General features: G+C 67.4%; 47 protein-coding genes, 2 pseudogenes and 1 riboswitch. Of the genes and pseudogenes, 23 read left to right on the top strand and 26 right to left on the bottom strand.

The genetic code is table 11. The features are described 5' to 3' along the window. Positions 1-152: 152 nt before the first annotated feature. The 8 genes from A5648_RS13365 to A5648_RS13330 all read right to left on the bottom strand — a co-directional run bounded on the left by A5648_RS13365 (position 153) and on the right by A5648_RS13330 (position 9,473). Complete coding sequence (locus A5648_RS13365) at positions 153-1,064, bottom strand: SDR family NAD(P)-dependent oxidoreductase (protein WP_065025006.1); 912 nt, start codon at positions 1,062-1,064, stop codon at positions 153-155. Then, the gene (locus tag A5648_RS13360; protein WP_064854176.1) at positions 1,061-2,272 is read right to left on the bottom strand and encodes a cytochrome P450; all 1,212 of its coding nucleotides are present in this window, start codon (positions 2,270-2,272) and stop codon (positions 1,061-1,063) included. The genes A5648_RS13365 and A5648_RS13360 overlap by 4 nt, the downstream gene beginning before the upstream one ends. Positions 2,273-2,283: 11 nt before the next feature. Beyond that, positions 2,284-3,786: an aldehyde dehydrogenase family protein gene (locus tag A5648_RS13355; protein WP_065025017.1), complete on the bottom strand. Its 1,503-nt coding sequence runs from the start codon at positions 3,784-3,786 to the stop codon at positions 2,284-2,286. A 16-nt stretch (positions 3,787-3,802) separates the two neighbouring features. Then, on the bottom strand, positions 3,803-4,687 hold the full coding sequence (locus tag A5648_RS13350) for an SDR family NAD(P)-dependent oxidoreductase (protein ID WP_065025005.1): 885 nt from the start codon (positions 4,685-4,687) through the stop codon (positions 3,803-3,805). Next, a complete protein-coding gene (locus A5648_RS13345; RefSeq protein ID WP_065025004.1) occupies positions 4,680-5,813 on the bottom strand; it encodes a spirocyclase AveC family protein in 1,134 nt (377 codons plus the stop codon). Before A5648_RS13345 ends, A5648_RS13350 begins: the two co-directional genes overlap by 8 nt. A 3-nt stretch (positions 5,814-5,816) precedes the next feature. Continuing rightward, on the bottom strand, positions 5,817-6,929 hold the full coding sequence (locus A5648_RS13340; RefSeq protein ID WP_065025003.1) for an ABC transporter substrate-binding protein: 1,113 nt from the start codon (positions 6,927-6,929) through the stop codon (positions 5,817-5,819). Between the two features lie 62 nt (positions 6,930-6,991). Beyond that, on the bottom strand, positions 6,992-7,801 hold the full coding sequence (locus tag A5648_RS13335; protein ID WP_065025002.1) for a CbbQ/NirQ/NorQ/GpvN family protein: 810 nt from the start codon (positions 7,799-7,801) through the stop codon (positions 6,992-6,994). A 10-nt stretch (positions 7,802-7,811) separates the two neighbouring features. Beyond that, positions 7,812-9,473, bottom strand: coding sequence for a nitric oxide reductase activation protein NorD (locus A5648_RS13330; protein WP_234787422.1), 1,662 nt, complete (start codon positions 9,471-9,473; stop codon positions 7,812-7,814). 87 nt (positions 9,474-9,560) lie between these two features. Here A5648_RS13330 and A5648_RS13325 point away from each other — a divergent pair, with 87 nt between their 5' ends. Next, positions 9,561-10,490: an SDR family NAD(P)-dependent oxidoreductase gene (locus A5648_RS13325; RefSeq protein WP_065025001.1), complete on the top strand. Its 930-nt coding sequence runs from the start codon at positions 9,561-9,563 to the stop codon at positions 10,488-10,490. Between the two features lie 3 nt (positions 10,491-10,493). Here A5648_RS13325 and A5648_RS13320 read toward each other — a convergent pair whose 3' ends face one another. Together A5648_RS13320 and A5648_RS13315 are read right to left on the bottom strand one after the other, a co-directional pair. Continuing rightward, positions 10,494-11,696, bottom strand: coding sequence for a cytochrome P450 (locus A5648_RS13320; protein WP_065025000.1), 1,203 nt, complete (start codon positions 11,694-11,696; stop codon positions 10,494-10,496). 2 nt (positions 11,697-11,698) lie between these two features. After that, positions 11,699-12,358, bottom strand: coding sequence for a TetR/AcrR family transcriptional regulator (locus tag A5648_RS13315; RefSeq protein WP_065024999.1), 660 nt, complete (start codon positions 12,356-12,358; stop codon positions 11,699-11,701). Positions 12,359-12,557: 199 nt separating this feature from the next. Between A5648_RS13315 and A5648_RS13310 the strand changes: the two are divergent. The 14 genes and pseudogenes from A5648_RS13310 to A5648_RS13245 all read left to right on the top strand — a co-directional run. After that, a pseudogene (locus tag A5648_RS13310) lies at positions 12,558-13,337 on the top strand (spirocyclase AveC family protein); the annotation flags it as partial. A 196-nt stretch (positions 13,338-13,533) separates the two neighbouring features. Beyond that, positions 13,534-14,400: an MlaE family ABC transporter permease gene (locus tag A5648_RS13305; protein ID WP_065024998.1), complete on the top strand. Its 867-nt coding sequence runs from the start codon at positions 13,534-13,536 to the stop codon at positions 14,398-14,400. Between the two features lie 5 nt (positions 14,401-14,405). Beyond that, positions 14,406-15,263: an ABC transporter permease gene (locus A5648_RS13300; protein WP_065024997.1), complete on the top strand. Its 858-nt coding sequence runs from the start codon at positions 14,406-14,408 to the stop codon at positions 15,261-15,263. A 2-nt stretch (positions 15,264-15,265) separates the two neighbouring features. Next, entirely contained in the window at positions 15,266-16,678 is a 1,413-nt protein-coding gene (locus A5648_RS13295; protein ID WP_065024996.1) for an MlaD family protein, read from the top strand. After that, positions 16,675-17,715 carry an MCE family protein gene (locus A5648_RS13290; protein ID WP_065024995.1) on the top strand — a complete coding sequence of 347 codons (1,041 nt, stop codon included), beginning with the start codon at positions 16,675-16,677 and terminating at the stop codon, positions 17,713-17,715. Before A5648_RS13295 ends, A5648_RS13290 begins: the two co-directional genes overlap by 4 nt. A 7-nt stretch (positions 17,716-17,722) precedes the next feature. Next, positions 17,723-18,805, top strand: coding sequence for an MCE family protein (locus A5648_RS13285; protein ID WP_065024994.1), 1,083 nt, complete (start codon positions 17,723-17,725; stop codon positions 18,803-18,805). After that, a complete protein-coding gene (locus tag A5648_RS13280; RefSeq protein WP_065025015.1) occupies positions 18,802-19,938 on the top strand; it encodes an MlaD family protein in 1,137 nt (378 codons plus the stop codon). The genes A5648_RS13285 and A5648_RS13280 overlap by 4 nt, the downstream gene beginning before the upstream one ends. After that, positions 19,935-21,032, top strand: coding sequence for an MCE family protein (locus A5648_RS13275; protein ID WP_065024993.1), 1,098 nt, complete (start codon positions 19,935-19,937; stop codon positions 21,030-21,032). The genes A5648_RS13280 and A5648_RS13275 overlap by 4 nt, the downstream gene beginning before the upstream one ends. Then, entirely contained in the window at positions 21,029-22,315 is a 1,287-nt protein-coding gene (locus tag A5648_RS13270) for an MlaD family protein (RefSeq protein ID WP_082966477.1), read from the top strand. The genes A5648_RS13275 and A5648_RS13270 overlap by 4 nt, the downstream gene beginning before the upstream one ends. Positions 22,316-22,329: 14 nt before the next feature. Next, positions 22,330-22,893 carry a hypothetical protein gene (locus tag A5648_RS13265; protein ID WP_065024992.1) on the top strand — a complete coding sequence of 188 codons (564 nt, stop codon included), beginning with the start codon at positions 22,330-22,332 and terminating at the stop codon, positions 22,891-22,893. Further along, the gene (locus A5648_RS13260; protein WP_234787421.1) at positions 22,893-23,591 is read left to right on the top strand and encodes an RsiV family protein; all 699 of its coding nucleotides are present in this window, start codon (positions 22,893-22,895) and stop codon (positions 23,589-23,591) included. The genes A5648_RS13265 and A5648_RS13260 overlap by 1 nt, the downstream gene beginning before the upstream one ends. Positions 23,592-23,666: 75 nt before the next feature. Further along, positions 23,667-24,953 carry an amidohydrolase family protein gene (locus tag A5648_RS13255; RefSeq protein ID WP_065024991.1) on the top strand — a complete coding sequence of 429 codons (1,287 nt, stop codon included), beginning with the start codon at positions 23,667-23,669 and terminating at the stop codon, positions 24,951-24,953. Between the two features lie 117 nt (positions 24,954-25,070). Continuing rightward, on the top strand, positions 25,071-26,375 hold the full coding sequence (locus A5648_RS13250) for a TetR/AcrR family transcriptional regulator (RefSeq protein ID WP_065024990.1): 1,305 nt from the start codon (positions 25,071-25,073) through the stop codon (positions 26,373-26,375). 81 nt (positions 26,376-26,456) lie between these two features. Further along, positions 26,457-27,335 carry a mycofactocin-coupled SDR family oxidoreductase gene (locus A5648_RS13245; protein WP_065024989.1) on the top strand — a complete coding sequence of 293 codons (879 nt, stop codon included), beginning with the start codon at positions 26,457-26,459 and terminating at the stop codon, positions 27,333-27,335. 2 nt (positions 27,336-27,337) lie between these two features. Here A5648_RS13245 and A5648_RS13240 read toward each other — a convergent pair whose 3' ends face one another. Continuing rightward, entirely contained in the window at positions 27,338-28,408 is a 1,071-nt protein-coding gene (locus tag A5648_RS13240; RefSeq protein WP_065024988.1) for an NAD(P)H-dependent amine dehydrogenase family protein, read from the bottom strand. Further along, positions 28,405-29,391, bottom strand: coding sequence for an LLM class flavin-dependent oxidoreductase (locus tag A5648_RS13235; RefSeq protein WP_065024987.1), 987 nt, complete (start codon positions 29,389-29,391; stop codon positions 28,405-28,407). Before A5648_RS13235 ends, A5648_RS13240 begins: the two co-directional genes overlap by 4 nt. Before the next feature lie 109 nt (positions 29,392-29,500). Between A5648_RS13235 and A5648_RS13230 the strand changes: the two genes are divergently transcribed. From A5648_RS13230 to A5648_RS13220, 3 genes are all read left to right on the top strand, one after another. Continuing rightward, the gene (locus tag A5648_RS13230) at positions 29,501-30,274 is read left to right on the top strand and encodes an NAD(P)H-binding protein (protein WP_082966476.1); all 774 of its coding nucleotides are present in this window, start codon (positions 29,501-29,503) and stop codon (positions 30,272-30,274) included. Positions 30,275-30,330: 56 nt separating this feature from the next. Beyond that, positions 30,331-30,535, top strand: a riboswitch (cobalamin riboswitch). A 133-nt stretch (positions 30,536-30,668) separates the two neighbouring features. Further along, complete coding sequence (gene metE / locus A5648_RS13225; protein WP_065024986.1) at positions 30,669-32,945, top strand: 5-methyltetrahydropteroyltriglutamate--homocysteine S-methyltransferase; 2,277 nt, start codon at positions 30,669-30,671, stop codon at positions 32,943-32,945. Between the two features lie 374 nt (positions 32,946-33,319). Next, a complete protein-coding gene (locus A5648_RS13220; RefSeq protein ID WP_065024985.1) occupies positions 33,320-37,354 on the top strand; it encodes a cation-translocating P-type ATPase in 4,035 nt (1,344 codons plus the stop codon). Positions 37,355-37,363: 9 nt separating this feature from the next. Here A5648_RS13220 and A5648_RS13215 read toward each other — a convergent pair whose 3' ends face one another. Genes A5648_RS13215 through A5648_RS13205 form a run of 3 tightly spaced genes read right to left on the bottom strand, consistent with a single transcriptional unit; the run spans position 37,364 to position 39,023 of the window. After that, positions 37,364-37,843 (bottom strand): hypothetical protein, encoded by a 480-nt coding sequence (locus A5648_RS13215; protein ID WP_065024984.1) that lies wholly within the window; start codon positions 37,841-37,843, stop codon positions 37,364-37,366. A gap of 1 nt (position 37,844) precedes the next feature. Beyond that, the gene (locus tag A5648_RS13210; protein WP_065024983.1) at positions 37,845-38,195 is read right to left on the bottom strand and encodes a VOC family protein; all 351 of its coding nucleotides are present in this window, start codon (positions 38,193-38,195) and stop codon (positions 37,845-37,847) included. Between the two features lie 21 nt (positions 38,196-38,216). Beyond that, a complete protein-coding gene (locus tag A5648_RS13205; protein WP_082966475.1) occupies positions 38,217-39,023 on the bottom strand; it encodes a MerR family transcriptional regulator in 807 nt (268 codons plus the stop codon). A 64-nt stretch (positions 39,024-39,087) separates the two neighbouring features. Between A5648_RS13205 and A5648_RS13200 the strand changes: the two genes are divergently transcribed. After that, positions 39,088-39,966, top strand: coding sequence for a crotonase/enoyl-CoA hydratase family protein (locus A5648_RS13200; protein ID WP_065024982.1), 879 nt, complete (start codon positions 39,088-39,090; stop codon positions 39,964-39,966). Positions 39,967-40,005: 39 nt separating this feature from the next. Here A5648_RS13200 and A5648_RS13195 read toward each other — a convergent pair whose 3' ends face one another. Continuing rightward, the gene (locus A5648_RS13195) at positions 40,006-40,395 is read right to left on the bottom strand and encodes a DUF1801 domain-containing protein (RefSeq protein WP_065024981.1); all 390 of its coding nucleotides are present in this window, start codon (positions 40,393-40,395) and stop codon (positions 40,006-40,008) included. A gap of 159 nt (positions 40,396-40,554) precedes the next feature. On the opposite strand from A5648_RS13195, the gene A5648_RS13185 reads away from it, so the two are divergent. After that, complete coding sequence (locus tag A5648_RS13185) at positions 40,555-41,622, top strand: sigma-70 family RNA polymerase sigma factor (protein ID WP_234787420.1); 1,068 nt, start codon at positions 40,555-40,557, stop codon at positions 41,620-41,622. Between the two features lie 22 nt (positions 41,623-41,644). Here the strand turns inward: A5648_RS13185 and A5648_RS13180 are convergent, their stop codons facing one another. From A5648_RS13180 to A5648_RS13140, 9 genes are all read right to left on the bottom strand, one after another. Then, complete coding sequence (locus tag A5648_RS13180) at positions 41,645-42,472, bottom strand: sterol desaturase family protein (protein WP_065024979.1); 828 nt, start codon at positions 42,470-42,472, stop codon at positions 41,645-41,647. Positions 42,473-42,477: 5 nt separating this feature from the next. Next, complete coding sequence (locus A5648_RS13175; protein WP_065024978.1) at positions 42,478-43,194, bottom strand: FadR/GntR family transcriptional regulator; 717 nt, start codon at positions 43,192-43,194, stop codon at positions 42,478-42,480. Between the two features lie 58 nt (positions 43,195-43,252). Continuing rightward, positions 43,253-44,977 (bottom strand): DUF3556 domain-containing protein, encoded by a 1,725-nt coding sequence (locus A5648_RS13170; RefSeq protein WP_065024977.1) that lies wholly within the window; start codon positions 44,975-44,977, stop codon positions 43,253-43,255. A gap of 63 nt (positions 44,978-45,040) precedes the next feature. After that, on the bottom strand, positions 45,041-46,546 hold the full coding sequence (prpD, locus tag A5648_RS13165; protein WP_065024976.1) for a 2-methylcitrate dehydratase PrpD: 1,506 nt from the start codon (positions 46,544-46,546) through the stop codon (positions 45,041-45,043). A gap of 77 nt (positions 46,547-46,623) precedes the next feature. Further along, on the bottom strand, positions 46,624-47,133 hold the full coding sequence (locus A5648_RS13160) for a DoxX family protein (protein ID WP_065025009.1): 510 nt from the start codon (positions 47,131-47,133) through the stop codon (positions 46,624-46,626). A 10-nt stretch (positions 47,134-47,143) separates the two neighbouring features. Beyond that, positions 47,144-48,382 carry a DUF1298 domain-containing protein gene (locus A5648_RS13155; protein ID WP_065025008.1) on the bottom strand — a complete coding sequence of 413 codons (1,239 nt, stop codon included), beginning with the start codon at positions 48,380-48,382 and terminating at the stop codon, positions 47,144-47,146. 11 nt (positions 48,383-48,393) lie between these two features. Then, positions 48,394-49,284: an alpha/beta fold hydrolase gene (locus A5648_RS13150; protein ID WP_065024975.1), complete on the bottom strand. Its 891-nt coding sequence runs from the start codon at positions 49,282-49,284 to the stop codon at positions 48,394-48,396. Between the two features lie 10 nt (positions 49,285-49,294). Continuing rightward, a complete protein-coding gene (locus tag A5648_RS13145) occupies positions 49,295-49,768 on the bottom strand; it encodes a hypothetical protein (RefSeq protein ID WP_065024974.1) in 474 nt (157 codons plus the stop codon). Continuing rightward, positions 49,765-50,268 (bottom strand): Mce protein, encoded by a 504-nt coding sequence (locus A5648_RS13140; protein ID WP_065024973.1) that lies wholly within the window; start codon positions 50,266-50,268, stop codon positions 49,765-49,767. The genes A5648_RS13145 and A5648_RS13140 overlap by 4 nt, the downstream gene beginning before the upstream one ends. Before the next feature lie 25 nt (positions 50,269-50,293). Here A5648_RS13140 and A5648_RS13135 point away from each other — a divergent pair, with 25 nt between their 5' ends. Continuing rightward, positions 50,294-51,142, top strand: coding sequence for an alpha/beta fold hydrolase (locus A5648_RS13135; RefSeq protein WP_109470790.1), 849 nt, complete (start codon positions 50,294-50,296; stop codon positions 51,140-51,142). Beyond that, positions 51,143-51,964 carry an adenylate/guanylate cyclase domain-containing protein gene (locus A5648_RS13130; RefSeq protein ID WP_207511698.1) on the top strand — a complete coding sequence of 274 codons (822 nt, stop codon included), beginning with the start codon at positions 51,143-51,145 and terminating at the stop codon, positions 51,962-51,964. It begins immediately after the preceding gene. Positions 51,965-52,086: 122 nt separating this feature from the next. Here the strand turns inward: A5648_RS13130 and A5648_RS23390 are convergent, their stop codons facing one another. Next, positions 52,087-52,242: a hypothetical protein gene (locus A5648_RS23390; protein WP_109401032.1), complete on the bottom strand. Its 156-nt coding sequence runs from the start codon at positions 52,240-52,242 to the stop codon at positions 52,087-52,089. A gap of 22 nt (positions 52,243-52,264) precedes the next feature. Between A5648_RS23390 and A5648_RS13125 the strand changes: the two are divergent. Then, positions 52,265-52,449 (top strand): annotated as a pseudogene (locus A5648_RS13125) (guanylate cyclase); the annotation flags it as partial.

The following is a 52,449-nucleotide window of genomic DNA, read 5'->3' as shown; positions in this document are numbered from 1 at the left end:
CGGTCGTGCACGAACCGCATCAGGGCGTGCTCGCCGTGACCGGGCACTTGGCCCGCAGATGGTCGAAATACGGGTACGGGTTGGGGATCAACGATTGGTCGGTGAAGAAGTCGACCGACTCGAAGTCGCTCATTGGGAGCCTCCTGCGTTAGTCACTGCACCATCTCGGTGACGGCGGTCACCTGGGCGTCGGAAAGGTTCATGATCTCCTCGAGGTTCGCGGCGATGTCCTCGGCGGTCAGCGGTGACTTGGTGATTCCCACCGAGCGCACCACCGCGATGCGCGCGACCCCGCCCATCCCGATCTGCAGCACCTCGCCGTTGAGCGGACAGTCTTCGTGGGCCAGGAATGCCGCTGCCGGAGCACATAATTCGGGAGGCATGCTGGCATTGATGGTGTCCATGATCTCTTTGGGAATGGACAGCTGGGCCGCCACGGAGTCCGAATGCGACGCGGACATGCGGGTGTAGGCGCGCGGCGCAACGGCGTTGACCCGGATGCCGTGCGCGCTGCCCTCGGTCGCCAGATTGCGGGTCAGTCCGAACACCGCGCCTTTGGCGGCGCCGTAGCTGGTCAGCTCGGAGATGCCGCCCAGCATGGCTTCGGAAACCGTGTTGACGATGCGGCCATAGCCCGCCGCCACGAAGTGCGGCCAGGCGGCCCGGGCGACCAACACGCTGCCGAAGTAGTGCACGTCGATCATGCTGCGGAACTGCTCGACCGTCAGCTCGCCGAACAGGCCGGGGTCATGGATGCCGGCGTTGTTGACCACCACGTCGATCCGGCCGAACCGCTCGATCGCGGTGTCGACGACGGCTTGTGCGCCTTGGGGTTCGGCGACCGAGGCGTAGCAGGCGACGGCGTGGCCTCCGCCGGTCGTGATCTCTTGCACCACCTCGTCGGCCGGTGTCGACGACGGGGCACTGCCGTCGATGCCGACGCCGTAGTCGGCCACCACCACCCGGGCGCCCTTGGCCGCCAACAACATGGCGTGGCTGCGCCCCACCCCGCGCCCGGCGCCGGTGACGACGGCGACACGTCCGTCAAACCGCAGCGGGGTCATAGGGCATCGAAGAGCACCGGCAGCGAGGTCGGTGAGCGGAACACCTGGCCGCGGATGTGCGGGTCGCCCCCGTCGGGGTCCAGGCGAAGGTTCGGCAATCGGTCGAACATCACCCCGAGCGCGTCGCGCATCTCCATCCGGGCCAGGTGGCTGCCGAGGCAGACGTGGGCGCCGTGGCCCCAGGACACGTGGACTTTGGATTCGCGGAAGATGTCGAACAGGTTGGGATTGGGATAGCGGTCGTCCTGACGGTTGGCCGCCCCCAGCATCGGCATCACCGCGGAGCCGGCCGGAATGGCAACCCCGCCCAGCTCGGTGTCGCAGCTGGCCACCCGGGTGATGGTCAGCAGTGGGGCGTCCCAACGCACCCCCTCTTCGATGGCCTGGGGCAGCAGCGACCGGTCGGCGCGCACGGCGTCGAGTTGATCGGTGTGGGTGAGCAGCGCGAACAGCAGGTTGCCCAGCGAGCGGTAGGTGGTCTCGATACCGGCCGGCAACAGCAGCCGCAGAAACGAGAAGATCTCCTCGTCGGACAGCTTCTGCCCGTCGATCTCGGCGTCGGCCAGCCGGCTGATCAGATCGTTGCGCGGCTCGGCCCGGCGGGCGGCCAGGATCGGGGCGAAATAGTCGCGCAGGGCGAGCGACGCGGCCCGGCCGCGCTCGGGGTTGATGGTGAAGGACAGCAGCGAGATGGACCAGCGCTGGAATTGCTCGTAGTCCTGCTCGGGCAGGCCTAGTATCCGGGCGATGATCCGGGTCGGATATTCGAAGTTGAACTCCTTGACCAGGTCGGCGTGGCCGCGATCGGCGAACCGGTCGATCAGCAGGTTGGCCACCGGTAGCACCAACTCGTGCTCCCAGCCGGCCACCGCTCTCGGCGAGAACGCCTTGGACACCAGTGCGCGGTGCCGGCCGTGGACCGGCTCGTCCATGCCCAGCATCACCTGCTCGCCGAGCACGTCGCCGAAGGTGTCGATGATGATCGATGACGAGAAGGTCTCGTTGTCGCGCAACATCTTCAGCACGTCCTCGTGGCGGTACACCATGAACACCGGCTTGGATTCCTCGTGCGGCATCCCGGACATGTCGATGCGCTGCACCGGTTCCTCCCGGCGCAACCGGGCCAGTTCGGTGTAGGGATCGCGCACATCCCCGGAGACCACGTCGTCGAAGGCGCCGAAGTCCTCCAGGTCGTCGAACAGTTGCACAGTTGCTCCTTTTACCCGGCAGGTTGATTCGGCGGTCCAGCTTCGGCTCTCCTCCGTCGAGCCTCGCTAACCGCCGGGTAGGCGACCGATTTGATCTCGGTGTACTGGTCGAATCCGGCAACGCCGTTCTGGCGGCCGACGCCACTGGCTTTGTAACCGCCGAACGGGGTGTCGGCGCCGTAACCGGCGGCGCCGTTGATGCCCAGAAAACCCGCGCGCAGCCGTTTGGCCACCGCCAGCGCGTGATCCAGCGAACCCGACATGACGTTGCCGGCCAGCCCGTAGCGGCTGTCGTTGCCGATCCGCACCGCCTCGTCCTCGTCGTCGTAGGGAATGACCGCCAGCACCGGGCCGAAGATCTCCTCCTGGGCGATGGTCATGGCGTTGTCGACATCGACGAACAGCGTTGGCTTGACGAAGAATCCGCGATCCAGCCCGTCCGGCGCCTCGGCTCCCCCGACCAGCATCCGGGCGCCTTCGGCGATGCCCTTGTCGATGTAGCCGCGGATGCGGTCGCGCTGCTTGGCCGAGATCACCGGACCGCACAACGTCGACGGATCCTGTGGGTCGCCTGGGGCGACCCCTTCGTAGATGCCCTGCAGGATGGCCACGCCTTCGTCGTAGCGCGACCGCGGCAACAGCAGGCGGGTCGGGTTGGCGCAGCCCTGGCCCGCGTGCATACATGGCGCAATGCCCATCATGCAGCCCAACGCCAGGTCGGCATCCTCGAGCACGATCGTGGCGGATTTGCCGCCGAGTTCGAGGAAGAGCCGCTTCATGGTCGCGGCGCCTTTTTCCATGATTCGTTGTCCCACCGCGGTGGATCCGGTGAACGAGATCATGTCGACTTTGGGCGACAGCGTCAGTTCCTCGCCGATCAGCGGATCCGCTGCGGTGACCACGTTGACGACACCTGCTGGGATATCGGTGTTCTCGGCGATCAGCCGGCCCAGGCGGGTGCCGTTGAACGGGGTGTCCGGCGCGGGTTTGAGCACGACGGTGTTGCCGGTCGCCAGCGCCTGGCCGATCTTGTGGATGGTGACCTCGAACGGAAAGTTCCACGGCACGATGGCCCCGACCACGCCGACGGCCTCCCGCCAGACCTTGCGGGTGGTGTTGGCCCCGGTCACCGAGACGAACGCGTCGCCCAGCGACGTCTCCCACGGGTAGTCATCGATCAGCTGCGCCGGGTAGGTCAGCGCATCAGAGAGCGGTGCGTCGAGCTGCGGGCCGTAGGTGATCGCCCGTGGGCAACCGACTTCGGCGATCAGTTCCTCCCGCAGCTGCTCCTGCTCGGCTTCCAAAGCTTCCTGCAGTTGCCGCAGACAGCGTTGCCGGAACGCCGGATCGGCCGACCAGTCGGTGTCGTCGAAGGCGCGCCGGGCCGCGTCGATGGCCCGCTGCATATCGGCTGCGGAGGCGTTCGCGACCTCCCCGATGACCTCTTCGGTGGCCGGGTTGATGTTGGTGAACGTGCCGGCTTGTCCGTCGACGAGTTTGCCGTCGATCATCATCCGGGGTTCGGGGCGTTCAGCCATTCTCATCCTTCGTCAACGACCCGAACCGCGGCAGGCCCATCATCAGTCGGATCATCTGGTGTAGCCCGGCTGCGGGAAGTAACCGGTTGGCGGCCAACAGCATTCGCGCGTCGGGGCCGACCGGGCGTCGCACGAAGGGAGCACCGGACTCCAGTGCCTTGGCCAGTCCGGTCGCGAACCGCTGCGGCGAGCGGGCCGCGACCTTCATCGCCAAGCGGCCCCGTTTGTCCATCGTGGCGTGGTGGCGCGCATACGGCCCGGCGAAGTCGCGGCAGTCGGTGGTGCCGGCGTCGGTGATGATCTCGGTGTCATAGGTTCCGGTCACCAGAATCGTGACCCCCAGGCCGAACGGGGCGATTTCGCAGGCCAGCGATTCTCCCCACCGTTCCAGTGCGCCCTTGGCCGCGGAGTAGGCCGCGGTCGCGGGCATCCCGCGCACACCGCCCTGGCTGGACACCAAGACGATGCGCCCGCGTCCGGCCGCCCGCATCGTCGGCAGCAGCGCGTTGGTCAGTGCCACCGGACCGAACACCGAGGTGGCAAACATGCGCTCCCACAACTCGGCCGGGGTCTCCTCGGCCATCCCCGCCGCCGCGATCCCGGCGTTGTGAACCACGGCATTCGGGGCGCCGACCGCTGCTTCGACGGCCTTGGCCGCCGCGGCCACCGAGGCGGCATCGGTCAGATCTAGCGGGATCCCGATCAGCCGGGCATCGTCGTCGCCGGCGCCGGTAGCCTCTCGCAGGGCGGGCAATCCCCGTTCCGGTGATCGCATCGCGGCCACCACGCGCCAACCGTTGCGGTACAGGTGCGCCGCTGACGCGAACCCGAGCCCGCGCGACGCGCCGGTGATGACGACGCTGCGCGGATCAGCCATTGCCCGGTCCACAGCGGTCGCCGTCCGCGCCCAACTCGACGTCCGGCCGCCCTTCGGGTTGACCGCTCAGCCAGGTCGACCAGATGCCCACCGAGTACGGGCCGGGCTGGCCTTGCTTCTCGTAGAAGCCTTGCGGGTCATAGATCTTCGCCTCCGGGTACGGCCAGGCGCAGGCCACGGTGTTGGACAGGTGTGCCGCCTTGACCAAGGCGAAGGTGCCGCCGTAGCAGAAGTAGCCCAGGTTGATCAGCACCAGCATCACGGTGAACATGCCCAGGGTCGGGCGGCCGGCGAAGATCTTCGCCCGCTGTGCCAACTTTTCGGCCACCGTGCGGCCGGTGTCGTCGCGATAGAGCAGCACACCGGCCGGCACCATCACGAAGTTGACCGCGAAGATCTCGAAGATGAACGGGAACTGGTGGGTCTGGCCGACGAAGATCGAACCGAACGGAACCTGGGAGTAGATGTACATCCCGGTCTGCACCAGAGTGATCTCCAGGGCCGCGTCCAGCAGCATCCCGAAGGGCAGGATGCAGAACGCCAGGCTGATCAGCGGGTGGCGCCACACGAAGGAATCGACGGGCCGGCGCGCCTGAATCCGGCGCAGCAGCCAGATCCCCGGGAAGTAGGGCAGCAGGTAGAACATGATGTAACCGAGGACCACGAACGGCTCCACGGTCGGGGACAGTGACACCAGCGGCCAGTCCTCGGGCAGGTGATGCAACTCGGGGTTGTAGACCGCGAACGGCGCCCAGTTCATGATCGGGTCCTGCCAGACGATCAACGTCGTGACGATGCCCATCAGCAACACCGGGTGATAGGGATGCCGGCGCCAGGCGATCACGTAGGTGACGATGATGCCGATCATCACCACGACGGTGAAGGCCTCCAGGACTCCGAGCCAGTGCTCGAACCCGAACAGCACCGGCACCGGCCGCGACGGCGGCGTTTCGGTGACCGCGGAGTTACGAACCCGATCCGAACTCAGGCCGGTTTCGGCGTTGGCGAGCAGGAAGGCCAGGAAGCCGAACCCGGCTGCCGCCCAAGCCCATACCCACGGCGATCCCTTACGGGGTTCCGCGGGTGCCGGACGTGTCGGCGACGGCGCCGTCTGCTCTGCGGTCATGACTTATTCCTCTCCAAAACGGTCGACGAGATGGGAGTTGACGCCGTCGGCGTCGAGTCTGCGAGCGACCAGATAGCCGGCGCCCATCCAGGCGCGGCGCGTCCAGTTGCCGAACGACACCCTGGTGCCCGGCGCCCCGGAGGCGGCGGGCATCATCTTCACCCGCTCCAGGGCTTCCTTGACCCCGCGCGGGCTCAGCGGATGCGCGTCGGCCAGGGCCCGCACCAAAGTCATCGCCACGTCGCGGTTGACCACCGACACGCACCACTCGGTGCGGCGGCCGTAGGCCTGTTCGTACTCGTCGAGGAACGCCTGACCGACCGGATTGCCCTCGTCGTACTGGTCGATACCGACCCAGCCCATGAACGCGTTCCACATGACCGGGTTGATCCAGGCGTTCTGGAACGCGGTGCAGGTGAAACGGGGCGGGTCCCAGTTCAGCTCCTGCAGCGCCGGGTTGATGAAGACTACGCCGAACCCGAAGCCGCAGTGCACGATCGCCGGAGCCTTGGCTTCGTGCAGGGTGCGTACCGCCGCTGAGACGTCTTGCGCGGTCTGGGCGATCGTCGCCTCGGCCACGATCCGAATGCCCTTGCGCCGGCAGGCTTCGCGGAAGTTCTTCAGATAGGTTTCGCCCACCAGCGACTGTTCTTTGAGCACCCCGACCTCGGTGTGCCCCCCTTTGGCCAGCAGGTCCGTCCAGAAGATCGGCTCATCGGTCAGCGATCCCTGCGGAAACGCGAAGAACCACTCCCCCAGCGCCTCGTCGGATCCGGTGACCGACAGGCACGGCACCTTGAAGCGCTCCTCGATCGCCTCGCGGGTCGGCACGCAGTTATCGGTGATGTGCGGTCCGAAGATCGCCAGGCAGCCCTCGTCGCAGAGTTCGCCGTAAGCATCGATGACGGCCTTGACCGAACCCTTGGGCAGACCCTCGACCTCGCGGTAGACGATCTCGATCGGCCGGTCCAGCAGGCCCCGTTCGGTCGCCTGCTTGAACACCAGGTCGAACGGTTGGGTCAGGTCTTCGAAATAGCTCTTCGGGAAGCCGTCGGGGAGCCGGAAGTCCATCAGATAACCGATCTTGATCGGTTCCGCGGTGCTCTCGTAGGACATCTCGCCTCCGTGACGAACCTAATATTTGTTCAGACCCTAGCGCGCGGCCCGCGGACCGTCAATCACCTCTCCGGCAGGTACGCATCGATCATCTCCACCAGGCCGCTGGCCACCAGGGAGTCATCGGTCAGCGGGCCGGCGACGGCGGCCCGGGCCGCCTCGCGGGGGGTCAGCCCCTCGGCGATCAGCCGACCGGCGGCGATCAACACCCGGGTCGACGCCACCTCGCGCAGCCCGCCGGTCTCCACGCGGCGGATCGCCTGCCCGAGCCGGACCAGCTCAGCGGCCCGCTCGTGATCGACGCCGGCCTCGCAGGCAAGGATTTTCTCCTCGACGTCGGTTGCGGGAAAGCCGAATTCGATGGCCACCATGCGCTGGCGCGTGGAATCCTTCAGATCCTTCAACACGCTCTGGTACCCCGGGTTATACGACACCACCAAGCCGAATCCCGGTGCGGCGTCCAGCGTCACCCCCAGCCGCTCGATCGGTAGCTGGCGGCGGTGGTCGGCCAGCGGATGCAGCACGACGGTGGTGTCCTGGCGGGCCTCCACCACTTCATCGAGGTAACAGAGCGCCCCGTCGCGGACGGCCCGGGTCAACGGCCCATCCACCCACTCGGTCTCGCCGCCGCGCAGCAGGAACCGGCCGACCAGATCGGCGGTGGTCAGGTCGTCATGGCAGGCGACGGTGATCAGCGGCCGGTCCAGATCGTGGGCCATCGCCTCCACGAAACGGGTCTTGCCGCAGCCGGTAGGCCCTTTGAGCACGATCGACAGCCCTTGCCGGTAGGCCGCTTTGAAGACTTGCTCCTCATTGCCGGTCGACACGTAGTAAGGGCGCGGTCCAGGGGCCGCAGATGTCATGTCGTTCATACCCTTCTCTTCATGCGATCCGTCGTCGCAAGTCGGCTGAGCTCAGCGCCGACCGAAACAGCGGGCCGATCACCCGGTTGAGCTGTTCGAGCCGGGGAATGGTCGCGTGGGCGGCGCTGCCGAATACCCGGCGCAACTCGTCGACATCGGTGGCCGCTCCGACCGTCAGGCACAGACAACCGGTGCCGCGCCGGCGCGCCTCGGCCAGGGCGCGGCGGGCATCGGCCGCGCCGTAGACCCGCTCGTAGCCGTGGTCGTAGGCCAGTCCGTCGGAGAGCACGACGAGCAGCCGCCGGGGCGTACCGCCACGGTCTTCCAGGACGGCCGCGCCGTGCCGGATCGCCGCACCCAGCCGCGAGTAGGCACCGGGTTTGAGACCCTGTAACCGCCTCAGCGCGAGGGCGTCGAGCGGGTCGTCGAAGCGCTTCACCGGGGTGAGGTGCACCGCCGACCTGCCCTGGGAGGCAAATGCATAGAGCGCGAGGCGATCTCCCAGATCGTGCAGAGCGGTGGCCAATGCCGCGGCTGCCGCGCGCTGTTGAGCATGCACGGTCTGACCCAGGGTGCCGGGCTCGGCCGCCGAACCAGAGACGTCCAGCAGGATCAGCACCGACAGATCGCGCCGCCGGCGCAGGCTGTCCAGGTAGACCGCTTCGTCGGGCGCCGACCCGGCGAGCACCTCCACCCGGCCCTCGATCGCCGCATCCAGATCGATGTCGTCGCCCTGCGGCTGGCGGTGGTAGCGATCCAAGCCCACGCCGAGCCGGGCCAGCGGTCGCCGCAATCCATAGTCGCCCGCCGGCGTCGCCGCGTTGCCGGTGCTCGCCGCGATTTCCACTACGGTGCACCAGTTCTGCCGATAGCGCCGGCGATTCACGTCCCATTCGGGATAGGTCGTCCCGGTGGTGCTGCCGGCGGCGGTGTCGTCATCAAGAGCCCCGATGCCGGCAGAGGACACCGCGCTGCCGCCACGCCGTCCGGATCGGGTCCGATGCGTGGGCGCGTCGGCCCCCGGCGGGCCGTTGCCGCCCAGCCGACGGGTCACCTCGAGCATCTTGGCGACCAGCCGGCCCAGCGCGCCGCTGCCGCCGACCGGACTGGAGAAGACATCCATGACGTCCTCGGGGCCGTCGTCACCGTCGTCGAGGTCGGCCAGCGGCTTACTCTGCTGACGCGGTTGATGCTGCTGGCCGGCACTCGATTCGCCGGTGCTCTTGTCCGTCAGCACCTTTCCCGGGCGGATCACACCGAACGCGTCGGGAGGAGCGTCGTCGAGCGTGCCGGCCAGCACCAGCGAGGCGGCGGGAGATTCGCTGCGACCGGCGAGCTCCCGGTCGATCAGCGAGGCCGCCGCGGGGGGCAACAGTTCGACATTGGCCGCCAGCGCCCGATGCCCTTCGACAGCGAGGTAGCGGGCGGTCAGGGCGCGGCGCCGAACCAGCTTGCGGATCAGGCGGGGTTCCAGACTCCCGGCCGCCAGCAGGCTGGCCTGAACCGCCACCGCCTCGAGCTGGCGGGCCGCCTCCAGGGCCGGATCGACGTAGACGGTCTTGCCGTCGGTCCACGTGGGTTCGCCGGCGTCACCTGCTGCCACCTGCAGCGCCCGGCCGGATAGCGCCGACGCCAACAGGTTCCAGCGCCGCAGGGATTCGCCGGCTTCGTGGTGGTTCACGGACCCCCTCGCCTATCCGGTTGACCAAATATCTGTTCCACCGTAGAGTCCGCTGCGACCACAGTCAATCGAGGGGTAGGCGCCGCGATGATCGATTTCACCGACCAGGTGGTCGTCGTCACCGGGGCAGGACGAGGCCTGGGCCGCCTCTATGCGATAGAGCTGGCTCGACGCGGCGCCTCGGTAGTGGTCAACGACCTCGGTGGGTCGATGCACGGTGACGGCGCCGACGCCCACGTTGCCGCCCTGGTGGCCGACGAGATCGCTGCTGCCGGCGGTGTCGCCGTGGCATCGCACGACTCGGTGGACAGCCCGGCCGGCGGCGAGGCGATCGTCGCCGCTGCCGTCGAGCGATTCGGCCGCCTTGATGCCGTGGTCAGCAATGCGGGGATCTTCAACAGCATTGCGTTCGAGGAGATGTCCGCTGACGACTGGCGGCGCATGCTGCGGGTGCATCTGGACGGCGGGTTCTATCTGAGTCAGCCCGCATACCGGGTGATGAAGAAGCAGGGTTATGGCCGGTTCGTATTCATCTCCTCGTCGGGCGGCATGTTCGGCCAGCCGTTAGAAGCCCACTACGCCGCCGCCAAAGCCGGACTGGTCGGGCTCTCCAATGTCATTGCGATCGAGGGTGCCCCACTGGGAATCCGGTCCAATACCGTGCTGCCGTTCGGGTTTTCCCGGATGGTCACCGACACGGTCGGCGACCCCGAAGCGATCGAAGAGGCCGGGTTCCTAGGGGCGATCCGGCCAGAGTTGGTGGTGCCGATCGTGGTCTACCTGGCCAGCCGGGACTGCGATGTCACGCATCGAAACTACTCGGCCTGCGCCGGGCGATTCGCCCGTGTCTTCGTCGGACTCGGCCAGGGCTGGCTCCCCGAATCCGGTGCCGATCCCGCCGCCGAGGACATTGCGGCGCATCTGGCGCAGGTGTCGGCGACCGACCCGTTCACCGTTCCCGACTCCATCTTCGAGGAGGTGTTCGGCGTCTGCGATCGGCTCGGCATCGCCATGTGAGGCTCACCGGGTGACAACAGGTAGCCGCGCCCACCCCCGCACGCTGGCGGTGTGGGCGCGTTCGGCGCCCGCGTAGTCGACTTCCCAGTCGGGCCACCGCTTCAGGACCTCCTCGAAGGCCACCCTGGCCTCCAATCGGGCCAACGCCGACCCGAGGCAGAAGTGCACCCCCTTGCCGAAGCTGAGGTGGCTGCCGCCGCGATGGATATCGAAGCGGTCCGGGTCGGCGTACTGCCGGTGGTCACGGTTGGCGGATCCGTTGAGCAGCAACATGAACGACCCCTCCGGAACCGGCCGGCCGTAGTGCTCGGCGTCGCGGGCGACATAGCGTGCCTGCACCGGCGAGGGAGGTTCGTAGCGCAGCGTCTCCTCGACCGCGCCCGGGATCAGGGCCGGATCGGCCGCGAGTTCGCGACGTTGGTCCGGATGATCCGAGAGCAACTGTGCCATGAATCCGATCAGCCGGGCCGTGGTCTCGTTTCCGGCTCCGGCGATCATGGCGGTATAGGCGAGCACCTCGGTGCGGGTCAGCAGGCGCCGGGTGCCGTCGGCCTCCTCGATCTCCGCCCGCAGCAGGTCGGTCATCAGATCATCGGAGGGATGGTTGGCACGCCACTCGATGTACTCGGCGAACATCATGATGGTGTCGGCGAATATCTGCTGGCTGACATCACCGGGTTCGCGCCCCTCGGCCATCTCGATGAAGGAGCCGTTGCGGTCCCGGATCGCCTCCTGGTCCTTTTCCGGAATGCCCAGCAGATAGCCGATCGTGCGCATCGGCATCATCGCTCCGAGATCGGCGATGAAATCGAAGCCGCCGGCACCGACGAGCGGGTCCAGCTCTTTGACGCAGAACTCCCGGACCAGAGGTTCTACGGCCAGCATCCGGCGAGGGGTGAAGACCCGGGACAGCAGAGCGCGGTGCAGATCGTGCAGCGGCGGGTCCTCGAATAACAGGATTCCCGGCGGTACCTCGATGTTGTTGAACAAGATGTCCGCGGTGGTCCCCCGCCCGGAGCGGTAGGTCTCCCAGTTCGGCAGCTCGCGCACCACGTCCTCGTAGCGGCTCAGCGCATAAAAGTTGAATTTCTCGTTGTAGTACAACGGTGTTTCCTCACGCATGCGCTTCCACACCGGGTACGGGTCGTCATCGATGTCGCGGTCGAACGGGTCGTAGTACAGCTCGAGCGCGCTGGCGCCTGTCATGGTCACACCCCTTGGTTGTTGCGGTGCAGGAAGCCGTGCAGGCTCGCCTGCGTGAGTTCCTCGACGATCACTTTTCTCGACGGCGGCCGGGAGCCGAAGTAGGTCGAACGCAAGGCGGCCATTCCGGCGATCATCGCCACGGTGGAGTGCGCCGGCAGATTCGGATGCGGTGACCCGATCGAGCGCAGATTCATCCCTTCCGCGCTGATCTGGCCCAGCAGGGTGATCGACCGCCGGACGTCGGCGATGCCGGCCTCGGCCGCCTCCTCATCGGTGAGGGAATCCGATGCCATCAATGTCAGCAGCAGGCCCTGGTGACCGACGAATACGTCGTAGAGCCGCCCGACGAAGTGGCGGGCCAGCTCCTCCTCGCTGGTCTGCTCGGGGTCAAGCGATTGCCACGTGTGACCGAATTCTTCGACGAAGCCGATGAACGGTGCGACGAGCGCCTCCCGGAACAGCGTCGCTTTGGAGCCGAAGTGGCGGAACAACAGCGGTTCGGTGACGCCGGCCGCCTGCGCGATCTCCCGCGTCGTGGTGCTGCGATAGTCCTGGCGGGCGAAGAGGTCTCGTGCGGCATCGAGTAGCAGCCGGCGCGGTTCGCCGCGGGGCCGTCGGACCGCCACCGTACTCCGTCCGGCACCGGAGGTTCGCTGGGACAACCTGATTCACTCCTCGAATCTCACTCGACATCGGACGAATTTAGGATAGTCTCCGCTATCTAGAAAGGATAGTATCCACTACCTACCGAAATGCTGTGAAGGAGGCGGACGTGGGCGCTGTCATCATGCTGGGCACCCTGCTCGGGTTGATCGCACTGATCTACGGAGTGGTGCTCTACTTCGACCCGGAGGCCCGCCGGTGAGCGCCGGGCTGGCGCCGTCGCTTGCGGCCGCCCAGATCTTCTCCTACGTCACCGGAATCGTGTTCTTCGCGGTAGGTGTCTACCTGAGTTACCGTCGCCGGCATCTACACCCGCTGTTGCTGCTCTGCATCTCGGCGCTCTCGTTCTCTTGGATCGAGGCCCCGTACGACTGGGCGATGTATGCGCAATTCCCGCCGGAGCTGCCCCGGATGCCGTCATGGTGGCCGCTGAACATGACCTGGGGCGGTCTGCCGTTGGCCGTGCCCATCGGCTACATGTCCTACTTCCTCGTGCCGGCCCTGATCGGGTCCTCGCTTGGACGCCGAGTCGCCGCGGGATTCGGCTGGCGCCGCCCTGTCACGCTGCTGACGGTCGGTCTAATCGTCGGCTTCTGCTGGGCGTTTCTGTTCAACGGCATGTTGGGCGCCCGGCTCGGCAATTTCTCCTATGGCTACGTCATCCCAGGTCTGGCATTGAGCGAAGGGACGCCGCAGCAGTATCCGCTGTACGACGCCCTGGCCATGGGCGTGCAGATGATGGTCTTCACCTATCTGCTCGGGCGAACGGACGCGCAGGGCCGCAACGTCATCGAGGCGTGGGCCGACAACCGCTCGACGACCCGATGGAAATCGTCGGTGTTGTCCATCGTCGCCGTCATCGTGATCGGAAACGGACTGTACGGAGCGGTGTTCGCCCCGCATCTAGCCACCAAGCTCGGCGGTTGGGTGACCTCGGGCCCGAGCGAGCAACTGTTCCCGGGCGTACCGAACCAGCCGATCCACGGCCTCTGGCGGGAAGCCGACACCGCGCCCGACAAAGCGTTGACCACACCGGCAGCGCACGATAGGCTCCGCTGACGAAACCAAACATTGGGTCCGCTGTGCCGAGGCGTTGGCAGAGCGGTTGCAGCAGTCTGGCCGGTTTGGCCCGTAGCTCGGTCAACGGCTTGGCGTTCGGAACGGGGAGGGTCCGCTGACTGTCTCATCGGAGCGCGAAGACGAGATCGACGGGGGGTCGCCCCTTGCCGAAGTCGGTGCCTGGGCGCGGTCCTATGTCCGGGCACATCCGCTGCGGTCGCTGGGCACGGTGGGCGGTCAGGCGATCCTCGGTCTGCGTACCGTGCAGTACCTTTTCATCGATCTGTTCACCGGACGCTTCGCGGTATCGGAGTTCGTCAAGCAGGCCGCGTTCATGGCCGGTACCGCCTTGGTCCCGACACTGCTGGTGACGATTCCGGTCGGGGTCACGCTCTCGATTCAGTTCGCCGTACTCGCCGGGCAGGTCGGCGCCGAATCTCTCTCGGGCGCCGCCAACGGGCTGGTGGTGATCCGCCAAGGAGCGCCCCTGGTCGCCGCGATACTGCTGGCGGCAGCGGTCGGCTCGGCGGTGAGCGCAGACCTCGGGTCGCGGACGATGCGCGAGGAAGTCGCGGCGATGGAGGTCATGGGGGTTTCGGTGATCCGCCGACTGGTGGTTCCCCGTTTCGCCGCACTGATCTTGGTGGGCGTCGCGTTGACCGGGCTGGCGACGTGCGCCGGCTTCTTCGTCGGCTACCTGTTCAACGTGTTCGTGCAGAGCGGAACTCCGGGATCGTTCGTTGCCACCTTCGCCTCCTTCGCGACTGTCGACGACCTCGTCCTGGCTTTGGCCAAGGCGATCGCCTTCGGAGCGATCGTCGCGGTGGTGGCCTGCCACAAAGGTTTGGACACCCGCGGAGGGCCGGCCGGGGTCGCCAATTCGGTGAACGCCGCGGTGGTCGAATCGATTCTGCTGCTGATGATCGTCAACGTCGGAATGAGCCAGTTGTATCTGCTGCTCTTCCCCAAAGCGAGCCTGTAAGCGCGATGACCGTAGCCGTCTACCGCCCTCGTGCGGTTCACCACCTCCTTCGAACGGCCGAGGCCGTGTGGCTGCCCGTGGCCAAGGGCGGCCACATGCTGGACTTCATCTGTCGTGTGGTGTTGGCGGTGCCGGTCATGCTGGCTCGTTACCGCCGGGAGTTCTTCCGCAATCTGTCCGATATCGCCTGGGGCAACGGGGCGCTCGTGGTGGGCGGCGGCACCATGGGCGTCTCCGTGGTGCTGGGTATCACCGCCGGCGCGCTGCTGGCCATCGAGGGCTACAACGCGCTGAACCTGTTGGGCCTCGGGCCGGCGACCGGGCTATTGTCCTCGTGGGGCTCCACCCGCGAGTTGGTGCCGGTCATGATCGCGATCGCCTTCACCACCCAGGCGGGCTGCCGTTTCACCGCTCAACTGGGCGCCATGCGCATTGCCGAAGAGATCGACGCGATGGATGCCCTGGCGATCAAACCGATTCCGTACCTGGTGACCACGCGGGTGGCAGCGTCGGTTCTGGCTGCCATCCCGTTGTTCCTGGTATGCCTGGCGGCGGCATATCTGTCCGCGCAGGTCGTGGTCGGCATCATCGCCGACACTTCCGCGGGTACCTACGGCCACTACTTCGCCCTGTTCAGCAGCGGACGTGACGTCTTCTACGCCACCATCAAGGGAGTCATCTTCATCTTCTTCGCCGCCGTGATCCAGTGCTACTACGGATATTTCGCCTCAGGCGGCCCGCAGGGAGTGGGAGTGGCAGCCGGTCATGCGATGCGGGCCACCATCACGGTGGTGATCATCTTGAATGCGCTGCTGACCATGGCGATGTGGGGCGTCAACGCCGGCGCCAGGTTCGGAGGCTGACGATGCCGAACTCCTTCGAGGCCAATGATGGTGGGCCCTCCAACGCCCGGTTGTTCCTCGACGGGCTGGCACTACTGGCGATCGTCGCCGTCGCCGCGACACTGATGATCGCGCAGTCCCAGGGCGTGCTGCAGCATTCCGTGCGGGTCAGCGCCGAACTCGTCAATGTCGGTGACGGCCTGCCGGTGAAGTCCGACGTCAAGTTCCGGGGCATGCTGGTCGGATTCGTCTCGGCCGTCACCCCCGCTGCGACGGGCCATCCCAACCTGGTGCGACTCGATCTGAGCCCCGCACACGCGCCCGGCATTCCCGCCACAGTGACCGCCCGAGTGGTGCCGTCGAACGTCTTCGCGGTGTCCTCGGTGCAACTGGTCGACAACGGCCCATATTCGGCCCCCGTGCGCACCGGAGCGGTGATCAAAGAAGATCAGACCCTGCCGACCGTGCTCTTCGAGACCACGTTGAACAAGTTCCGCCAAGTGCTCGCATCGGTGGGGCGCCAGCCCACCGGCGATAGCGTGGGATGGCTCACCGCCCTGGGCGAGGCGACCAGCGGTCGGGGCGATCGGCTACAGCGTGCCGGCGGCGACCTGAACGAGATCGTCAACCAGCTCAGCACCGTCGTCACCGACGACACCATCGGCCCGTCGACCATGTCCGCGCTCACCGCGGCCACCGCCGCCCTGGGGCAGACGGCGCCGGAGCTACTCGACGCTCTCGATAACGCGGTCCAGCCGATGCGGACTCTTGCCGAAAAGCGTTCAGAGCTGATGAATCTGCTCTCGGTCGGGCTGGGCACCGCCGGAGTGCTCGGCGATGCCTTCGACAACAACACCGACCGGATGATCGACATCTCCACGAAGCTGACACCGGTGCTGGGCGTGCTGGGCGATCACGCCGAGACCCTGCACGGCATCTCGACTCGGTTGACCACACTGGTCGGCCGGGTCATGGACGTCGCCTGGAATTACGACACCAATCAGCTGCAGGCCAAAGCCGTCATCTCGTTGAACCCGACCCGCACCTATGTGCGCTCGGACTGCCCCCGCTACGGGGACATGCTCGGGCCCAGTTGTTTCACCGCTCCCGAGGTCCCCACCGCACCGGCATTGACGCCGTCGCTGGAAACCCGCGGCTTTCCGCTGCCCCCCGGCATCACCGAGAACCGGCCGAATTTCGCACCACCACGCTTCTCTGTCCTGCCCCCGCCCGCCGGCCCCGAACCGGAAGCACCGGAGCCGGTGCAACCGCAGTCATTCGGCGGCAACGTCGGCCCGGTCGGCAGTAGCACCGAGAAGCAACAGCTCAAGGTCATCATGGGCGATCAGGCCAACGTGGGGGCCGAAATCCTGCTGACGCCGCTGCTTCGCGGCACCACCGTGCGGTTGACGGCGAGCGCGGGCGGTGCCCGATGAGGTACCGCAAGGCGCTGCTCGGGTTGAGTTTGTTCCTGGTGCTTTCCCTCACCGCGACGTGGCTGGTCTTCGTCACGCTGCGCCGAGAAGTCTCCGGCCCGACCAACACCTACAGCGCGATGTTCACCGACGTATCCGGACTGCACAGCGGCGATGACGTACGCACCGCAGGCGTTCGGGTGGGACGCGTCGACCGGGTGGACTTGGACGGCACCCTGGCCAGAGTCACGTTCCGAGTTCCGAAGGCCCACACCCTCTACGACGACACGACCGCATCGGTGACCTACCAGAACATCATCGGCCAGCGTTATCTCGGGCTCGCCCCCGGAACCGGCGACTCCCCCAAGGCGTTACCAGATCACGGCATCATCCCCGTCGAGCGCACCAACCCGTCGTTCGACATCTCCCATCTGCTCAACGGATTCGAGCCGCTGTTCACCCTCCTGAGCCCGCGGCAGGTCGACAACCTCACCGGTGGCATCATTGCGGCACTGCAAGGCGATTCCGCGTCGGTCGTGACCCTGATCAGTCAGACCTCAGCTCTGGCCGAATCGTTCGCCGGGCCCGATCAGGTCCTCGGCGACGTCATCGCCAACCTCGACGAGGTCACCGCGATCCTGGCGCGCCAAGACCGGGACCTGCAATCGGTGATCGACTACTCCCGCACCGCATTATCGACACTGGCCGCGCGGCGCGACGAGTTGGCGGCATCGACCGGTTCGATCACCCAGGCAACCGATCGCCTGTCGGTTCTGCTGGATGCGATCTATCCGCAGCTTGAGGAGTTTCTGGCGCGCGAGCCCGGATTCGTGGGGCATCTCACCGGCGAAGGCCGGCAGCGGTTCGCCCACTACGGGGCGAATCTGGTGCTGGTGCTCAAAGGCCTTGCCCGAGCAACCCAGAGCGGAAGCTACATCGACGGCTACATCTGCGACATCAACTCCACGGTGTTCGCGTTCTTGGGCCGGGTCATCCCCGGCACCGTCAAACTGGCCTCCCCGGGCAACATCGTCCAACACTCACCGATCTGCAGGTAGGACGGCGATGTCACCGAGACCCAAGCGCGCGATCGAGGGCTACAACCCGATCTGGGTGGGCACCATCACGGTGGCGATCATGGCCGTGGTCATCACCGCACTGGTCGGCATCGGCAAGTTGGCACTGGGGCACTCCGGGTATCGGGCCGAGTTCGCACAGGCCGCCCAACTGCGGCCCGGGGACCAGGTCACCGTGGCGGGAATCGAGGTTGGCACCGTCAAAGACGTCGCGCTCACCGGCGATCACGTCACGGTGAAATTCACCGTCGGCAACGGTGTGCGGGTCGGCGATGCCTCCCGAGCGGCGATCAAGCTGACCACCCTGCTGGGGCGGCGCTACCTCGAGTTGTCCCCCGCCGGAGACGGCGAACTGCGTTCCCGCACCATCGCCTTGGCCAACACGTCGGTGCCCTACAACCTGCAGGCCACCCTGGCCGACGCAACCACCACCTTCGAACAGGTCGACGCCGACCGCATCGCCGCCTCCATGGCCGAGATGAGCAACGGCCTCGCCGGTGTGCCCGAGGCGCTGCCAGAGGCCCTGCAAAACGTCCAATCCCTGGCCGCCGTGATCGCCACCCGGCGCGATCAGATCGGGTCCCTGCTCCAGAACGTCGACACCATCACCGGGTTGATCCGCGACCAGAAGGCCGACCTCGGCGCGCTGGTCATCCAGGGCCGCGACCTGCTCCAGACGATCAACGCCCGGCAGGCGTCGCTGCACCGCTTGCTCGACGGCACCACCGCCCTGGTCGACACCGTGAAAACGATCCTGGGCGACGAGCCCGCGATCAACGAGCTGCTGGCCAACATGCAGCAATTCGCGCAGATGGCCGCCAGCCACGACGCGCTGGTCCGCAATACGCTGCAGGTGATGCCGGTGGCGTTCCGCAACCTCGCCAACGCCAGCGGCAGCGGTACCGCGCTCGACATCAACCTGCCGGCCGGGGTGCTCATCGACTCGTGGATGTGTGCACTCAGCGGACGCGGAAAGCAATTCGGGCTGGCGCAGTACTTCACCGATTGCCAACCCGCCGGGGACCCGTTCCCGGGCTGGCCGCCGCCGGACCCGGCGAGGCTGCCCGGATGACCGCCATTGCCACCCGTACCAGGTCGATCGCGATCGGGCTGGCACTCCTCGCCATCGCCGGAATACTGCTGTGGCACTCAGCATCCGGTAATCGGCACCGGGCTTTGACCGTCACGGCGCAGTTCGAAGAAGCCGTCGGGCTCTACGAGGGCAATGCGGTGTCCATCCTCGGGATGCCGGTCGGCAAGGTCACCGAAATCGTCCCCAAAGACAGCTACGTCGAGGTGAAACTCGTCATCGACAAAAACGTCGACATCCCCGCCGACGTTCAGGCGGTCACCGTCGCGACGTCCATCCTGACCGATCGGCACGTCGAGCTGACACCGCCGTACGGCGGTGGCCCCAAGCTGCGCGACCGGGATGTCATCAGCCTTCCCCGTACCAGAACGCCCGTCGAGTTCGATCGCACCCTGGCCATGGCCGACAAGCTCTCTCGCGCTTTGGAGGGCGACGGCCAGGGCCACGGCCCGCTCGCCAACCTGATCGGGATCGGCGCCAAGATCTCCTCCGGTAGCGGGCCCGACATCAAGTCCGCCCTCGATCAACTCTCCCAAGCGCTGCGGCTGAGCTCCGACAACGGTGCGGCCACCGGAAAGTCCATCGCGTCGATCGCTGCCAGCCTCGCCGACTTGACCCAGGCCGCCGCCGACAATGACACCGCGATCCGGGAATTCGGCTCGAACATCCGCGCGCTCAGCGACCTGATCGCCGCCGAAAACCTCGGCGCGGGCAGCACCGGCGCCAAGGCCAACCAGGTCCTCGACCAGGCGGCCGCACTCCTGGAAAAGAACCGCGACACCCTCAAGGGAACCGTCAGTGATTTCGGTTCCCTCACCGTCGCCCTCAACGACAACCGCCGCCAGGTCGAAGAGATCCTCGATGTACTCCCGCTGGTGGGCACCAACATCTATAACGCCGTCGATCCCAGTGGTCACACACTGCGGATCCATCCCACGCTCGACAAACTCATGCTCAACGGCCAAATGGCCAAGGAGATCTGCAACCTCGCCGGGATCAAGGATCTGGGCTGCGCCACCGGGACGGTCGCCGACAACGCGCCCGCGTTCGGCACCACCTTCTTCGTGGAGGGAATGACGGGACTACTCGAACACATGGCGGGAGTCGCAAAATGATGCGGACCGTGGTCGCAGCCGGTATGGCGCTGACGCTCTCTGGGTGTGCCGGGGGTCTGGCCAGCATCCCGCTGCCCGCGCCGGGGCGCATCGACGGCGATATCACTCTGACGGCGGTGTTCAGCAACGCGCTGAACCTGCCGGTGAAAGCGAAGGTCAAACTCAACGGCGTCGATATCGGTGAGGTCCAATCCCTTCAGGCCCGGGACTTCTCCGCGCACGTGACGATGAAGGTCAGCGCCAACGCACCGCTGTACGCCGACACCATCGCCGAGCTGCGTTCGGCGACTCCGCTCGGCGATATCTTCATCGCGGTGCGACGTGGTCCGGATGCGACTGCGGATTCTGCGCGGCTGGGGGACGGCGACACCATCGCGTCAGACCACACCACCTCCGCCGCGACCATCGAAGACGTTCTCGGTTCGGCCGCCCTCCTGGTCAACGGCGGCGCGATCCGCCGGCTGGTCTCCACCGTCAACGGCGCAGGAACGGCGGTGGGCGGGCGGGGCGAAAAGGTCGCCGCACTGCTGCACAACTCCAACACCTTGCTGTCGCGGTTCAACGCCCGCTCAACGCAGATAGACCAGGCGTTGCGCAACACCTCCGACCTGGCCGCCACCCTGACCGCTCGCCGCGATACCCTCAACACGGCGCTCGCCGCGGCCACGCCGGCCACGGCCACCCTGGCCGACAACGCCACGAACCTTGCCGACCTGGTATCTTCCGCCAGCCGGATCACCCGGCAGCTCAACCGCTTTCCCTCGATGCAGGGCACCGATACGCGCAGCACCATCAGCGACCTCAACCGGCTCTCGGACGTCTTCAACCAGATCTCGACCGACCCCGATCTGAATATGAACATCTGGAATCGGATGATCACCGGGATCACCCACATCACCAGCGGGCCGGACATTCACGCCGTCGGAATCGTCACCCAGCTGGCGATCGGGGCGCTGCCCGACAAGAACTACCCCGGCGATCCGGGCATCCATGGCCCGGACGGCACCGACTGGCATGCCATGATCGGCAGCCTCCGATACGAGTGGAATCTGTTGTTGAGCCGCATCTACGGGCCCGAGCATCAGCCGCGATGATGAACAGCACCCAGCACCTCTTGGAAGGACCGGCACGACTGCTGGTCGATTCGGCCGGAGCCTGCAAGCGCCACCGCGTCGCGGTGTCGGTGACCGGCATCATCGTGACCCTGATCGCCGTCCTGGCCTACATCATCGGCGGAACGCTGGGCATCAGCCCGTTCCGTTCCACCATCGCCGTACACGTACACCTGCGCGAATCCGGCGGCCTGCTACCCAACCAGGACGTCACGCTGCGGGGCGTGCGGGTCGGCAAGGTGGCCGCGGTAGAACTCGGCGAAACCGGAGTCGTGGCCACGGTCGAGATCGACGGCCGCAAACGGGTGCCGCAGAACAGTCGCGTCCGGGTCTCCGCGCTGTCCGCAGCCGGCGAGCAGTACCTGGACTTCCAGCCCGAGCAGCCCGGCGCACCGGCCCTGACCGACGGGGCCGTCATCGCCGAGGACCACACCGCGATACCGGTGTCGCTGGCCCAACTCCTGGCAGACGCCAATGGACTACTGGCACAGGTGGATCCGCAGCAGCTCGCCGCGATCACCACTGAGCTTCGGGTATCCAATGAGGGGCCGGCCAAGCTCGCCGCCCTGCTCGACGGCGGGGCGTTCCTCATCTCGACGCTCGACTCGGTCCTTCCCCAGACGGTGAGCGTCCTGCGGACCAGCCGAACCGTGCTGACGACCGTCGTCGACAGCAGCGCCGGGATGATTCGCACCTCGCAGAACGTGAACGCCATCATGCGCGGAGCGGCAGCGATGGACGGCGGGTTCCGCACTCTGGTGGAAAGCGGCGATCGACCACTCGTCATGCTGGACAGGATCATCGACGACAACTCCGACACCATGGTCCAGCTGCTGGGAAATCTCGTCACGACCGCACAACTGTCTTACGCGCGGCTGCCCGCCCTGAACGAGATCGTCAACTCCGATCGCGGCGGCTCGGCGGTCGAGGCATTGAGCAGCGTGGTGCGCGACGGGGCGGTCTGGGTGATCGCGGATCTATGGCCCCGGTACAGCTGCGACTACGGGCTTCCGCCCCTGCCACCGGCCATACCGAACTATCCCGAGCCGTATCTACACACCTACTGCCAGAACCCCGACCCCTCGGTCCTGGTCCGCGGCGCCCGTAACGCGCCACGCCCGCCAGGAGACGACACGGCGGGCCCACCGCCGGGCTATGACCCGCTGGCACAGACCGATCCGGTCCCGGCCGACTCGCGCACCCTGCTCACACCTTTCGGCGGGGTTCCGATGCAGGTGCAACTGCCCCCGGACCCACCGAGCTGACCAAGGAGGAAACCATGACCGCGCAACTCTGCGACGAAACCCCCGCGGCCGACGTCTCCGAAGGGGGCGACGAGGAGGCAGCGTCGCCGCCCGCTCCCCGCCGGCCGCGTCGTGTCGCCCTGGCGGTCGCCGCCGCCATCTCCGTCGCGACGCTGGGGGCGTTGGCTTTCCTGGGCTGGAACTACCAGCAGCAGCGCGGCATCGCCGAGGCAAGCAAGGCGGCGCTGGCGTCCGCGCAGACCTATGCCACCATGCTGACGAGCATCGACACCACCAGCGTCGACGACAACTTCGCGAAGGTGGTCGACGGCGCGACCGGCGAATTCCGGGACATGTACAGCCAGTCGGCGGCCCAGCTGCGCCAGGTGCTGATCGATAACAAGGCGATGAGCAAAGGAATCGTGGTCGACTCCGCCGTCAAGTCGGCGACGAAGAACAGAGTCGAGGTGCTGCTCTTCATCGATCAGGCGATCACCAACGTCGCCAACCCGGCGGCGCGGCTGGATCGCAGCCGGGTCGCGATGACCATGGAGCGGGTCGACGGCCGATGGCTGGCCAGTCGCGTGGAGCTGAAATAGTGACTCTCGCAAGGCGAATCGCTCCGATCTTGGTGCTGCTTGTGCTGGGCAACACCGGTACGGCGGCGGTCACCCGCGCCGAAACCTTCGAAGCGGTGATCGCCGGTGCCAGCCCCGACGGACTGGGAAGCTGGACGGTGCACTATCAGCGCCTCGGTGCCGGCGAGTCACCGACGTCGGAGGCCATCAACGGCCACATCGACGCCGAGGCGAACCGTGAAGTCACCCAAGCGACCTGGGACGGATCAACGCGGCGGCCCTGGACCTTTGACGCGAAGGGAACGCTGCACGTCCGGGCCACGACGGTATCAGAGGTCTTCGTCGGGTCGTACAACACCGCGGAGCCGCACATGCCGATGCAGACGGTCGGCACGGTTGTCTGCGACACCCGCACCGGTGACATCATCACGTGGGACAACCTGTTCCGCGACAAGACCGCCGGGCTGACTCGCCTCGGCGAACGGGTCGAGGCGCGTCTGACACCGGTCGCTTCGCCGACGGAGTTGCGCGACTGGCGGCGCGCCGGCCAGTTCGCACCGGTCGACATCAACTTCAGGCGCTGGATCCCCACCCGCGACGGCATCGAGTTCCACTTTCCTGACGTGCAATTCGGTCGCGGCCTCAAGGTCATCACCATCCCGTGGGCCGAGATCGACGACCTGATCACCCCCGAGTTCGCCTCCATCGCAGAGCGTTGACCAAATATCTGTTCCGCCGTAGAGTCGGACACACCTGACGCCGGTTGATGACCCGCACAGCCCGAGGAGCCCGGAATGAAGATGGACGACTTCGTCCTCGTTTCAGTCGACGATCACCTCGTCGAGCCGCCCGACATGTTTGAGGGTCACATCCCCGACAGATACAAAGATGATGTGCCCAAGCTGATCCAGCGCGCCGACGGCACCGACGCCTGGGTCTTCGAGGGACAGGAAGCCACCAACGTCGGCCTCAACGCGGTCGCCGGCCGCCCCCCGGACGAGTACGGCGCCGAGCCGACCAAACTGAGCGAGATCCGCGAAGGGTGCTACAACATCCACGAGCGGATCCGCGACATGAACGCCAACGGCGTTGCCGCCGCGATGAACTTCCCGTCCTACCCGCAGTTCTGCGGACAGTACTTCGCTCGCGCCAACGACAAGGATCTCGCGCTGGCGGTGCTGCGGGCTTACAACGACTGGCACATCGACGAATGGTGCGGCACCTACCCGGGCCGGATGGTCCCGCTGGCACTGCCGCCGATCTGGGACCCGAACCTGATGGCCGACGAAGTCCGGCGGGTGGCGAAGAAGGGTTGTCACGCGGTCACCTTCTCGGAGAACCCCACCAAACTCGAGTACCCCTCGCTGCACGACCCGCACTGGGATCCGTTCTGGCAGGCCTGCAGTGACGAGAACACCGTCGTCTGCCTGCACATCGGTTCGTCGTCATCGGTGGTGATCACCTCGATCGACGCCCCCGTCGACACCATGATCACCCTGCAGCCGATGAGCATCGTCAATGCGGCGGCGGATCTGGTCTGGTCGCCGACGCTGCGCAAGTTCCCCGACCTGACCTTCGCGCTCTCCGAGGGCGGCATCGGCTGGATTCCCTACTTCCTGGAGCGCGTCGACCGGGTCTACAAGATGCACCGCGCCTGGACCCATCAGAACTTCGGAGGCAAGCTGCCCAGCGAGGTCTTCCTGGAGCGCATCGTGACCTGCTTCATCGACGACGGCTTCGGTATCGAGAACCGGCACAAGCTCAACCTCGACATGATTACCTGGGAATGCGACTATCCGCACTCCGACTCGACGTGGCCACTGGCACCGGAGTCACTCGCCGGCTACCTCAACGGCGTGCCCGACGACGAGATAGACAAGATCACCCACGAGAACGCGCTGCGGCTCTTCTCCTTTGACATGTTCGGGAAGCTGCCGCGCGAGCAACTCACCGTCGGTGCGCTGCGGGCGCAGGCGCGCGACGTGGACCTGGGCTACCGCTCCTCGCAGCGGTTGAAGAAGACCGGCACCGACACCGTGACCGTGCTCGACCTGGCCGCTAAACTGCCCACCGGGACGTGATCGGCGCCCGGCCCAACTGCCCGGCCCGACAGTTACCTTCTGGTAGCGTTCAACCAAATGTTCGGTCACTAGGTGCTCGGGTACATCCCGGCTGATCACGGGCGTAGTGGAGGTACGGTGGGGCGCCGAAAGCCAGCCGGAGCGGCACCTTCCGCGAACCGTACCGGCGGCTACGACGACGGCACGCGCCGCACCGAGATTCTGCAGACCGCCGCGACCCTGATCGCCTCCTCCGGCCTGCGGACCTCGCTGCAGGAGATCGCCGATGCCGCCGGCATTCTGCCCGGCAGCCTCTACCACCATTTCGACTCCAAGGAAGCCATCCTGGTCGAGCTCGTCCGGCGCTACCACGCCGACCTCGAGCAGGTCGGCGACGTGGCACAGGAGCGGTTGGACGAACTGGGTTCTGCGCCGGTCACCGACGCGATCGTGGAATTGGGCGCGGCGATCGCGCGGTGCGCCGTCGCGCACCGCGCCGCACTGCAGATGTCGTTCTACGAGGCGCCCAGCGCGAATCCGGAACTGGTCAAGCTGCTACAGAATCCGCCCACCGGCGCTCAGCACGCCATGCTGCAGACCCTGCGGGCCGCGCGCTGGAGCGGTCACATCCGGCCGGACATCGACCTACCGACGCTCGCCGACCGGATGTGCCAGTCGATGATGCATGTCGGGCTCGACGTCATCCGGCACAAGGCGGCCGCCGACCAGACCGCGGCGCTGCTCAGCCGCATCATGTTGCAGGGCTTGGCCGCTGGGCCCTGCAGCGACGACGAGTTGGACCGCTCCCCGGCGTTCATGGCCGCCGAAGCGGCGATCCAGACCTGGGCCGACGAACGCGCGGCCGAAGCCGATGACAAGGCCGCCCACGTCCGCCGGGTCGCCCGCGCTGAGTTCGGAAGCAAAGGCTACGAGGTCACCACCGTCCGCGATATCGCCTCCGCGGCGGGGATGGGAACCGGCACGGTCTACCGGCTGATCGGCTCGAAAGACGAGCTGCTGGCCTCGATCATGGCCTCATTCGGCGCCAAAGCCGGTGGTGGATTCGCGGCCGTGCTGCGTGCGGACGCGACACCGATAGCCAAGCTCGACGCCTTGAGCTGGATCAACATCAACGCCCTGGACCAATTCCCGGACGAGTGGAAGATCCAGCTCGCCTGGATGCGGCACTCTCCGCCGGACACTCCCAACCCCGGCCTGGCGTTCACCACCCGACTGCGGCAACTCAAATCGCTGTTGTCGGCCGGGACTCGCTCGGCCGACATCCGGGTCGAGACGCCGTCGATGGAGATGCTGTCGCGATGCGTGATGGACCTGCTGTGGGTGCCGGAGAACATTGTGCGCGCCCAGGGAACCCGCGCCGCGCTGATCCTGGCTCGCGACACCCTGGTGCGTGGGGCCGCCGAGCGCAGCCCCGCCGGCTAGCGAACGTCGGCGGGAAACTGCTACCAAAGTTTTGTTCCGATACCTATTGATTAAGCGGACCCCGTCACATAGGTTCGGTCCATGTCCGGAAAGCTCAGCGGCAAGGTCGCATTCATCACCGGCGCTGCCCGCGGCCAGGGCCGTGCCCACGCCCTCGCGATGGCCAGAGAAGGCGCCGACATCATCGCGGTGGACATCTGTCGCCAGATCGAGTCGAACCCCTACCCGCTGGCGACGCCCGATGATCTCGCCGAGACCGAACGAGCGGTCAAGGAACTGGGCCGCCGGGTCGTCGCGCGCATCGCTGACGTGCGCGAGCGGCACGAACTGCGTGACGCGGTGGAGGCCGGCCTGGCCGACCTGGGCAAGATCGACATCGTCGTCGCCAACGCCGGCATCCTGCCGATGGCCATGGGCAAACCCGACCCGATGCAGTTCGTCGACGCCTCCGACGTCGACCTGGTCGGGGTGATGAACACCGTGGCGGTCGCCATTCCGCACCTGCCCGACGGCGCATCGGTCATCGTCACGGGTTCGACCGCCGGAATGATCCGCGGCACCACCGACAATCCGAACATGGGTCCCGGTGGCGCCGGCTATGGGTGGAGCAAGCGCATCGTGATGGAGTACGTCGACGAGATGAGCCTGCACCTGGCGCCGCGGATGATCCGGGTCAACGCCATTCACCCGACCAACTGCAACACCCACCTGTTGCAGAACGACGGCATGTACTCGATGTTCCGCCCGGATCTGACCTCGCAAGGCAAGAAGGCCACCCGCGAGGACGCCGAACCGTTGTTCACCCTCTTCCAGGCCATGCCGATCCCCTACATCGAGCCCGAGGACATGGCCAACCTCGGGGTCTTCCTGGCCAGCGACGACGCCCGGTACATCACCGGTCAGCACATCCGCGTCGACGCCGGATCGCTGCTCAAGTGGCCCAACGGGCCAGGTGGATAACCTCAGAATGCGTGGCGGGGCAACGTGATCGGCAGATCCAGCGAACTCAGCAGCCCCGGAACCGCGTCCACCACATAAGGCACCGCATTGACGACGCGCATCGCGGTCGCCGCCATCGCGCCCCGGCCGGCACCGTGACCTGCTGCGTCACCCAGGGTCATCGCGCAGTGGATGTCGGGATCGCCGTCGATATCCACCCGATAGGTGGCGTCACAGTCCGAGGCCAACCAGTCCGGTGCGACGTCGCGGGCCATCCGGATGATGTGCTCGACCACGATGGCCTCCCGTCCGTCGACGACGCCGACCGCCCGGGTGCACACCGCGCCGCACGTCCCGGCCGCGATAGTCCCGAAGGCCACTTCGATATCGCGACGCGTGACCCGCCGGTCCAGCGAACCGCGGATCTCCTCGACTTGCGCGCCCAGACCCTGCGCCATCAGGTGAATCGGTGCGCTCCAAGCCATCTCGATGAAGCCCGGGGTGCTCAGCATCGGCTCGAAGTCCAGCGGCCGGCCGAATCCCATCCCATCCATCATGACGTCGGCAACCGGGTAGTGGTCGTTGAGCGCGATCTCGCGCACCGTCAGCGTGCGAATCGACTTGGACTGAGTAGCCAGCATCAGGGCGAGCTGATCGGAGCCGAAGCCGGGAAAGACCCCGGACACGTAGAACGACGCGGCACCGGCCTTGGCCGCCGCCTGTAGCTGTTCGCGCCACTCGGGATGAAAGTAGCTCGGCGGATACACCAGGCTGGTCGACGACGTCGAGACGACGTTGATCCCTGCCTCCAGCAGCCGCAGATAGTCGGGCACCGCTGCAGCGTCGCGGTCCGGTCCGCTCGCGGCATACACGACGCAGTCCGGCCGCAGTCGGATCAGCGCATCGGCGTCACCGGTCGCCGCCACCCCGAGCGCGGTGCCACCGGCGAGTTCGCCGGCATCACGGCCCGCCTTCTCGGTCGAATGCACCCAGACCCCAACGAGTTCCATATCGGGCCGGTGCCGGATCGCGTCGATCGCAATGGAGCCGACACCGCCGGTTGACCACACCACGACGCGGGTTTTCCGATTCATGCTTTCCCCTCCGAGTTCGCGCGCCCAACGGCTGCCACTGCATGTTCCAGATAGGGCCAGGCAAGGGTGGGCGGAAGCCCGCCGCACAGCGGAAGCAGCGGCAGGCTGCGACCGGACCGCAGCTGCTCGACGGCCTCCCCGATGGTGAAGATGCGGTACGGCCCGGGTGCTTCCCGCAGTTCCGTCACGCTGGCGGCCCGCGAGATGCTCGCTACGCTCTCATCTCCGTGCCGGTAGCCGGCGGCGGTGACGGCATCGTGGAGCAGGTACGGTCCGAGTTCGCCCCAAGCCTTATCCACGTCGTCTGCAACGAAGACGGTCGTCGGCGCGTCAGGCTCGGGGAACTGGGCCGGACCAGGCTCATGGCCGTGCTCCCGGCACTGCGATTCGTAAAAATCTTTCAGGCCAGCCGGATTCGCCTGAGCGAGAAATCCCAGACCGTGCCGGGCGGCACGGACGGCCGCCGCCGCGCTGCCGCCGGCGATCATGATGTGCGGGCCACCCGGTGTCACACCGGCCGGGGTCACATGGATTCGGCGGCCCTCATAGCGGACCGGCTCACCGCGCAACAGCGCCAGCAGCAGGCTCAACTTCTCATCGGCCAGCGTTCCGCGGGTGCCGATTTCGATGCCGAAGTGCTCGTACTCCTGCGCGCGGTGACCGAGTCCGAAGGCATAGGCGACGCGCCCATTGCTGATGATGTCGAGCACGCTCATGTCTTCGGCCAGCCGGACCGGATCCCAGAACGGCAGGACCACCGCGGCGAGCATGATCCTCAATGCCTCGGTGCGGGCGGCGATGGCCGTAGCCAGCACCAGTGGCGACGGCAGGTGATTGTCCTCGGTGCCGTGATGCTCGGACAGCACCGCGGCGATCGCACCGCGGGTCTCGGCCCAGGCGCACATTTCGATGGCCGCGGCGTACAGCTCAGCGCGGGGTGCTGCCGACACCGGCGCCCGCATGTCGAAGCGAAGCGTGAACATCGTGCCGGCAACTCCTTCGGGCGTCTGGCCGACTATAACCTAATATTTGTTCTCATACCCATGAACGGACCGAGCGCGCCGTACGCCGGCCACATGTACGGTCGAAGCCATGGCGCGCATTGTGATCATCGGCGGCCACGGCAAGGTCGCCCTGCTACTCAGCCGCATCCTGACCGAACCCGGCGGTTCAGCGAGGCTCGACGAAGGAGAGGCGAAGCTGGGACCGCCGCATGAACCGAGCGGTTCAGCGAGGCTCGACGAAGGAGAGGCGAAGCTGGGACCGCCGCATGAACCCGGCGACGAGGTGACCTCGATCTTCCGCAATCCCGACCACTCCGAGGAGGTCGCGGTGACGGGGGCGATTCCGGTGGTGGCCGACATCGAGCAACTCGACACCGCCGCGCTGGCTGACCTGTTGGCCGGCCACGATGCGGTGGTGTTCTCCGCCGGCGCCGGTGGTGGCGACCCGGCCCGCACCTACGCCGTCGACCGCGACGCCGCCATCCGCACCATCGACGCCGCCGCGCAAGCCGGCATCCGGCGCTTTGTGATGGTGTCCTACTTCGGCGCCGCTCCTGATCACGGCGTGGCGGAAGACGATCCCTTCTACCCATACGCGCAGGCCAAGGCCGCCGCCGACGCCCATCTGCGGGCTACCGATCTGGACTGGACGGTGCTGGGGCCGAGTCGGCTGACCCTGGAGCCGGCGACCGGCCGGATCGATATCGGCCCGCACACCGGCAAAGGTGAGGTGTCCCGGGGCAATGTGGCGCTGGTGACCGCGACCTGCCTGACCGGCACCTCGACGATTCGCCGCACCATCGAGTTCAACGACGGGCAGGCGCCCATCCCGGAGGCTCTGGCGGCCCTTCAGGGCGATTGACGGGTAACGTCGACCACGCAACTGGTTTGCCGACATCGCCGGTAGTAGTGGCGCCGTTGGCATCGAGCGCAACGCGGTTTTCCGTGGAGCGCAAGAGGGAACCCGGTGAGAATCCGGGACTGTCCCGCAGCGGTATGCAGGAACGACCGCCGTCATCGGCACTGGTCAAGGGTTCGCCCACGACTGGGAAGCGACGGCCACTAGGAGCACCCCCGGTGCGCGCCTGCGAGTCCGAAGACCTGCCTGTTGTGTCGGGCGCGCCGCGCCCGGCGGATCAACGCCTCGCGGAATGGGCGTCTGGTTTTTCAGCGTTATAGTGCGTTAAATTGCACGGAACCGGATTGGCTGGACGACCGCCGGCGGTGACCCACCCTCTGGATCAAAGGATCGCATCGTGACCGTTCAACCCTTTACCGCCACCGTTCTCGGATCTCCGCGAATCGGGCCGCGCCGCGAACTCAAGCGCGCCACCGAGAGTTACTGGGCCGGCCGGATAGGACAAGACGAACTGAAGAAGGTCGCTGCCGGCCTGCGCCGCGACACCTGGGCACAGTTGGTCGCCGCTGGTCTGGACTCGGTACCGGTGAACACGTTCTCCTACTACGACCAGATGCTCGACACCGCGGTGCTGCTCGGTGCGCTCCCGCAGCGGGTCGCCGGGGTGGCCGACGAGCTGGACCGTTACTTTGCCGCCGCACGGGGCAACTCCGAGATCGCCCCGCTGGAGATGACGAAGTGGTTCGACACCAACTACCACTACATCGTTCCGGAGATCGGCCCGGACACCAAGTTCGCGCTGAATCCGGCCAAGGTGCTCGCTGAGTTCAAAGAGGCTGCCGAGCAAGGGGTTCCGGCTCGCCCGGTGATCATCGGTCCCATCACCTTCCTGCTGCTGAGCAAGGCGGTCGACGGTGCGCCGGCGCCGATCTTCCGCCTCGACGAGCTGACCGACGTCTACGCCGAGCTGCTTTCCAAGCTGGCCGAAGCCGGGGCCGAGTGGGTGCAGATCGACGAGCCGGTGTTGGTGACGGACGGCGCCCCGGACGCCCCGGCGCTGGCCGAACAGGTCTACAGCCGCCTCGCGGGTGTGGCGGGCCGGCCGGCGATCTTCGTCGCCACCTACTTCGGCGACCCGGGCGGTGCGCTGGCCGCGCTGGCCCGGACCCCGGTCGAGGCGATCGGCGTGGATCTGGTCTACGGCTCGGTGGACTCGGTGGCCGCAGTTCCGGAGTTGGCCTCCAAGACCCTGGTCGCCGGTGTCGTCGACGGCCGCAACATCTGGCGCACCGACCTGGAGGCCGCGCTGGCGAAGCTGGCGACCGTGCGGGGGTCGGCGGCTGCGGTGGCGGTATCCACGTCGTGCTCGACGCTGCATGTCCCCTACTCGCTGTCGTATGAGGCCGATTCGGCGCTGGACGACAACCTGCGCAGCTGGCTGGCGTTCGGCGCCGAGAAGGTGACCGAAGTGGCCGTCCTGTCTCGGGCCCTGGCCGAGGGCCGCGACGCCGTAGCCGACGAGATCGCCGCATCCCAGGCCGCGGTGGCCTCGCGCAAGTCCGACCCGCGGCTGAACAACGCGGACGTGCGTGGCCGGATCGCGACGATCACCGCGGCCGGCGCGCACCGCGGCAGCGCCGAGGCCCGGCGTGCCGCTCAGGACGAGCGGCTGCATCTGCCACCGCTGCCGACCACCACCATCGGGTCGTTCCCGCAGACCGTCGACATCCGCAAGGCCCGGGCCGCGCTGCTCGCCGGTGAGATCGACAGGGGCGAGTACGCCCGCCGGATGAAGGCCGAGATCGCCGATGTCATCAAACTGCAGGAGCAGCTGGGCCTCGACGTGTTAGTGCACGGCGAGCCGGAGCGCAACGACATGGTGCAGTACTTCGCCGAGCAGCTGGAGGGCTTCTTCGCCACCGCCAACGGCTGGGTGCAGTCCTACGGCAGCCGGTGCGTGCGGCCGCCGGTGCTCTTCGGCGACGTCTTCCGTCCGCATCCGATGACGGTGGAGTGGGCCACCTACGCCCAGTCACTGACCGACAAGCCGGTCAAGGGCATGCTCACCGGCCCGGTGACCATCCTGGCGTGGTCGTTCGTCCGCGACGACCAGCCGCTGGCCGACACCGCCAACCAGGTGGCGCTGGCCATCCGCGACGAGACCGTGGATCTGGAGAAAGCCGGCATCGCGGTGATCCAGGTCGATGAGCCCGCGCTGCGCGAGTTACTGCCGCTACGCAAGGCCGACCAGGACGCCTACCTGAACTGGGCGGTCGGCGCCTTCCGGCTGTCGACGTCGGGGGTGAGCGACGCGACCCAGATCCACACCCACCTGTGCTACTCGGAGTTCGGCGAGGTGATCGGTGCGATCGCCGACCTCGACGCCGACGTCACCTCCCTCGAGGCGGCGCGCTCGCACATGGAGGTGCTCGACGACCTCAACGCGATCGGGTTCTCCAACGGGGTGGGGCCGGGCGTCTACGATATCCACTCGCCACGGGTGCCCAGCACCGACGAGATGGCCACCTCGCTGCGGGAAGCCCTTGATGCGGTTCCAGCGCAACGACTCTGGGTGAATCCGGACTGCGGCCTCAAGACCCGCAAGACCGACGAGGTGACCGCCTCGCTGGCCAACCTGGTCGCCGCCGCCAAACAAGCCCGCGCCGGGGTGTAGGCCCGACGGGATTCCGATCGCCGAACGTGCGCCTGCTGCGAAAGAATCAGGGAAATCTCGCAGGAGGTGCACGTTCGGCGTAGCCGGCACCGTCAGATCCGGTCGAAATCACGTTAATTCACCGGCATTTCAGGTCGGGTCTCGTCGGCGTTCAGCCGGCCGCCGCCTACCTGCCCTACCTTCGATCGCGAAGGGGAGTAGTTCCTACCCGCCACGCCTGTGGCGGATGTGGATGGTCGTCAGTACGGCGGGCCGACCCGCCCGGTCATTCAGCGGACCCAGGACTTTCGCGAGCGAGACCTTCGGACGATTGACCATGTCGACCGAAGTTTCCACGGAATTCAGCAGATTCGGTCGCCGAGCGAAGGAGACCGATGCCCCCCTCGATGCCCGCACTGATCAACGATGCCGAACCGGCACTGGATGAGCCGCTCGATACGATCGCCGCCGTCGAGAGCCCCCTGATCGACGACGACTCCGACGATGTCACCGAGGGTCGACAACCTCGCCCAACCCCCGCACCCGGCGACGGCTTGATAGCTCTGACGAGCGCGGCGATGGCTGGTGTCAGCGCCGTCGGATTGGGCATCGCACTGGCCGGGCGCGTCCTGCGGCTTCCGCCTTTGCCGGCCAGTGTCCAAGGCGCCGTGGTCGCTCTGGATAACCAGCCGCGGCTGCGCCGACTCCTCGAAGAACGAATCGGCAAGCGTACGACGGACACCGCGTTGGGGATCGCATCGACCGCCGCCCATGCTTTGGCTGTGGCACCGTCGATTCTGGCGGTGGACCTGGCGGTCAATACCTTCAAGGCCGCTGAAGCGCGTGCCGTAGCAGGGGCGTGGTCCCGGCGCGAACCGGAACTGGTCCGCCCCACCACAGGATCGGACGCCCGGTCGACGTCGCGCACGGCGTCACCGCCGGCCGGCCCGGTCGAACAATATCTGCAGCGCGGCAACGGGATTCAGGCGATCGGCGCGGCCGTGGTCGGCGTGACCAGTCGCGACCCGAACCTGGCCGGCAACGCCGCGATTGTGGCCGTTCCGAAAGCCGCCCAATCCACCCCGGAATCGTTCGCGGCGACGCTGGGCCGCGGGCTGGCCAACAACGATGAGGCGCTGCAGATCGACCCGGACAGCCTGCGCCGACTGGATCGGATCGATGTGGTGATTCTCGATCCGCGGGTGCTGCGCAGCGAATCGTTGCGGCTGGTACGGCTTCGGGGTTCCGGCGAGAAGGATCTGGCCGCCTGGGAACGCGCCCAGGCGATGCTGGCAGCCGGCGACCTGCAGCCTGGTTGGCATCCGGTCGCCGGCACCCGCCGCAGCAAGGGGCGCCCCGTTACGGAGGCGCTCTTCGCGCCGGCGCCACATCAGCTGGCCGCCGCGACGCTGGCCGAGACACAGCGCGCCGAGGTGCAGACCATTACCGTCGATGACTCCGCCGGTCTCGGTGAGTTGCGGCCCGCGTTCGACGAAATCGTGCCGATGACGGGCGATTCGATCGACGACGCGCTGCTCGACGCAGTGCACGACTACCAACAGGAAGGCCACACCGTTGCGGTGGTCTCCGCTGTGGCTGCCCAGGCACTGTCGTCCGCCGATCTGGGATTGGGCATCCTGCCCGACGGTGACGGCCAGCCGCAACCGCTGGATGCGGACCTGATCGTCGATGACCTCGCCGGGGTGTGGCGGATTCTGCATGCCCTGCCCGCGGCCAAGGCAGCCAGTCGCCTCGGTGTCGAACTGTCCATCGGGGCTTCGGCGTTGGGTTCACTGCTGCTGATACCGACCGTCCGGGGCCGCGGTCCCGAACCGGTGGCCTTGGGCGCGGCAGCGGGCCTGCTATCCGGCTACTGGTCGGCGCGCAAGGTGGTCAACGCACCGCTGCCCCGGCCGGTTCCCGTCGACGAGTGGCATGCCATGTCGGTTGAGCAGGTTCGTGCCGCATTGGCCGCATCGTCGGAGCCCACCTCGGCGCCGCGCGTTGCCGACAATGCCCAGCGCCACTTCCTCTGGCAGTTCGCCGACGCGGTGCGTGACGAGCTGTCCGACCCGCTGACCCCGGTACTGGGACTGGGTGCCACGGCCACCGCGATATTGGGTTCACCGCTGGACGCGCTGCTGGTCGGCTCGGTACTGGCCAGCAACGCTGTGGTGGCCGCCGGCCAGCGTTTGAGCGCCGAGCTGCGGCTGAATCGGCTGCTCGCGGACCAGGTCCCACCTGCCTGGAAGGTGACGATCCGGCCGGATGGCACCCGGGAACGGGTTCAGGTGCTCCCCGAGCAGTTGCAGCGTGGCGATCTGATCGAGGTGGGTCCTGACGACGTGGTGCCGGCCGACGCCCGTGTGATCGAGCAGGAGAAGCTGGAGGTCGACGAGGCATCGCTGACCGGTGAGTCGCTGCCGGTGACCAAGCAGATCGACGCCACCCCGGGCGCAGAACTGGCCGAACGGCGCTGCATGCTCTTCGCGGGCACCACGGTGGCGGCCGGGACGGGCCTGGCGTTGGTGACCGCGGTAGGCCCTGACACCGAGGTGCGGCGCGCAGCCGACCTCGTCACCAGTCGGCACGGCGACATCGGGCTCGGCCATCAGCTCGGCCAGATCACCAACCGGACCTGGCCACTGAGCCTGGTCGCCGGCGGATTGGTCAGCGCGCTGGGGGTGGCGCGCGGCACCCGGCTGCAGCAGGCGGTGGCTCAAGGTGTTTCGGTCGCCGTCGCCGCCGTCCCCGAAGGCATGCCGGTGGTGGCGACACTGGCCCAGCACGCATCTGCGCACCGTCTCACCAAATCCGGTGTGCTGGTGCGGGTGCCGCGCTCCGTGGAAGCCCTGGGCCGGGTGGACGTGGTGTGCTTCGACAAAACCGGCACCCTCAGCGAGAACCGGCTACGGGTCACCGAGGTGCGGACAGCGTCCGGTCACTCCCATGACGAGGTGCTGCGTTGCGCGGCACGCGCGACAGCATCGGCGAAGGGACAGAGCCATGTCGACGCCACCGACGCCGCGATCGTGGCGGCGGCTGCGGCGGTGCCGGGTGCCATCGCATCGGCAGAGGCCGACGCCCATCTGCCGTTCCGCTCCGGGCGGCCGTTCGCGGCATCGGTGTTCGGGACCGAATTGACCATCAAGGGTGCACCCGAAGTGGTGCTCGCCGCCTGCGGAGACGTTGCGGCCGACGTCCACGACCTGGTGGAGCAGCTGGCCGACGAGGGACTGCGGGTGCTCGCGGTAGCACGACGCGAGCTCAGCTCCGCACAGATCCAATCGCTTTCGGCCGATGTCGACGATCCCGACACCCAGCTGGCAGCCATCGCCGAGCAGTGCACCGACGGGCTGACCCTGGTCGGATTCGTCGGCATCTCCGACACCCCGCGCGCCGGGTCGGCCGGCCTGCTGGCCGAGCTGCATCGCCGGGAGGTGCCGGTTCGGATGATCACCGGCGACCATCCGACCACCGGCCGCGCCATCGCCCGCAAGATGGGCCTGCACGTCAGCGCCGAGCAGGTGATCACCGGCATGGAATGGGAGACGCTGTCGGGTAAGGAGCAGGAGCTCGCGGTGGCCGAGCGGGTGGTGTTCGCCCGGATGTCGCCGGCGAACAAGGTTCAGGTGGTGCAGGCGCTGGAACGCAGCGGCAAGGTGTCGGCGATGGTCGGCGACGGCGCCAACGACGCCGCCGCCATCCGGGCCGCCACCGTCGGGATCGGGATCGTCGCCCAAGGCAGCGACGCCGCCCACACGGCCGCCGACGTGGTGCTGCTCGACGGCCGCATCGAAACCCTGCTGGACGCCCTCAACGAGGGCAGCCAACTGTGGCAGCGGGTGCAGGCGGCGGTGGCGGTGCTGCTGGGCGGTAACGCCAGCGGCGCGCTCTTCGCCATCGTCGGCAGCGCACTGACCGGTCAGGCACCGTTGAACACCCGACAGTTACTGCTGGTGAACATCGTGACCGACGCATTTCCGGCTACCGCGCTGGCGATCAGTCAACCTCGGCGCCCCATGCCCTTCGGGGGGCGCGGGCCCGACGAGAAAGCACTGCTGCGCGCAGTGACGCTGCGTGGCACGGCCACGGCCGGCGCCACGCTTGCGGCGTGGTTCATGGCACGAGTCACCGGGTTTCCCCGGCGCGCCTCCACGGTGGCACTGGTCGCGCTGGTGACCACCCAGTTGGGACAGACGGTGCTGGAGTCGCGCTCACCGCTGGTGCTGGCCACCGCGGGAGGGTCTTTCGCGGCTATGGCGGTCCTGATCAGCACACCGGGCGTCAGCCAGTTCATGGGATGCACGCCGCTCGGTCCGATCGGCTGGGCCCAGGCACTGGGATCAGCGGCGATCGCGACCACCGCGGCGGGCATCGCACCCCGCTTCCTGCCGCGTGCCGGCGCAGACAGCGTCGATGCCGCGTGACGGGGGGATTCATGCTCGTCGGGCGAGATACTCCTGCTTCAACTCCCAGGTCTTGCCATCGGCGCTGCGTTCGTCACGCCAGCGAAACGATTCCGGGCCGATGTCACGGAAACTCCACCGGATGGCGGAGCCATCCGGCAGCGTGCCGTCCTGCACGATCCCGTCCGCGTCGGCCCGGCCCAGTTGGTGTAGCCGAAGTCCCAGTTGTGGTTCGGTCCACTGGATGTGCCAGGCGTCGACGGCCGGGTCATAGACGCGCAGCGTGGTCCCGTGAAAGAGAGTTTCGGCGTGCCAGACGTCCTGGACGGCCCGGCCGTCGAGCACCCAGTCCGCGATCATCCAGCCGGAGACTTGGCGGGTGCCGTCGTCGCCATACCAGGTGATGTCGAGGTCCCACCGGCCGCCCACCAGCCATCCGTACAGCGCCATCGCCTCGCGATGTTCGGCGACGGGCCCGGTGGCCACCAATGCGTCTGCCAGCGAACCCATCTCAGGCCGCCACGATGTCGAACTCGTTGCCCTCGGGGTCGGCCAAGGTATTCCACCGGTAGCCGCCGTCGGCATGGTCGCCCAACCGGGCGGCGCCGAGTTCCAGGGCGCGCTCGACCGCGGCGGCAAGGTCCGCCGCGACGAGGTCGAGGTGCACCCGGTTCTTGACCTGCTTGCCCTCCGGTACCTGCACGAACGCCAGGTGCGGGGGCGATTCGGCCAATATGCCGATCGAGGCGAATTCGGCAGTGGCGCCGTCGTCGAGCGGCCAGGCCAACAACTGCGACCAGAACCGCGCCAGCTTGTCGGCGTCGGCGCAGTCGAATATGACGGTGTGCAGCGTGATCTTCATCGGTGAACTCCTTTGTCGTGGTCAGGATTTGGTGCGGAAGATCGGCCAGCACACCTCGGTTCGATGCGCTGGCTCGTCGTCGGTGTCGTAGCCGGACACCAGGTAGTACTCGCGGATGTGCCCGTCGACACCCAGTTCGCGTTCGGCGACGTGGGTGCCCAGCGCGGCATAGGTGCGGTCCAGCTCGCTGAATGCCCCGCGGTGCAGTGCCACCGCCAGTTCGGCGGCGGGAACCTCGAGTGCGTGCACCCGGCCCCGGGTCCGTGCGGCGGCCACCGGCCGAAATGCGATCACCTCACCGCGGCCGGCCTCGAAGAACTCGGCCGAGTACAGCGCACCGCGCACACCGGGAGCGTCGCCGTCGACGGCGGTGTCGAGGTCGGCGAACGCCTGCGTCCACCAGTCCTCGACGTCGTCCATATCGACCTGATCGACGACGGCCGCGGCCGACGTCGCAGGCACCGACCGGTAGGTCACATCGATTGCCCCGGTGGGCTGTTCGAGCAGTGACCGCAACGAGGCGACGCTGGACCGGGTGTGGCTCAGCTGGTCCTCGAGCCGCTGGAGGTGGGCCACGATGGCCCGGTTGCGGTCGGTGACGTTCTCGGCGCGGACCACCTCGGTCAGCTCGTCCAACGGCATCCCCAGATCCCGCAGCCGGCGGATTACCTGGGCTATCGGCACCTGACCCGGACTGTAGTAGCGGTATCCCGACGACGGGTCGACCCGGACCGGACTCAACAGGCCGCGCTCCTGGTACAGGCGCAACGCCTTGACGGTCAGATAGGTCATCCGGGCGAAATCCCCGATGGGTAACAAGGTGGTCACGACATCGAGTCTGGAGTCTCCCCCGGGGGCAGAGTCAACAGACCTGTGCAACTAGCCTCGGTTGATGGACTTCAACACGATCCGCCACGAGGTCGAAGACGGCATCCTCACCGTGTACCTGAACCGACCGGACAACCTCAACGCCTTCACCGTCGAGATGGCCGAGGAGCTGGAGCGCACCTTCGTCGAGGTCAACGACGACGACGGCGTCCGCGCGGTGATCGTCACCGGTGAGGGGCGGGCGTTCTGCGCGGGCATGGACCTGTCCAGCTCGGGCAACGTGTTCGGCCTCGACGAGTCGAAGACACCGTCCCTGGCCGACATGGCCGACCTCGACGATCCGGAGCTGGCCCGGGTGCGCGACACCGGCGGGCGGGTGACGCTGGCGATCTACGGCTGCCGCAAACCGGTGATCGCCGCGGTCAACGGTGCCGCGGTCGGGATCGGCGCCACCATGATGCTGGCGATGGACGCCCGGCTGTTCTCCACCAAGGCCCGGTTCGGGCTGGTGTTCGGCAAGCTAGGTATCACCCCGGAAGCCTGCTCGACCTGGTTCCTGCCCCGGATCGTCGGGGTGCCAACGGCTTTGGACCTGCTCTACCGCGCCGACATCCTGGACGCGGAGGGCGCGCGCGCCTGCGGGATCGCCCAGTCGCTGCACGAGCCGGACGTGCTGCTGGCGCAGGCGCGAGAGCTGGCCGATGCCTGGACCAAGGGCCGCTCGCCGGTGTCGTTCGCGCTGATCCGCCAGATGCTCTACCGCAACTCCGCGCAGCCCGACCCGGTGGACGCGCACCGGGTCGATTCGCTGGCGATGTTCTACACCAGCATCGGCGACGGGGCCGACGGGGTGCGGGCCTTCCTGGAGAAGCGTGACCCGCAGTTCACCTCCCGGGCCTCGGCGATGCCGCCGTTCTACGGCGAGTGGGTGCCGCGCGGGTAAGCCCCGCCGGCGGTGATCGCCGAGGCATCCAGTGTTACGTCATTGCGCGTTGAGTTCGGCGGCTGCGCGGACGAGGGCCGCGAAGGCCTTCGCGTCCAGGGTGTCGCCTTCCAGGAGGTCGATCGCACGCCGGGTGTTGCCGTCGAGGCTGGCGTTGAACAGTCCGGTCGGGTCGGGCAGCGAGGCTCCCTTGGCGAAGGTGAGCTTGACCTTCTCCCGGTAGGTCTCTCCGGTGCAGATGATCCCTTCCTGGTACCACGTGGGCACACCGCGCCATTTCCACTGTTCCACCACGGCGGGCAGCGTCGTGGTGATCACTTCGCGGATGGTGGCCAGCAGCTCACCGCGCCAGTCGGCCAATTCGGCGATGCGGCCGTCGATCAGAGCTGACGGATCATCGCTGTTGACCGTGCGCTTCTCGGATGCCATATGTGCGCTCCTCGATACGAGTACCTGAAATCTGATGATGCCGGATTCACGGTCTCACGCCTCGGGCAGCTCGGCGAACCGCTTCTTGACATCGTTGTACCAGCCCATCGCCTTCATGGGGCGGCGCCAGCGGCCCTTCATGTCGTCTCGGGCTGGCACGTGGGCGCCGTCGCCGGCCTTGACGAGTTCCTTGAGGTGCCGGTCCTGCGCCTTGATGATCTCGTCGGCGCTCTCACCGCGGTGGACGAAGCTGCACGGGCCACCCAGTTCCTGGCAGGTCATGGTCTTCACGGGGTTCTCCTCCTCTGGTCGCACCGGGCGGTCCGGGTGCGTCAGGATGTTGACGCACCCGACGACGAAAGTGTGACCGCCATGGTGAGTGACGAGCAGCTTGCTGACGGCTTCGAGGCCGAGCGCCCACGCCTGCAGCGCATCGCTGCGCACATCCTGGGCGATGCCGACGCGGCGCAGGACGTCGTTCAGCAGGCGTGGTTGCGGCTGGTGGCCGCCGATGCCCCGATCACAAATCTGCCGGGCTGGCTGACAACAGTGACCTCTCGGCTGTGCTTGGACCGGCTACGAACTCGTACGCCGATACCGACGGAGTCGATAGACGTTGAAACGACGGCACCCGATCCCGCCGACGACTTGGTACTGGCTGACACCATCGGCATCGCACTGCAGGTGGTGCTCGACCGGCTCACGCCCGCCGAGCGGGTGGCGTTTGTCTTGCACGACAGCTTCGGTTTTGACTTCGAGTTGATCGCGACGATGCTCGACACCACCTCGGTCGCGGCGCGCAAGCTGGCCTCGCGAGCTCGGGCCAAGGTGCGCCCACCAGCGCCCGCCGATGCCCTCGCCGATTGGGAGGTCGTGGACGCGTTTATGACCGCGGCACGCGAGGGAGACTTCGCACAGCTGCTCGAGTTGCTGGCTCCCGACGTGGTGGTGACTGCCGATGCGTCCGCGATTGCGCTTGGGACGCCGACGCGCTTGGAAGGCGCCGGCGAGGTAGCCGGTTTCTTCAACGGCGCTGCGGCAGCTGCCTTTGCTGTGTTCGTCGAGAATCGCCCGGGCGCCGCCTGGATCCACCGCGGACAGGTCAAGGTCGCCTTCGACTTCACCGTCGCGACCGGGCAGATCCATCACCTGCGGTTCCGCGCCGCCGAGGACGTCCTGGCGGGGGTCCGACATCGTGTCGGTAGCAACGCCCGGGATTCTGGGTAATCTTCGCGAGTCGCGCTGCCTGTCAGCCGGCGGGCTGCCATCCCGGCCCGCGAAACAGGTGGCCCCATACCGCCCGCCAATTGCGTGCACCCCGTACGTCGCGCCAGATCGCGACGTACTCGTGGGTGGCCACCCGCACCGGGTTGAACGTCTCGATGTTCTTGGTGAGCCCGTAGACGACCCGCTCCACCTCCGGCTGGAAGGTGCCGAACAGCCGGTCCCACACGATGAGGATGCCGCCGTAGTTCGTGTCGAGGTACTTCTCGTTCGACCCGTGGTGGACCCGGTGGTGCGACGGGGTGTTGAAGACGAATTCGACGGGCCGCCAGAGCTTTCCGACCCGCTCGGTGTGGATGAAGAACTGGTAGAGCAGGCTGATGGACTGCTGCAGCAGGATCATCCACGGGGCGAACCCGGCGAACGCCAGCAGCACCCAGAACGGGACCGCGGTGAACGGTGTCCAGGTCTGACGCAGGGCGGTGGACAGGTTGTAGTGCTGACTGGAGTGGTGCACCACGTGGCTGGCCCAGAACACCCGGATGGTGTGGTGGGTGCGGTGGTACCAGTAGTAGGCGAAGTCGTCGGCGACGAACAGCGCGATCCAGGTCAGCGGGTTACTCGCCGGCAGGTGAACCGGCGCCAGCAGGTAGGCCCCGCTGAAGACCGCCAGCACCGCCAGCTTCCAGCCGATGTTGATGATCACGTTGCCGATGCCCATGGTGAGACTGGTTCGGGTATCCCGTAATTCGTAGCCACGCTCCTCGTCGTTCGGCAGCACCGCGAAGGACACCAACTCCAGAACCAGGCAGAGCACGAAGACCGGGATCGCGTGTGCGATGAGATCGAACACGGCGGTTACCCCTCCCCTTCGGCGTCGGCCTGGCAGGCCGCCACGAACCGGGTCAGCAACTCTTCGGCCAGCCGGTACGCGGCGTCCTCGTCGGCTGCCGCGATCGCGGCGGCCAGGTCGATGTGTGCGCTGCGGTCAGCGAATTCGGCGGCCCCCAGCGCGTAGATCGCCTCACGTCCGATCTCGTCGTAGGCGGCGACCAGGGTGTTCAGCGCCAGCCGGTAGGCGATGTTGCCGGACCCGTCGATGACGGCGATCCAGAACGTCAGGTCGGCGTCGATCACCAACTCCAGCTCCCCGGAGGCCGGGTATGCCGTGGCGGCGGCAGTGATCGCGGACCGCTGCTGCGCCGAGGCGCTCCGCGCGCAGAGTCGTGCGGCATCCGCAGCGATCGAACGCCGCATCACCGCGACGTCGCCGATGATCTGGCGCGCGGGGATCACTCCGGCAAGGGCCAGCCCGGTCAGGGCATCCAGGCCGGCGCTTTCGCGCCAGTCCAGCACCCGGGTCTTACCGCCGTGGCTGATCCGGACCAGCCCGGCCTGCTGCAACCGCTTGAGCGCCTCGCGCACCGCATGCCGGTTGACCTGCAGAGTCAGGGACAGTTCGCGTTCGGACGGCAGGGGTTCGCCGGCCGGCAGGCGTCCGGTCAGGATCTCCTCGACGAGGCGCACGAAGATCGTGTCGGAGATCGCGGTCCGGGGAATGGGCGCCAGATCCATGGGCTATATGGTCGAGCACCGGGCCCGACTGGTCAACTGGTTGGACCAGTTATCTGGGTCACATCGCGACGTGTACCGGCACGTCGTCGTCCCACGGCTGGCGGGTCACCATGTCGGCTACCCGCACATAGCCGCGCTCGAATTCCCCCGTGGCGGCGTCCACCAGCCGGTAGGACTGGGTTTGCCGGTGGATGGGCTGGGCGTCGAGAATCACCACCCGCACCTCCCCCGGCTCGAATCTGCACCGCTGCTGCAACGCGGCGATCAGCTGTTCGTTACTGAAGTGCCCGTCACCGAAGTTCCAGCCGATCGCGGTGCTGGTGATCCGCTCGCCGTCGGTGAGGACGTAGTCGTCCTCGTTCTGATCGGCCATCGCGCGGTGCGCCAAGGTGAACAACGCCCGGCCGTGAGTGTTGAAGGCACGGAACGCATATCCCATGTACATCGGGATCTGGGCAGCCTCCTTGCTGCCGTAGAACTTCTCCAGCTGAGCAGCGGGCATGCTGGCGATCGCGACGATGCCGGCGGCGATCTTCGCGTCGGCGGACGGTTTGATGCACCACAGTGTGGTATCCCAGTTGCCGGCGTAGTAGCGCATGCCCGGCAGGAAGGAGACCTTGCGCGGGAACAGGTTTCCGAGTGCGACGGTTCCCGCGACCACGACGAACAGCAGGATCGGCAGCGGCGTCGTCAGATCGCCCAGCCCGACGCCGGCGTGGCCGACGAAAAGCGCCAGCACCGAGAACATCATGAACACGTTCCATTCCAGCGGAACTCCCATCGGAATCGCCGACAGGATGCCGAAGTGGAAGCACAGCATGACGAACGCGGCGATCGCGGTGGGCCACCCGCCGTGGCTGAAGAACAACACCAGCGGAACACCCATCTCGATCACCGTGGAGAAATGCGCGAGCCAGCGCGACAATCGGCCCGGCCGCAGGTCGTCCGGAAAGTGTTCGAAGAACTTGCGTTTGACCGACCGCGCCCGAAACAACGGGTTGTTGCTCATCATCGTGGAGATGACGAACGGGAAGTGCTTGTTGAGTTTGGAGGTCGCCGCGCCCAGCCAGATGACCAGGCATACCAGTTTGGCGCCCAGGATCAGGTCCACGCCGTAGCCGGCGAACAGGAAGGCGACGGTCAAGGAGGCATAGACCTCACCGCGGGCCGCCAGGAAGATCACCTTGTCGCGAAGCCCAAGCACCGCCAGCACGCCCAGCACCGCCCAGATCTGCCATGCCGGCAGCACCCCGACCGTAGTCCCCAGCGCCGGGACCGGCCCGGTCGCGTCGGAGAACAGCGCAATGAGCAGCAACACCAGCAGCGTGCCGTACAGCGCAGCGTCGAACGGGGTACGGCGATCGCCGGCGGTCAGCGGTATCCGACCCGGCCACGGCGGCAGCCGAATGGTGTTCGGGCGCAACCAGTACAAGATTGATCCCATCGGCGGGAAGAACCGGTTGTTCAGTGGCCCGAACCCGCAGCCCAGGCCGATCACCTCGAACAACATCGTGTAGAGCACGACCTTCTCGAACACCACCGGCTCGGCGTACCAATGCGCGACATCGGTGAAGCCATCGATACCGCGCGTGGTCAGACAGATCAGCCACGCACCCAGGATGTACAGGCCGATCTTGACCACGTAGAACAGATGCAGCAGCACCGGGGTGCCGAAGCCGACTTCGGCCCAGTGCCGGGCCATCGGGATGATGCGCTCCGCCCGAGTGCCCCGGCTCCACTCCTCGAAATCGATCTGTGGGGTGTCCTGTTTGAGAAAGCCCATGAGCGTCAGATTAGAACGTGTTCTAGGTACGCGCGGGGAAACCCCCGAGCCCACCTGGCCCGCTCACCGGAATATCCCCTCCGGGGTATCCGGCGCCTTGTCCAGCACCAGGGGATCGACCAGGATGTTCAAGGCACCCAGTTGCCCGCCGTCAAGGCCCGCCAGGCCCTCGACCGCCCCCAGGAACCGATGCTGCTCGGCCGGTTCGACCACTGCGTCGGCGAGCTCGGCGAACTTGGCGGTGTACTGCGTGCGCCCGAATGGTCGCGCCCCCAACGGATGCGCGTCGGCGATGGCCAGTTCGTCGGTGATCACCGTGCCGCTCTTCAATGTCACCTCGGCGCGCGCCCCGAAAGCTTTCTCGTCCGGCTCGGTCGAGTGGTAACGGCGGGTCCACTCCAAGTCTTCGACGGTGGAGATCTTGTGCCACAGCGCAATGGTGTCCGGGCGGTGCGCCCGCTGACGCGCGTAGGAGCGCTCGTGGTGCCAGGCGCCGTCCTGCAAGGCCACCGCGAAGATGTACATCGCCGAGTGGTCGAGGGTCTCGCGCGAGGCATCCGGGTCGGACTTCTGCGGATCACCCGAGCCCGTCCCGATCACGTAGTGGGTGTGGTGGCTGGTGTGCAGCACGATCGATGCGACCTGCTCCAAATCGCCGATGCGTTCCCGCAGCCGGCGCGCCAGATCGATCAGCGCCTGGCTCTGGTATTCGGCCGAGTGCTCCTTGGTGTAGCTGTCCAGGATGGCGCGCTTGGGTTCGCCGGGGCCGGGCAGCGCCACCCGGTAGGTGTGCTCGGGACCGGACAACAGCCACGCGATGACGCCGTCTTCGCCCTCCCAGATCGGTGCGGGGGATCCCTCACCGCGCATCGCCCGGTCGACCGCCTCGATGCCCACCTTGCCGGCGTGAGCCGGGGCATAGGCCTTCCAGCTGGAAATCCGTCCCTTACGGGACTGCCGGGTGGCTGTCGTCAGGTGCAGCGCCTGGCCGATCGAGGAGTAGATGACCTCCGGATCGAGCCGCAGCATGGTGCCGATGCCGGCGGCCACCGACGGGCCCAGGTGCGCGACGTGGTCGATCTTGTGCTCGTGCAGGCAGATTCCCTTGGCCAGGCCGATCTGCACCTCGTAGGCGGTGGCCAGACCACGGATCAGCTCGGAGCCGGAGACACCGAGTTGTTGGGCGACCGCGACCAGTGGCGGAATGTTGTCGCCGGGGTGGGAGTATTCGGCGGCCAGGAACGTGTCGTGAAAGTCCAGCTCGCGCACCGCAACCCCGTTGGCCCAGGCCGCCCACTCCGCCGAGTAGCCACCGGGAACGCCGAACACCTGCGCGCCCGGCTCAGCCGGGTGGGCCAGCGCCTGACGGCGGGCGACCGTCACCGGCCGGCGCAACACCGCCGCAGCGCTGACGGCGGCGTTGTCGATGATCCGGTTGATCACCATCTCGGCGGTGTCGTCTGGCACGGCGACCGGATCGACCGCCAGCTCCGCGATCTTCCAGGCAAGGTGCTCCGAGCGGGGAAAGTCCTCGGCGCTGCGGCGGGTTCGGACCTCGTGTACCTGCATGTTTCACACCGTACGCACGATTTCGAAACGCCAGTCGGCCAACGCGTTTCAGTTCAGCCAGGCGGCAGCGGACTGGCTTACTCGCCGGTCACGGCCGGCGGCCGGTAGAACAGCACCAGCTGGCCGATCGCACCGGCCAGCCCCAGCCCGACCGAGATCGCCAGGCCCGCCCAGCCGTTGAGCCAACAGCGGCAGAAGATCTGGTGATCGAGGCTGAGCCGGCCCGGCCCGAGCATTGCCACCACGACGGCGCCGGTGGCCAGCACCAGGTTGTATTCCCAGCCCTCGCTGAGCACGAAGAAGCCGTTCCCGCGGTGCACGGTCCACACCGCGACCGCCATCAGCGCCACAAACCCGGCGGCCGCGATCGGGGTGAGCAGGCCGGCGGCCAATCCCAGCCCAGCGGTGATCTCGGCGCTGGCGGCCGTCACCGCCTGGAATTTGCCGTATTTCATCCCGATGCTCTCGAACCACCCAGCGGTGCCCGGGATACGGCCCCCGCCGAAGAACTTGTTGAGACCGTGTGCCGCCAGGGTCACGCCCAGCACCAAGCGCAGGATCAGCAAAGCAACATCAGCAGCGGCCATGTGCCCCAAACTACAATGACGCATCCAGTAATCGTAGATATCCGTCGATTTCACTGATCGCCGACTCGGCGGCGTGCACGCTGATCACCACGGTGTCGCCGATGCCGTGGACGCCGTGGGTGAGGCCCATCGCCGGGGACAGCGCGGGAAACCCGGCGGTCAGCAGCACCGGCGCGGTGCCGAAGCGCAGGTCCGCCGCACCTCGGTACACGCTGGACACCACGGTGTTGCCGGTCACCCGCACCGGCCGGGTCTGCGGGTCGAACTTTCCAATACCCCAGCGCAACAGCGCCGCCGGTGTCGCCGCGAAGGCTCGGTCGGCGGCCGCCGTGGCCGGGTGCTTGGCACGAAGCCGGCCGCCGGCCAGGTCGGCAGCGATCCGTTCGCAGCGCGCCTCACGATCCGATCGCGGATACAGCCCCACCGCAATGTTGCCGAAATGGTTGTGCGCCAGTCGAATGCCGGTCTTGGCCATTGGCACCTCGGCGCCCAGCGCATCGCACGGCTCGTCGAGGTACTCCGACAGCGCCGCGGACACCGCCGATAGCACTGCCACGGTGACGGTGGGCCCGCTCAGTTCCGCACGGTGGCGCACCAGGGTGCGTACCGCGCGGGCGCCGGCAGGCCGGTTGTTGGTGGCCAGCGGCGGCCGGTCCCCGACGGCAGGCGGTAACAGTCCGGCCGCGGTATCCCGGACGCGGCTGCGGTGAGCCCGTGCCGCGACGACGGCGCGCCGGGGCAGAAACCCGCGCGCCGGGGTGCCCACCGCGGTCACCGGCGCGGCGCGCCCGAACAGCCACGCCGCCAGCGCTGAGGCCCGCGCCCCGTCCGCGAGGGCGTGTGCCACCTGCAGCACTGCCACCGTGCCGGCGCCGCGGTGGCCCGGGATGCCGTGCACCGGTGCGAACACGTGCAGCCGCCACGGCGCCGCCCGGACGTCGAGCTGGTCATCGCTGAGCCGCACCACCGCGTCCAGGCAACCGGCCCAGCTGTCCTCGGGGGCGCGATGCCGAACCGTGCCGATGTGGTCGAACGCCGGAACCCACCGCGGGTGGCCCAGCGAACCGGCATCCTGGACCCGCATGGTCAGCGCCGGGCTCTGCCGGGCCCGGTCCAGCAGCGCCTGCACGGCAGCGTCGAGGTCGGCCGGCACCCCGGCGAAGGCGTAGAGCAGGAACTGGTCGCTGGGGATCTTCGCCGACATCCAGTAGAACTGCGCGTCGACCGCGGTCATCCGATGTCCGCGCATCGCCCGGCTCATCAGGTCAAGAATTGCAGCACCCGGTCGGCCACCTCGTCGGGCTGCTCGAGTTGCAGGAAATGCCCGGCATGCTCGACCACGGCCGCGGTACTGCCGTCCGCCAGCGCCGGACCCACCCACCGCGTGAAGGCCGGTGACATGCAGCCGTCGGTGCGTCCGTGCAGGTACAGGATCGGCAACCGCGGCAGCTGCAGCCAGTACCGGTGCAGATCGGCGTATCGGTCCGGCACCTGCACACTGCGCAGGGCGCGGTAGGGGCCCAGCGCCGCCCGCCAGCCCTCCGGCGTCCCGATCGCCGCGTCGACGTGCCGCAGATCCTCCTCGGCGTCATAACCGGGTGACCAGCGCCGCCACAGCCGCGGCAGCACCCACGAGGCGGACCGATCCGGCAGCCACGGCAGTTGGAAGTAGCCGATGTACCAGCTACGGACCAGCTGCGCCGGCAGATGGCCGGCCAGGACGATCCCGTCCGCTGCCCCGGCCGCGCGAAGCGCCGCCGGCGGGGGCACCGACATGATCACCGCCTTGGCGAACGGACTGTCCGGCATGGCGGCCAAGCCGGTGGCCGTGATCGCGCCCCAGTCGTGACCGATCACCACATCGCGTCCGGTCCCGCCCACGGTGTCGTAGACCCGCAGCGCGTCGTCCATCAACGCCCCGAGGTGGTAGCTGCCGTCGTCGGGGATCGACGACGGGGCGTAACCCCGCATGAACGGCGCCACCACATGCCAGCCGGCCGCGACCAGCCGGGGCGCCACCCGACGCCATCCGTAGGGAGTATCGGGAAAGCCGTGCAGGCACAACGCCACCGGGTTGCCCGGCTCTCCCCAACTCAGGGCCTTGAGCGCCACCTCGGGTGCCGTCACGTCGATCCACCGCGGTTCACTCATCGTCTACCCCTCAGACCGGCTCGAAACCCGCGACCAGCCACCGGCCGTCGACTTTGTCCAATGTCACCCGGTAGCTCGAATCGACCTCAGCGGGCTCGGCGGAGCCGACCGTGACGGTGCGGTCGGCGAAGACCAGCACTGCCGCGTGATCGCGGGTGGCCCACACCGATGCCGCTGCCGGAACCTCGGCCACCGCGGTGACATTGCGCGCCTTGGCATCGGGGATGATCCGATCGCGGGCGCGCGCCGCGAATTCCGCCCGGAAGCCGTCGGTCATCAGCTGCTGTGCACCGGCCAGATCGCGTTCGATGGTGTCGGGAGCAAACGTCAGTATTCGGATCGTGGTTTCGGTTGCGGCCGAGATGGTTTCGGCGCTCTCCGCCTCGTCGGCGCGAATCGTCCCCTCGTACCACTTCATCCACCCGGCCGCTACTGCCATGGCCAGGATCAGCCCCGGCAGCACCCCGTAGACCAGCCGCCTCATGTCACGTACTCGACGTCGGAAACCTTGGCCTGCTTGCCCACCCGCTGCACCGTCATCCGCATCCTCAGCTCGTGCGGCTGCAGATCCAGACCGCCCAGATGCTTTGAGGCGACGCTGACGGCGACCAGCACCTGCGCCTCGTCCCCGGACTGCCATTCCAGACCCGCCTCGCTCACCGCGCTGACCGCCTGCGAGTGCTCCCGGGTGACGGTCTCGATCAGCACCGGGGCCCGTTCGGCGAACCGCTCGTAGAACTCGCCGGTCGCCGAGTCGAGGACGCGCTGCACATCACCTTGGGGGTCCTGGTAGTCGACCGTGGTGAGGTGAAGGGCGGTCTGCCGGGCGGCATGCAGAAACATCTCCCGCTGCGCGACGGCGCGGTGGGCCGCTTCGGCACGGAACCCGAGCCAGCCGAGCAGGCCCGCCAAAACCAGCACCCCGATCAGCCCTGCGATCAGTGCGCGACGCTGCCCGACGTCGGCGATGTCCTCACCCACCATGATTCACACTGTCTACCATTTCCTGATGAGCACAGCCCAGACCGTCGACTTCGACGGCGTCGGCGGAGTCACGCTGGTCGCCGATGAATGGAACCGCGGTCTCGCCGCAGACGCCGACCCGACGATCGTGATGCTGCACGGGGGTGGCCAGAATCGGCACTCCTGGCACAAGACCGGTCAGATCCTGGCCGAGCGGGGTTATCACGTCGTTGCGCTCGACACCCGCGGTCACGGTGACAGTGACCGCGCGCCCGGCGCCGACTACGCCATCGAGACGCTCGCCGCCGACGCCGTCGCGGTGATCGAGGCGATCGGCCGCCCGGTGGTGCTGATCGGGGCGAGCATGGGCGGGCTGACCGGGATACTGGTCGCCGATCAGGCAGGCCCGCAGCGGGTGGTCAAGCTGGTGCTGGTCGATGTGGTGCCGCGCTACGAGAAGAAGGGCAGCGCGCGGATCCGCGACTTCATGTTCAGCCACATCGACGGCTTCGACTCACTGGAGCAGGCCGCCGACGCCGTGGCGGAATACCTGCCGCACCGGCCCAAACCCCGCAGTCCCGAGGGCTTGAAGAAGAATCTTCGGTTCCGCGACGGCCGCTGGTTCTGGCATTGGGATCCGGCGTTGATGACCAAGCCCGGCGACGACCCGGCGCTGCGCACCGACAAGATCGAGGCGGCCGCCATCGGCCTGCAGATCCCGATCCTGCTGATCCGGGGCAAGCTCTCCGATGTGGTCAGCGCCGAAGGCGTCGCGGACTTCCTGGCCAAGGTTCCCGGCGCGCGGTTGGTCGAATTGTCCGAGGCCGGGCACACGGCGGCCGGCGACGACAACGACGCCTTCAGTGCGGCCGTCGTCGAGTTCGTGTCCCGCTGAATGTTCGGGATCGGGTGGCTGACGCCGACGCTGCTGGCGGTCGGCGCACTGGCGACGGTGGTCGTCGCCGAGGCCGTTGCCCTGGCGGTGTTGACGCGACAGCTGCGTCAGGCCCGGGCCGAGGCCGAGGAGCTGCGACAGCGCGTCGACACCCGCAACCTGCTGTTGAGCGGCGGTCGTGAGGCCGTCAAAACCGTGTGGCAGACCGCAAACCTGGTGCGCAAGGAGGGGTTTGGGGCAGCCGTACGTTCATCCATCGAAGACCTCGCTGACTGGGCCGAGGTGGAGCGACCCGATTTGGCCCGCCTCACCCCGGACGGTCATGTGGTGATCTTGTTCACCGACATCGAGGAGTCCACCGCGCTGAACGAACGCATCGGCGACCGCGCCTGGGTGAAGCTGATCGCCCGCCATGACGAGATGGTGCAGCGCACGGTCCGCGCGCACGGCGGGCATGTGGTCAAAAGCCAGGGCGACGGGTACATGATCGCGTTCGCGCAACCCGACCAGGCGGTGCGCTGCGCCATGGAGCTGCAACGCGCACTGCAGCCGCGGCGCGGCCGCAAGCCGGGGCACCCGATCCGGGTTCGTATCGGCGTGCACATGGGCCGCTCGGTGCGCCGCGGCGACGACCTGTTCGGGCGCAATGTCGCGATGGCCGCCCGGGTTGCCGCGGCCGCCGACGGCGCCGAGATCCTGGTCAGCGGAGCGGTGCGCGACGCGGTCAAGGATTGCGACGACATCACCGTCGGCGCCGGCCGCGACGCCGAATTGAAGGGCTTTGCCGGCACCCACCGCCTGTACGCGGTCAACGTCGACTAAGAGTTGACCGCTCCGCCGGGCCCATGCGGCGGTCGCAGCTACGCCTCTCCTTCGTCGAGCCTCGCTCAACCGCCGGGTCCATGCGGCGGTCGCAGCTTCGCCTCTCCTTCGTCGAGCCTCGCTCAACCGCCGGCTTCGGCCAGCCGCTGATGCAGCCGGGCGCGGACCTCTTCGGGCGTGTAGGCCCGCCGCCGTCGCTGGTCTCGGGCCACCAGCACTCCCCCGGCGGCGACTCCGACCACGCCCGCCAGGCCGATCCATTTCCAAATGCTGCGCACGATCACACCCTATGGTGCTGACGTGGACGAACACACCGTGACGTTGGAGCGTGCGCTGGCCGAGACCCGCACCGGCGACATCTGGCTGTTCCGCGGCCGCTCCGGTCCCGACCGCGCCATCCAGACCCTGTCCAACGCCCCGGTGAACCACGTCGGGATGACGGTGGCCCTCGACGACCTGCCGCCGCTGATCTGGCATGCGGAACT

Origin of the sequence: Mycolicibacter sinensis (genome assembly GCF_001673565.1) — a bacterium.
Classification (GTDB): domain Bacteria; phylum Actinomycetota; class Actinomycetes; order Mycobacteriales; family Mycobacteriaceae; genus Mycobacterium; species Mycobacterium sinense_C.
This window is presented reverse-complemented; position numbering and strand designations above follow the sequence as displayed.

What these genes read in the sequence shown, in the direction of transcription:
- A5648_RS13340 (WP_065025003.1), bottom strand. Translation starts at nt 6,929, where the DNA reads ATGTCCTACGAGAGCACCGCGGAACCGATCAAGATCGGTTATCTGATG.
- A5648_RS13175 (WP_065024978.1), bottom strand. Translation starts at nt 43,194, where the DNA reads ATGGATCTGGCGCCCATTCCCCGGACCGCGATCTCCGACACGATCTTC.
- A5648_RS13210 (WP_065024983.1), bottom strand. Translation starts at nt 38,195, where the DNA reads ATGAAGATCACGCTGCACACCGTCATATTCGACTGCGCCGACGCCGAC.
- A5648_RS13195 (WP_065024981.1), bottom strand. Translation starts at nt 40,395, where the DNA reads ATGGCATCCGAGAAGCGCACGGTCAACAGCGATGATCCGTCAGCTCTG.
- A5648_RS13155 (WP_065025008.1), bottom strand. Translation starts at nt 48,382, where the DNA reads ATGCGCGGACATCGGATGACCGCGGTCGACGCGCAGTTCTACTGGATG.
- A5648_RS13140 (WP_065024973.1), bottom strand. Translation starts at nt 50,268, where the DNA reads ATGGTGGGTGAGGACATCGCCGACGTCGGGCAGCGTCGCGCACTGATC.
- A5648_RS13275 (WP_065024993.1), top strand. Translation starts at nt 19,935, where the DNA reads ATGATGCGGACCGTGGTCGCAGCCGGTATGGCGCTGACGCTCTCTGGG.
- A5648_RS13335 (WP_065025002.1), bottom strand. Translation starts at nt 7,801, where the DNA reads ATGAACGACATGACATCTGCGGCCCCTGGACCGCGCCCTTACTACGTG.
- A5648_RS13215 (WP_065024984.1), bottom strand. Translation starts at nt 37,843, where the DNA reads ATGGGTTCGCTGGCAGACGCATTGGTGGCCACCGGGCCCGTCGCCGAA.
- A5648_RS13325 (WP_065025001.1), top strand. Translation starts at nt 9,561, where the DNA reads ATGATCGATTTCACCGACCAGGTGGTCGTCGTCACCGGGGCAGGACGA.
- A5648_RS13245 (WP_065024989.1), top strand. Translation starts at nt 26,457, where the DNA reads ATGTCCGGAAAGCTCAGCGGCAAGGTCGCATTCATCACCGGCGCTGCC.
- A5648_RS13280 (WP_065025015.1), top strand. Translation starts at nt 18,802, where the DNA reads ATGACCGCCATTGCCACCCGTACCAGGTCGATCGCGATCGGGCTGGCA.
- A5648_RS13290 (WP_065024995.1), top strand. Translation starts at nt 16,675, where the DNA reads ATGAGGTACCGCAAGGCGCTGCTCGGGTTGAGTTTGTTCCTGGTGCTT.
- A5648_RS13235 (WP_065024987.1), bottom strand. Translation starts at nt 29,391, where the DNA reads ATGTTCACGCTTCGCTTCGACATGCGGGCGCCGGTGTCGGCAGCACCC.
- A5648_RS13160 (WP_065025009.1), bottom strand. Translation starts at nt 47,133, where the DNA reads ATGGCCGCTGCTGATGTTGCTTTGCTGATCCTGCGCTTGGTGCTGGGC.
- A5648_RS13365 (WP_065025006.1), bottom strand. Translation starts at nt 1,064, where the DNA reads ATGACCCCGCTGCGGTTTGACGGACGTGTCGCCGTCGTCACCGGCGCC.
- A5648_RS13230 (WP_082966476.1), top strand. Translation starts at nt 29,501, where the DNA reads ATGGCGCGCATTGTGATCATCGGCGGCCACGGCAAGGTCGCCCTGCTA.
- A5648_RS13170 (WP_065024977.1), bottom strand. Translation starts at nt 44,977, where the DNA reads ATGGGCTTTCTCAAACAGGACACCCCACAGATCGATTTCGAGGAGTGG.
- A5648_RS13320 (WP_065025000.1), bottom strand. Translation starts at nt 11,696, where the DNA reads ATGACAGGCGCCAGCGCGCTCGAGCTGTACTACGACCCGTTCGACCGC.
- A5648_RS13240 (WP_065024988.1), bottom strand. Translation starts at nt 28,408, where the DNA reads ATGAATCGGAAAACCCGCGTCGTGGTGTGGTCAACCGGCGGTGTCGGC.
- A5648_RS13255 (WP_065024991.1), top strand. Translation starts at nt 23,667, where the DNA reads ATGAAGATGGACGACTTCGTCCTCGTTTCAGTCGACGATCACCTCGTC.
- prpD (WP_065024976.1), bottom strand. Translation starts at nt 46,546, where the DNA reads ATGCAGGTACACGAGGTCCGAACCCGCCGCAGCGCCGAGGACTTTCCC.
- A5648_RS13150 (WP_065024975.1), bottom strand. Translation starts at nt 49,284, where the DNA reads ATGAGTGAACCGCGGTGGATCGACGTGACGGCACCCGAGGTGGCGCTC.
- A5648_RS13135 (WP_109470790.1), top strand. Translation starts at nt 50,294, where the DNA reads ATGAGCACAGCCCAGACCGTCGACTTCGACGGCGTCGGCGGAGTCACG.
- A5648_RS13300 (WP_065024997.1), top strand. Translation starts at nt 14,406, where the DNA reads ATGACCGTAGCCGTCTACCGCCCTCGTGCGGTTCACCACCTCCTTCGA.
- A5648_RS13345 (WP_065025004.1), bottom strand. Translation starts at nt 5,813, where the DNA reads ATGACCGCAGAGCAGACGGCGCCGTCGCCGACACGTCCGGCACCCGCG.
- A5648_RS13295 (WP_065024996.1), top strand. Translation starts at nt 15,266, where the DNA reads ATGCCGAACTCCTTCGAGGCCAATGATGGTGGGCCCTCCAACGCCCGG.
- A5648_RS13270 (WP_082966477.1), top strand. Translation starts at nt 21,029, where the DNA reads ATGATGAACAGCACCCAGCACCTCTTGGAAGGACCGGCACGACTGCTG.
- A5648_RS13355 (WP_065025017.1), bottom strand. Translation starts at nt 3,786, where the DNA reads ATGATGATCGACGGCAAACTCGTCGACGGACAAGCCGGCACGTTCACC.
- A5648_RS13350 (WP_065025005.1), bottom strand. Translation starts at nt 4,687, where the DNA reads ATGGCTGATCCGCGCAGCGTCGTCATCACCGGCGCGTCGCGCGGGCTC.
- A5648_RS13265 (WP_065024992.1), top strand. Translation starts at nt 22,330, where the DNA reads ATGACCGCGCAACTCTGCGACGAAACCCCCGCGGCCGACGTCTCCGAA.
- A5648_RS13220 (WP_065024985.1), top strand. Translation starts at nt 33,320, where the DNA reads ATGCCCCCCTCGATGCCCGCACTGATCAACGATGCCGAACCGGCACTG.
- A5648_RS13145 (WP_065024974.1), bottom strand. Translation starts at nt 49,768, where the DNA reads ATGAGGCGGCTGGTCTACGGGGTGCTGCCGGGGCTGATCCTGGCCATG.
- A5648_RS13285 (WP_065024994.1), top strand. Translation starts at nt 17,723, where the DNA reads ATGTCACCGAGACCCAAGCGCGCGATCGAGGGCTACAACCCGATCTGG.
- A5648_RS13200 (WP_065024982.1), top strand. Translation starts at nt 39,088, where the DNA reads ATGGACTTCAACACGATCCGCCACGAGGTCGAAGACGGCATCCTCACC.
- A5648_RS13130 (WP_207511698.1), top strand. Translation starts at nt 51,143, where the DNA reads ATGTTCGGGATCGGGTGGCTGACGCCGACGCTGCTGGCGGTCGGCGCA.